49 protein-coding genes, 1 tRNA gene and 2 pseudogenes (1 of these 52 only partly in view) are annotated in these 56931 nt (G+C 60.2%); 24 read left to right on the top strand and 28 right to left on the bottom strand.

Features of this window, described 5'->3' with window-relative positions:
• Positions 1–525: the 3' portion of a DUF2514 family protein gene (locus ACYP2A_RS01550; RefSeq protein ID WP_459742114.1), read on the top strand. The gene continues 12 nt to the left of window position 1, outside the view; 525 of the gene's 537 nt are visible here — the last part of the coding sequence; its start codon lies beyond the left edge, outside the window; it ends in the stop codon at positions 523–525.
• Positions 526–1745: 1220 nt separating this feature from the next.
• Here ACYP2A_RS01550 and ACYP2A_RS01545 read toward each other — a convergent pair.
• A complete protein-coding gene (locus ACYP2A_RS01545) occupies positions 1746–2450 on the bottom strand; it encodes an SOS response-associated peptidase family protein (RefSeq protein ID WP_459742112.1) in 705 nt (234 codons plus the stop codon).
• 117 nt (positions 2451–2567) lie between these two features.
• Here ACYP2A_RS01545 and ACYP2A_RS01540 point away from each other — a divergent pair, with 117 nt between their 5' ends.
• Both ACYP2A_RS01540 and ACYP2A_RS01535 read left to right on the top strand, forming a co-directional pair.
• Positions 2568–2996, top strand: a complete 429-nt coding sequence (locus ACYP2A_RS01540; RefSeq protein WP_459742110.1) for a LexA family protein — start codon at positions 2568–2570, stop codon at positions 2994–2996.
• On the top strand, positions 2986–4263 hold the full coding sequence (locus ACYP2A_RS01535) for a Y-family DNA polymerase (RefSeq protein WP_459742108.1): 1278 nt from the start codon (positions 2986–2988) through the stop codon (positions 4261–4263). Before ACYP2A_RS01540 ends, ACYP2A_RS01535 begins: the two co-directional genes overlap by 11 nt.
• A gap of 254 nt (positions 4264–4517) precedes the next feature.
• On the opposite strand, the gene ACYP2A_RS01530 is transcribed toward ACYP2A_RS01535, so the two are convergent.
• From ACYP2A_RS01530 to ACYP2A_RS01515, 4 genes are all read right to left on the bottom strand, one after another.
• A tRNA-Ser gene (locus ACYP2A_RS01530) sits at positions 4518–4607 on the bottom strand.
• Positions 4608–4726: 119 nt separating this feature from the next.
• Positions 4727–5428, bottom strand: coding sequence for a DUF3142 domain-containing protein (locus tag ACYP2A_RS01525; RefSeq protein ID WP_459742208.1), 702 nt, complete (start codon positions 5426–5428; stop codon positions 4727–4729).
• A complete protein-coding gene (locus ACYP2A_RS01520) occupies positions 5428–7593 on the bottom strand; it encodes an outer membrane assembly lipoprotein YfiO (protein ID WP_459742105.1) in 2166 nt (721 codons plus the stop codon). Before ACYP2A_RS01520 ends, ACYP2A_RS01525 begins: the two co-directional genes overlap by 1 nt.
• Before the next feature lie 97 nt (positions 7594–7690).
• Positions 7691–8230 (bottom strand): cytochrome b, encoded by a 540-nt coding sequence (locus tag ACYP2A_RS01515; protein ID WP_459742206.1) that lies wholly within the window; start codon positions 8228–8230, stop codon positions 7691–7693.
• A gap of 262 nt (positions 8231–8492) precedes the next feature.
• On the opposite strand from ACYP2A_RS01515, the gene ACYP2A_RS01510 reads away from it, so the two are divergent.
• From ACYP2A_RS01510 to ACYP2A_RS01500, 3 genes are read left to right on the top strand one after another with little or no spacing between them, the layout of a single operon-like run.
• Complete coding sequence (locus ACYP2A_RS01510; protein ID WP_459742103.1) at positions 8493–9275, top strand: endonuclease/exonuclease/phosphatase family protein; 783 nt, start codon at positions 8493–8495, stop codon at positions 9273–9275.
• Entirely contained in the window at positions 9272–10522 is a 1251-nt protein-coding gene (gene clsB / locus ACYP2A_RS01505; protein ID WP_459742102.1) for a cardiolipin synthase ClsB, read from the top strand. The genes ACYP2A_RS01510 and clsB overlap by 4 nt, the downstream gene beginning before the upstream one ends.
• A complete protein-coding gene (locus ACYP2A_RS01500) occupies positions 10519–11505 on the top strand; it encodes a lysylphosphatidylglycerol synthase domain-containing protein (protein ID WP_459742100.1) in 987 nt (328 codons plus the stop codon). Before clsB ends, ACYP2A_RS01500 begins: the two co-directional genes overlap by 4 nt.
• On the opposite strand, the pseudogene ACYP2A_RS01495 reads toward ACYP2A_RS01500, so the two are convergent.
• From ACYP2A_RS01495 to ACYP2A_RS01485, 3 genes and pseudogenes are all read right to left on the bottom strand, one after another.
• Positions 11506–11937 (bottom strand): annotated as a pseudogene (locus ACYP2A_RS01495) (methyl-accepting chemotaxis protein); the annotation flags it as partial.
• 108 nt (positions 11938–12045) lie between these two features.
• A pseudogene (locus ACYP2A_RS01490) lies at positions 12046–12729 on the bottom strand (PAS domain-containing protein); the annotation flags it as partial.
• 335 nt (positions 12730–13064) lie between these two features.
• Positions 13065–13970, bottom strand: coding sequence for a MurR/RpiR family transcriptional regulator (locus tag ACYP2A_RS01485; protein WP_459742098.1), 906 nt, complete (start codon positions 13968–13970; stop codon positions 13065–13067).
• A gap of 233 nt (positions 13971–14203) precedes the next feature.
• On the opposite strand from ACYP2A_RS01485, the gene ACYP2A_RS01480 reads away from it, so the two are divergent.
• The 13 genes from ACYP2A_RS01480 (at position 14204) to ACYP2A_RS01420 (ending at position 29468) form a co-directional block, all read left to right on the top strand.
• Positions 14204–16141 carry a bifunctional 5-dehydro-2-deoxygluconokinase/5-dehydro-2-deoxyphosphogluconate aldolase gene (locus ACYP2A_RS01480; protein ID WP_459742096.1) on the top strand — a complete coding sequence of 646 codons (1938 nt, stop codon included), beginning with the start codon at positions 14204–14206 and terminating at the stop codon, positions 16139–16141.
• A gap of 48 nt (positions 16142–16189) precedes the next feature.
• Entirely contained in the window at positions 16190–17089 is a 900-nt protein-coding gene (gene iolE / locus ACYP2A_RS01475) for a myo-inosose-2 dehydratase (protein WP_459742095.1), read from the top strand.
• Positions 17090–17124: 35 nt separating this feature from the next.
• Positions 17125–17934, top strand: a complete 810-nt coding sequence (gene iolB, locus ACYP2A_RS01470; protein ID WP_459742093.1) for a 5-deoxy-glucuronate isomerase — start codon at positions 17125–17127, stop codon at positions 17932–17934.
• A 27-nt stretch (positions 17935–17961) separates the two neighbouring features.
• On the top strand, positions 17962–19461 hold the full coding sequence (locus tag ACYP2A_RS01465) for a CoA-acylating methylmalonate-semialdehyde dehydrogenase (RefSeq protein ID WP_459742092.1): 1500 nt from the start codon (positions 17962–17964) through the stop codon (positions 19459–19461).
• Between the two features lie 48 nt (positions 19462–19509).
• Positions 19510–20331 (top strand): TIM barrel protein, encoded by an 822-nt coding sequence (locus tag ACYP2A_RS01460; RefSeq protein ID WP_459742090.1) that lies wholly within the window; start codon positions 19510–19512, stop codon positions 20329–20331.
• Between the two features lie 55 nt (positions 20332–20386).
• On the top strand, positions 20387–22324 hold the full coding sequence (gene iolD, locus ACYP2A_RS01455; RefSeq protein WP_459742088.1) for a 3D-(3,5/4)-trihydroxycyclohexane-1,2-dione acylhydrolase (decyclizing): 1938 nt from the start codon (positions 20387–20389) through the stop codon (positions 22322–22324).
• A gap of 199 nt (positions 22325–22523) precedes the next feature.
• Positions 22524–23534, top strand: a complete 1011-nt coding sequence (locus ACYP2A_RS01450) for a Gfo/Idh/MocA family oxidoreductase (RefSeq protein ID WP_459742086.1) — start codon at positions 22524–22526, stop codon at positions 23532–23534.
• 24 nt (positions 23535–23558) lie between these two features.
• Complete coding sequence (locus tag ACYP2A_RS01445) at positions 23559–24578, top strand: Gfo/Idh/MocA family protein (RefSeq protein WP_459742084.1); 1020 nt, start codon at positions 23559–23561, stop codon at positions 24576–24578.
• A 261-nt stretch (positions 24579–24839) separates the two neighbouring features.
• Positions 24840–25016, top strand: a complete 177-nt coding sequence (locus ACYP2A_RS01440) for a hypothetical protein (RefSeq protein ID WP_459742082.1) — start codon at positions 24840–24842, stop codon at positions 25014–25016.
• Between the two features lie 56 nt (positions 25017–25072).
• On the top strand, positions 25073–26002 hold the full coding sequence (locus ACYP2A_RS01435) for a substrate-binding domain-containing protein (protein WP_459742081.1): 930 nt from the start codon (positions 25073–25075) through the stop codon (positions 26000–26002).
• Between the two features lie 84 nt (positions 26003–26086).
• The gene (locus ACYP2A_RS01430; RefSeq protein ID WP_459742079.1) at positions 26087–27649 is read left to right on the top strand and encodes a sugar ABC transporter ATP-binding protein; all 1563 of its coding nucleotides are present in this window, start codon (positions 26087–26089) and stop codon (positions 27647–27649) included.
• 57 nt (positions 27650–27706) lie between these two features.
• Complete coding sequence (locus ACYP2A_RS01425) at positions 27707–28732, top strand: ABC transporter permease (protein ID WP_459742077.1); 1026 nt, start codon at positions 27707–27709, stop codon at positions 28730–28732.
• 10 nt (positions 28733–28742) lie between these two features.
• Positions 28743–29468 carry a transporter substrate-binding domain-containing protein gene (locus ACYP2A_RS01420; RefSeq protein WP_459742076.1) on the top strand — a complete coding sequence of 242 codons (726 nt, stop codon included), beginning with the start codon at positions 28743–28745 and terminating at the stop codon, positions 29466–29468.
• A 19-nt stretch (positions 29469–29487) separates the two neighbouring features.
• On the opposite strand, the gene ACYP2A_RS01415 is transcribed toward ACYP2A_RS01420, so the two are convergent.
• The 3 genes from ACYP2A_RS01415 to ACYP2A_RS01405 form a co-directional block, all read right to left on the bottom strand.
• On the bottom strand, positions 29488–30906 hold the full coding sequence (locus ACYP2A_RS01415; protein ID WP_459742074.1) for a short-chain fatty acid transporter: 1419 nt from the start codon (positions 30904–30906) through the stop codon (positions 29488–29490).
• Positions 30907–30973: 67 nt separating this feature from the next.
• Positions 30974–31630 carry a CoA transferase subunit B gene (locus tag ACYP2A_RS01410; protein WP_459742073.1) on the bottom strand — a complete coding sequence of 219 codons (657 nt, stop codon included), beginning with the start codon at positions 31628–31630 and terminating at the stop codon, positions 30974–30976.
• 15 nt (positions 31631–31645) lie between these two features.
• Complete coding sequence (locus ACYP2A_RS01405) at positions 31646–32344, bottom strand: CoA transferase subunit A (RefSeq protein WP_459742072.1); 699 nt, start codon at positions 32342–32344, stop codon at positions 31646–31648.
• A gap of 103 nt (positions 32345–32447) precedes the next feature.
• Here ACYP2A_RS01405 and ACYP2A_RS01400 point away from each other — a divergent pair, with 103 nt between their 5' ends.
• The 3 genes from ACYP2A_RS01400 to ACYP2A_RS01390 all read left to right on the top strand — a co-directional run bounded on the left by ACYP2A_RS01400 (position 32448) and on the right by ACYP2A_RS01390 (position 34446).
• Positions 32448–33350: a LysR family transcriptional regulator gene (locus tag ACYP2A_RS01400; RefSeq protein WP_459742070.1), complete on the top strand. Its 903-nt coding sequence runs from the start codon at positions 32448–32450 to the stop codon at positions 33348–33350.
• 87 nt (positions 33351–33437) lie between these two features.
• Complete coding sequence (locus tag ACYP2A_RS01395; protein ID WP_459742068.1) at positions 33438–33713, top strand: hypothetical protein; 276 nt, start codon at positions 33438–33440, stop codon at positions 33711–33713.
• Positions 33714–33840: 127 nt separating this feature from the next.
• A complete protein-coding gene (locus ACYP2A_RS01390) occupies positions 33841–34446 on the top strand; it encodes a LysE family translocator (RefSeq protein ID WP_459742066.1) in 606 nt (201 codons plus the stop codon).
• Between the two features lie 415 nt (positions 34447–34861).
• Here the strand turns inward: ACYP2A_RS01390 and ssuE are convergent, their stop codons facing one another.
• The 15 genes from ssuE to ACYP2A_RS01315 form a co-directional block, all read right to left on the bottom strand.
• Positions 34862–35443, bottom strand: coding sequence for an NADPH-dependent FMN reductase (ssuE, locus tag ACYP2A_RS01385; RefSeq protein ID WP_459742064.1), 582 nt, complete (start codon positions 35441–35443; stop codon positions 34862–34864).
• A gap of 174 nt (positions 35444–35617) precedes the next feature.
• Positions 35618–36703, bottom strand: coding sequence for a polysaccharide biosynthesis/export family protein (locus tag ACYP2A_RS01380; protein ID WP_459742062.1), 1086 nt, complete (start codon positions 36701–36703; stop codon positions 35618–35620).
• 71 nt (positions 36704–36774) lie between these two features.
• Positions 36775–38178, bottom strand: coding sequence for an undecaprenyl-phosphate glucose phosphotransferase (locus ACYP2A_RS01375; protein ID WP_459742061.1), 1404 nt, complete (start codon positions 38176–38178; stop codon positions 36775–36777).
• A gap of 12 nt (positions 38179–38190) precedes the next feature.
• Entirely contained in the window at positions 38191–39393 is a 1203-nt protein-coding gene (locus ACYP2A_RS01370; protein WP_459742060.1) for a glycosyltransferase family 4 protein, read from the bottom strand.
• A 100-nt stretch (positions 39394–39493) separates the two neighbouring features.
• Complete coding sequence (locus ACYP2A_RS01365) at positions 39494–40603, bottom strand: glycosyltransferase family 4 protein (protein WP_459742059.1); 1110 nt, start codon at positions 40601–40603, stop codon at positions 39494–39496.
• Between the two features lie 50 nt (positions 40604–40653).
• On the bottom strand, positions 40654–41880 hold the full coding sequence (locus tag ACYP2A_RS01360) for a glycosyltransferase family 4 protein (RefSeq protein WP_459742057.1): 1227 nt from the start codon (positions 41878–41880) through the stop codon (positions 40654–40656).
• Positions 41877–42878 (bottom strand): glycosyltransferase, encoded by a 1002-nt coding sequence (locus tag ACYP2A_RS01355; protein ID WP_459742056.1) that lies wholly within the window; start codon positions 42876–42878, stop codon positions 41877–41879. The genes ACYP2A_RS01360 and ACYP2A_RS01355 overlap by 4 nt, the downstream gene beginning before the upstream one ends.
• Before the next feature lie 59 nt (positions 42879–42937).
• Positions 42938–43426, bottom strand: coding sequence for a transcription/translation regulatory transformer protein RfaH (gene rfaH / locus ACYP2A_RS01350; protein ID WP_459742054.1), 489 nt, complete (start codon positions 43424–43426; stop codon positions 42938–42940).
• Between the two features lie 4 nt (positions 43427–43430).
• Positions 43431–44210 (bottom strand): WbqC family protein, encoded by a 780-nt coding sequence (locus tag ACYP2A_RS01345; protein ID WP_459742053.1) that lies wholly within the window; start codon positions 44208–44210, stop codon positions 43431–43433.
• Between the two features lie 31 nt (positions 44211–44241).
• Positions 44242–46458, bottom strand: a complete 2217-nt coding sequence (locus ACYP2A_RS01340) for a polysaccharide biosynthesis tyrosine autokinase (protein ID WP_459742052.1) — start codon at positions 46456–46458, stop codon at positions 44242–44244.
• Positions 46459–46911 carry a low molecular weight protein-tyrosine-phosphatase gene (locus ACYP2A_RS01335; protein ID WP_459742050.1) on the bottom strand — a complete coding sequence of 151 codons (453 nt, stop codon included), beginning with the start codon at positions 46909–46911 and terminating at the stop codon, positions 46459–46461.
• Positions 46901–47872 carry a glycosyltransferase family 2 protein gene (locus ACYP2A_RS01330; protein WP_459742049.1) on the bottom strand — a complete coding sequence of 324 codons (972 nt, stop codon included), beginning with the start codon at positions 47870–47872 and terminating at the stop codon, positions 46901–46903. Before ACYP2A_RS01330 ends, ACYP2A_RS01335 begins: the two co-directional genes overlap by 11 nt.
• Before the next feature lie 3 nt (positions 47873–47875).
• Positions 47876–49396, bottom strand: a complete 1521-nt coding sequence (locus tag ACYP2A_RS01325; RefSeq protein ID WP_459742047.1) for a lipopolysaccharide biosynthesis protein — start codon at positions 49394–49396, stop codon at positions 47876–47878.
• 2 nt (positions 49397–49398) lie between these two features.
• Positions 49399–50514, bottom strand: a complete 1116-nt coding sequence (locus tag ACYP2A_RS01320) for a DegT/DnrJ/EryC1/StrS family aminotransferase (RefSeq protein WP_459742045.1) — start codon at positions 50512–50514, stop codon at positions 49399–49401.
• Positions 50515–50573: 59 nt separating this feature from the next.
• Entirely contained in the window at positions 50574–51356 is a 783-nt protein-coding gene (locus ACYP2A_RS01315; RefSeq protein ID WP_459742043.1) for a hypothetical protein, read from the bottom strand.
• A gap of 799 nt (positions 51357–52155) precedes the next feature.
• Here ACYP2A_RS01315 and ACYP2A_RS01310 point away from each other — a divergent pair.
• Together ACYP2A_RS01310 and ACYP2A_RS01305 are read left to right on the top strand one after the other, a co-directional pair.
• Positions 52156–53334: a cysteine desulfurase family protein gene (locus ACYP2A_RS01310; RefSeq protein ID WP_459742041.1), complete on the top strand. Its 1179-nt coding sequence runs from the start codon at positions 52156–52158 to the stop codon at positions 53332–53334.
• Between the two features lie 52 nt (positions 53335–53386).
• Positions 53387–55192: an aminopeptidase P family protein gene (locus tag ACYP2A_RS01305; protein WP_459742040.1), complete on the top strand. Its 1806-nt coding sequence runs from the start codon at positions 53387–53389 to the stop codon at positions 55190–55192.
• 17 nt (positions 55193–55209) lie between these two features.
• Here ACYP2A_RS01305 and ACYP2A_RS01300 read toward each other — a convergent pair whose 3' ends face one another.
• Positions 55210–55500: a hypothetical protein gene (locus ACYP2A_RS01300; protein WP_459742038.1), complete on the bottom strand. Its 291-nt coding sequence runs from the start codon at positions 55498–55500 to the stop codon at positions 55210–55212.
• A 174-nt stretch (positions 55501–55674) separates the two neighbouring features.
• Positions 55675–56559, bottom strand: coding sequence for a threonine/homoserine exporter RhtA (gene rhtA / locus ACYP2A_RS01295; RefSeq protein WP_459742036.1), 885 nt, complete (start codon positions 56557–56559; stop codon positions 55675–55677).
• Positions 56560–56931 lie beyond the last annotated feature (372 nt).

The following is a 56931-nucleotide window of genomic DNA, read 5'->3' as shown; positions in this document are numbered from 1 at the left end:
ATGACCGCCGGCGCTGGTCGACTCTGGCCAATGCTTGCAGGTTTGCTGCTGGTCCTCGGTCTGATCGGTGGCGGCCTGTACCTGGCTTATGTCCATGGCCGCACCGTCGAAAAAGCAGAGTGGCAATCTCGCTGGAGCACGCGGGATGCCGGCGATCAGCAAGCGTGGGCGCTGGCTCAGGCGAGCGAGCGTGAGAAAGAACAGGCTCGACAGCAATCAATCAACAAGGCGATTCAGGATGGACAACAACTCATCGACCAGGCACGGGCTGATGCTGCTGCCGCTCGTGCTACTGCTGGCAGCCTGCGGGACACCGCCGACGACCTTGCCCGCCGTCTCGCCAGTCAAACCGGCGGCTATTCCTGCACTGCCGCCGCAAGCGCGGCAGCTACCCGCGCCGTCCTGGTGCTCGCCGACGTGCTCAAGCGCGTTGATGAACGAGCGGGAGAGTTGGCGGAATATGCTGATCAAGGGCGGGGCAGGGGGCTGACGTGTGAGCAGGCTTATGATGGCGTTGGTTTGTAGTGAGATGAGGAAAGCAGGGCCGTTTGGCCCTGCTATTGTTACACGAAGGGCAATTGCAACAGTCGAACTATAAGCTCTACTGCCACCCTCATTATCAGCTCAGTCAGCCAAAACGCGATCATGATAGAAGTCTCGATCTATGGTTGCCTGAAAGTTGGCGCCATTCGACCTCTGTGCTATCGTCAGACTGCAATTGTGTGACGAATGCGCAAAAGACGAAGCTCAGAGCGTCATCAGGGGCACGTCCTCGCGGCATAAACAGGAAGGGTAGAAGGGGTCGGACTCTTCTACCTTTTTTGTCTTTTGCCGGCACATAAAATACACGCATAGGTATATGTGGGTAAGTCTCCCTAAGTATTGATTGTTGTCCTGTGTCGCGCACGGTATAACGAGAGGTGCGCACTCGTCAATAGTCAAACTGCATTATACCCAGTTTCTACCTATGCAGAGTTTTGCTGTTGTTTTGTGTCTGCCATTTCTTAGGGGCGTATTGGGGGTTCTTTTTTTTGGCGTCGAATTCCAAGATGGGAAATGGCAATTTTTATCGAGGGACTTTTTTCGTGCGCTAAAAATAGAGCAGAATTAGCATAGCAATTATGCTTGTGGAAAACTGCCGTAGAAAACCGCAAGGTAAAATGATCACGTAAATGGCGTAGAGGAAAGCTCTTAACCAAACCGACGTAACCTATGCGGCCTTTGCAGGCTAAGCATGCTGCGTAACCTATGCGGCCTTTGCAGGCTAAGCAAGCGACGTAACTATTGCAGCCTTCCCACGCTACCCAGTGACGTAAGCTTATGGCTCTCGTAGGCTAACCAAGTGGCATAACTATTATGCGTTGTGTAAGCGAGTGCGCATTGATACCAATGACTGTCCGGTAATGGTTAAGTGGATTTGCCTACTAAAGGCAAGCCCGTCTGCGTTCTGTGGGATAGTCTTGCTCGATAAGAATTATCTATCCTGAGATGATATGGGATGATAGTAGGCTTCGGTGGGGGGGCGTAGTTTGCTAAGGGTATTAGTCTGCGGGATGTATCCTAGTATGATACGAGATAATAGTTATCTGGGCTGCGGATAGAAAAAGCATTGCGCTCTGTCTACCGCTGAGATTATGGTTCAGCTGATTGCAAAAATTTTAGCGGCTAAAATCACTCCGAATGTACAGGCGTGCGTGAGTGGTGGGCTGGTGATGAGGCGCTGGGCGCCGGCCTTATCGGGAGAGTTATTCTGAGCCTTTAACTGCTACGCGCTGAATAAGGGTTGAGCCTTGGTTCCGCACGTTGCCGACAGCTTTTTCAACTGGATGCCACTGAAAATCCTCTGCCGGCCGGCAGCCGAACCGTACAATCTCTGCTGCTCGCTCTGCCGGTGTGGCCAAATCCAGCCATTCACGGGCAAGCTCGGGCGCCAGTGTCAGAGGCTTGCGGTCGTGAATGTCGATCAGACCCTGATCTGCCGCAGCAGTGACGATCACAAAACCGTCGCGCTCGTCCGGCTCAATACCCGTCTGCACCTCCGCCAAGGCGGCGAAGTAAAGCGGCTGACCGTCCTGGCTTGTGATGTAGTAAGGCTGTTTTTTCTTTGGGTCGTCCGGATCTTTTACCCATTCGAACCAGCCGTTTGCTGGCGCCAAAGCTCTGCCGTTCGGCCACAATCCCTTCCAGAATTTCCCTTCAAGCAGCGTGTCAGCCCGAGCATTGATCGGATACGGCCGCTTTCCTTTTGCCCAGTGCGGCGCCCATCCCCATGTCACCTTGTCGACTCGTACTCCGCCATCGGCAGATCTGATCAACTCAACACGCGTCGTTGGCGCGACGTTGTACCTGTTGATCGGTTCATGGTCGTAACCATCGATCACCACCAGCTCAAGCTCAAGCTGTCTGAGGTAGTGATCCATGCTTTCGTAGATTGAGTAGCGCCCGCACATGAAAGGCCTCCTGTCGAAATTTCCTACATTCCACATTGACCGCAGCCGGGTGTGATAGTTAACTGTATATGCATACAGTTTGTTTCCATCCACCATAACATGTCGAAGGTTCACATTATGAGCGTCACTATCCTTGGCCCGCTGGAAGAGGGGGGCGTGAAGCTCCCGGTGTACTGCTCTATGGTTCCTGCGGGATTCCCATCCCCGGCTGCCGACCATATTGAGAAGCACATTTCGCTCGACGAACTGTTTGAGGTTCGAGCGCCTCATGTCTATCTGGTCAAGATTCACGGTGACAGCATGCAAGGAGCCGGCATCTACGATGGTGACCTGGCTGTCGTAGATTGTAGTTGCTACGCAGAGCACGACGACATCGTCATCGCTTCACTCAATACCGAACCTGTATGCAAGCGTCTGTACATGCAGAATGAAACGGTCATTCTGAAATCAGAAAACAGTCACTACCCGCCGCGACACATTCTTGAAAGTGACGAGCTGACGATCATGGGTGTTGTGAAGTACAGCGTGCGCACGCATGGCAAGTGATCAGGTCTTCGCGCTGATCGACTGCAATTGCTTCTATGCGAGCTGTGAAAGGTCATTCCGGCCGGATCTGGCGAAGGTCCCGATTGTCGTGCTGAGCAACAACGATGGCTGCGTGATCGCCAGGTCGTACGATGCAAAGCCCTTCGTGAAAATGGGCGAGCCGTACTTTCAGATCAAAGACAAACTGCGCAGGCATGGCATCGTCGCGTTTTCAAGCAACTACGCGCTCTATGGCGACATGAGCGAGCGCGTGATGTCGATCATCGAATCAAAGGTGCCGGCCCTTGAGGTGTACAGCATCGATGAGGCCTTTGCCGATCTGACGGGCATGCGCGATAACCTGACGCAGTTCGGCCGTGAGCTGCGCAGCTACATCCTGCGCTGCACGCGAATTCCAGTAGGCGTTGGTATCGGCCCGACCAAGACCCTGGCCAAACTGGCGAACCACACGGCCAAGCGCTTGCAGGTTCACACGGGGGGTGTGGTCGATATCTGTGACCCGCATAACCGGGACTGGGTACTGCGCAACACCGACGTGGCAGAGGTCTGGGGCGTTGGCCGGCGGATGAAAGCTCATCTGGCGACAATGGGGATCACAACTGCCAAGCACTTGGCACAGGCCGACCCGTGGACACTGCGCAAGAAATTTAGCGTGGTGATCGAGAAGACGGCCAGGGAGCTTGCCGGTACCGCTTGCCTGGAACTGGGCGAGCCTGATCCGCCCAAACAAGAGATCTGCAGTAGCCGGATGTTCGGCAGGCGCCTGACCGAGATCGAGCCCATAAAAGAGGCGGTGGCCACCTACGTTCAGCGCGCTGCTGAAAAACTGCGAGCACAGGGCTCAGTGTGCAAGCGCATGCGCATCAGCATCCGCACGGGCATGTTCAACCCGGAGGAAGCGAAGTACGCACAAGGTGCGCTGGTGGAGCTGCCTTACCCAACCAACGACACACTGCTGCTGACGCGGATGTCTGGCCAGGCGGTCGACCGGATCTTTCGGGAAGGCTATCGCTACAGCAAGGCCGAGGTGATGCTGCTCGATCTGCGACAGCCAGGTGAGTTCACGGGAGACCTGTTTGCGCAGCGACAGTCCGTAGAGATGGATCAGTTGATGAAGGTCGTCGACCAGATCAATAGTCGATGGGGGCGGGGCACCGTCAGGTCTGGCAGTGTGCCGCTTAACCCGGACTGGGCAATGAAGCGCGAGATGATGAGCCAGAGCTACACGACCCGTATTGACCAGCTCTGGGCAGTGAACTGCAACTGAAGGCATCGGCAGTAGGGCTCTGGACCTGGTCCATTGAGGACAGGAGATTTATCGATATTGCTTGGGGATGAACTGGGGATGGAGGTTTTGGTTGGCAGAACGCCAAGGAGGGCGTGAAGTTTCATCGGTTAACAGCGGTATACACCGGCTTGGAAAACCCGATTTTGGTCCTAAAACGGTCCTAAACAGCCTTCCAGAAAAGAAAAAGCCCCGACTTTCTCTAGGAAAATCAGGGCTTTAGCTTTACATCAATATGGCGGTGAAAGAGGGATTCGAACCCTCGATACGATTTCTCGTATACACACTTTCCAGGCGTGCTCCTTAAACCACTCGGACATCTCACCGTATCTCGCGTCACATGTTGTGTCTGCCGAGGCGCGCTAATTTAGTCGAAGGCCCCTTTCATTGCAAATCTTTTTTTCAGATTTTTCATGCGCTTAAGCAAAAAAGTGCTTTTTCGGGATCAACGGTTCTGCAGGAACACCACATAGCCCTGAAAGCCTGGACTGTCTTGCAGAAAATCGGGGGCTTGCCATTCGCCACCCTGGATCAAGCCGACCTTGAACGGCAGGCCCAGCCGGCTCAGGCGCGGCAGGTAGGCGCCGTAGTCGGGGATGCTGTGGCGGCCTTGGTAGGTTTGCACCACCACTTCGTCGATCACGCCCTTGAGCTGGCCGATGGTGTTGGCGTCGGCGTTGCTGCTCCAGTCCATCAGGCCGGTGATGCTCAGGCGGTAATGGGCGGGCAGGCGCTGGCGCAGGTCACGCAGAAAGCCCACGTACTCGTGCAGATAACGGGTGCGGGCGTCGAAGTCGATCTGGATGCCCATTACCCGGTTGCCGGCCTGGCGCCAGCGTTCGACCTGGGCGAACAACTGGCGATACACCGTGTCGGGCCAGCGCAGGGTGTGGGCGCGGTACACCACCCAGAGTTGATCCTGTGGCAGACGCGCCACGGCTGGACCCTGGGCGACGAAGCGCACCTGCGGGTCGCGGCGTGTCTGGCTGATCTGGCCTTGCAGCACGTACAGTGTATGCGCTTGTGCCAGCACCGGCTGTGAGGCGACGCCGCCCCATAGCCAGAACGCATCGTAGTCGCGGGCATCCACGGCGGCCTGGCTAGGCAGCGCGGCCAGCAAGCCGAGCAAGATCAGCCAGTAGCGCATCACCAGTAATACTGCAGGGTTTTGCCCCATTGGCTGGTGGCGTAGGTGCTTTTCAGTTGGCGGAACCAGCCTTTGCGCACGGAGGATTCTACCTCCTGGCCGCCGCAGCTGTTATAGCCGGCCGGGGCATAGCAGTTGATGGCGCGAAACAGCGCGTAAGCTTTGTCGTTGGCGGCGGCCTTGGGGTTGGCGATCACCTGACGGTAACCGTCGAGCCGCGAAAAGACCGGTCCACTGAAGCCCGGTGCGCTGCCGCCCAGGCTCTCGGCATTACGGCGCTGGTCCAGCGGCATGCCGTCCAGGCGGTTACGCAGGATGAATTCACCCAGGCAATTGAGTCCAGACGGGTTCTTGGCGTCGGCTTGCAGCGCGGCGGCGGTCTGCACGAGGGTCGGGCAGGTGTAGCCCGACTCGGCCTTGTCGCCTTGCCACTGAAACAGCGCCAGCGACGGGCCGGCGTCATAGACATAGCCCAGGCCATAGCCGAGTTTTTCCTCTGGCAATGGCGAGGGTAGACGCTTGAGGTCTTCGGCGAAATCGGCGTAGCGGCCGCGGATCAAGTCTTTATAGAGCAGCACGAACAGCGCCAGATTGCGCTCGCTGGCATCCAGGCCCTTGCTGGCCTGTTGGCGCAGCAGTTCGGCATCGCCCACATGGCTGAGCAGAATGTTGCGCACCTGCCGCGATTGAATCGGCGAATCGGCGGCAAATACCCGGGCCAGTTGCTCATCGCGCTCGAAACTCATGGCCAGCGCCAGTTCCAGTTGTTCACGCTGCAGCGGTGCCTGGGCCTGCGGCAGGATGTTCAGCCAGGTTTGCTGCGCGCCTTTCCAGTCTTGCCGGGCTTGCAGTGCCAGACCGCGCAGAATCTGCCGGCTCAGGCTCAGGTAATCGAGATGATCGCTGGAGGTGGTGGCTTCGGGCAGGTGCTTGAGGGCCTGTTCGGGATCGTTCTGGACGTACAGCGCGTGGGCCGCCAGCAGGTACTCGTACAGATCCGGCTGCTCGGCGAATACCGCACGTTGCGCCTGCAAATCGGCCGGGGTCAGTGGTGCCGTCGCGTGATCGCGCATTCTCATCAGGTCGCTGACCGCCATCAGCATCGGGTCTTGCAGCGGTGCTGAACTGACCATCAATAGCTTGAGATCGACTTCGTTGATCAACTCATCAAGGCTCAGGTTGCGCTGGCGCTCATCCCGCTGCGCCAACTGCCGGGCGAAATCGCCGGACAACAGGTCGTAATGGCCGCCCAGCCAGTGCACGCGCCGCAACAGTCCCTTGGCCGAGACGGCGTACTGGCCATCGGGCCAGGTGGCCAGGTAGTGCTCGAAACCCTGTTTGGCCTGTTGCAAAAGAGCAGGGTCGACGCGCTTGCGGTCAAGCTCGCTGTATTCGTTGAACGCCGTTTCCTGCACATGATTCAAGGCAGTGCGCGCGCTCATGTACGCAGCGGTCTGTTGCAGCCACGGCTGATTGCTGTTGGCGAGACTGGCAAAGCGTTTGCTCGCCTGCGCAAAGCGCCCGCTATAAAAGTCGCCTGCGGCGTACAGATAAAGGGTGAACTCTTGAGCGGCCGGCGACGCCAGTGCGCCGGGAATCAGACGTTCCTGCTGGTCAGGTTCCCAGCTACAGGCATCGAGCATTTGCAAACGGGTGTCGGCCAGTGACTCGCGCTCGGCGTCTGTCAGGCCGGCGCTTTGCAGTACCTGATTGATGAACAGCGCGGCGCTGTCCTGATCGTTGCTGCGGCAGCGGCTGCCCTCGCCATTGAGAAAGGCGGCGCCTGCGGTGTTTTCCGGTCGGCCCAGGCCCAGGCGCGCAAGCGGCGCGGCCAAAGGATCGGGCCGGGTGGCTTGTGTCGCCTCGACAGGCGTCGGCACAGGATTGAGCCGTGAAGCGGCGAAGGGCACCGGGCCGTAGCCTTGCTCAAGATCAGTGGCGTTCAGCGGTTGCGGGTTCAGGGCCAGTGCGCCCTTGTCGGCCAGCAACAGGCGCAGGTTGACCTGGCTGTCGTTGCCGGGGCTGAGAAACGCCAGGCTGCTGCAGATCGACAGGCTTTCCTTGAGCATCGACCAGCTTGGGTAGCAGGAGTCATCACCGCTGGCGTAAGCGCCGGTGGCAAACGTGGAGCTGGCAATCAGGGCAGTCAACAACCGCAGGCGCATGAAATGTCCTTGAATCATGAGGGCAATCTAAAAAGACGCAGATCATAGCCCGCAGTTTTGGCCCTGTGAGTTTATGTATCGAAAATTCCCACGTATGTCACAGCATTCGCTTGAGGGTATCGTCCTTGCGAATGAAATGATGCCAGAGCGCCGCGACCACATGCAGGCCGGCCACGTAGTAAAACAGCGTAGCGAACAGCTTGTGCAGGTCTTCGAAATACTCCGCCGTACGCCCGGAGGTCGGCAGTGGCCAGGGAATGGAAAGGTCGGTAAAGAGGATTGGCAGCGCGCCTTTTTCGACCATCACGGTCAATACACCCAGCACCGGCTGAACGAACAAAAAGCCATACATCAGGTAGTGGGTCAACGTCGCGGCGAACCGCAGGGCGCTTTGCAGCGGCGGGGTAATGACGGGCGGCGCATGACGGCGACGTTCGGCCACGCGAAAAAACGCCAGGGCCAGCAGCAGAATGCCGGTCCAGTAATGCCCCTGAACCACCAGAACCCGGTAGTCGGAGCCTCGGCTGAATTGCGTACGGCTGAGAATCAGGCAGTAGGCCAGGACTACCAGGCCTGCCATGAGCCAGTGCAGCCATCGAGCCTTGCGGGAATAGCGATTTTTTGGCAGTTCAGCCACAGGCAATTCAGCCACGGCAAAGTCCTTGTGATCGGCAAAACGCCATGAAAAGTGTCGTTGCTTAATAGCAAGCAAGGCGCATGCCTGAGCGTCCCTTAGGCGATCCTGCCTATTTGTGACAGAGCTTGAAGTACAGCACAAAGTTCAGCGCACGATGCCCGATGGTTGCCTGTATCGATCGCTTGTCAGGCAGGGAACCTGCCCGGCTGGCAGGCTTCATATGCAGTGAACAACGTGGCGTCCAACGAAGGAGTGCGCATTCTTGACCCAAGCCAATACGCCCGTCGGCCCACAGCAGCCGGTGTCGGCCCTTTCGATCAATGTATTGACCATGAACATGCATATGGGCTTTGGCTTTCTCAATCGGCGCTTCATCTTGCCGGAGTTGCGCGATGCGGTGCACAGCGTGTCGGCCGACGTGGTGTTTCTTCAGGAAGTGCACGGCGAACACCAGCACCACGCCGACCGGGTCAAGGGCTGGCCGACGCTGTCGCAGTACGAATTCATGGCTGACAGCATGTGGCCCGACTTCGCCTACGGGCGCAATGCGGTGTACCCGCACGGTCATCACGGCAACGCGCTGCTCTCCAAATACCCGATCGTGCGCCATGAAAACCTCGATGTGTCGATTCATGGCACCGAACAGCGCGGCTTGTTGCATTGCGTGCTCGATGTACCGGGCTGCGGTCATGTGCACGCCATTTGCGTGCACCTTGGGTTGCGCGAAAAACATCGTGAAGAGCAGCTCGGTTTGTTGGCGCAACTGGTCAGGCGCCTGCCCGAAGGGGAGCCTGTGATCGTGGGCGGTGATTTCAACGACTGGCGCCAGCGCGCCGATGCATTGCTTGAGGGCACTGGCCTGCACGAGGTGTTCGTACGGCACCTCGGGGCGCCCGCCAAAAGCTTCCCGGCACGCTGGCCGTTACTGCGGCTGGACCGTATTTACGTGGCCAACGCCACAACCCACAGACCTCAAGTGCTGAGTAACCGGCCCTGGTCACATCTGTCCGATCATGCACCGTTGGCGGTGGAGGTGGCTTTATGAATCAAGCTCAGTGGTGTGACGGCAACTCGGTGGAGTTGTTGATCAACGGCGAAGACTTTTACAGCACGGTGTTCGAGGCCATGCGCGGCGCGCGTAAACAAGTGCTGGTCGAGACCTTCATCATCTTCGAGGACCGGATTGGCGAAGGGCTGCAACAGGCGCTGATTCAGGCCGCGCAAAACGGTGCGCAAGTGGTGGTCACTGTCGATGACTACGGCACCTGCGATTTGAGTTCGGTGTTCGTCAAACAGATGATCGACGCCGGTATCCAGATCCAGCTGTTCGACCCGCAACCGCGCTTGATGGGCATGCGCACCAATCTGTTCCGGCGCCTGCATCGCAAGGTCGTGGTGATTGACGGCGAGCAAGCGTTTATCGGTGGCATCAACTACAGCGTCGATCACATGACCGACACCGGTTTGACCGCCAAGCAGGATTACGCCGTGCGGGTGCGGGGGCCGATCATCGCCGATATCCACCGTAGCGCCTTGCAGATGCTCAGCCCGGCGGTGCGCAAAAAGCTCACGCCAGTACCGCTGGTGCTGGAACCGGCAGGGACCGCGCGAATGCTGCTCGCCGAGCGCGATAACCGCGAACACACCACCGACATCGAAGAGCAATACCTCAAGGCGATCAATCAGGCCACATCGCGCATCACGCTGGCCAACGCCTATTTCTTCCCCAGCTATCGCTTCCTGCGTGCATTGCGCAACGCATCGCGACGTGGGGTCAAGGTCACCCTGATTTTGCAGGGCAAGCCGGACATGCCGTTCGTGCGGGTTTGCTCGCGCCTGACCTATACCTACCTGCTGCGCGACGGCGTGGTGATTCATGAATACAAACAGCGCGCCCTGCACGGCAAGGTCGCGCTGATCGACAATGAATGGTCCACCGTGGGCTCCAGCAACCTGGACCCGCTGAGCCTGGCGTTGAACCTGGAAGCCAACCTGTTCATTCGCGATGCCGCGCTCAATCAGCATTTACATGACCACCTGCGCGACCTGGCCGCTGCCCACAGCGTGCCGATCACCCTCAAGGGGGCTGCACGCGGGCAATGGTGGCGGGCACCGATGATCTTTCTGTGCTTTCACTTTTTGCGTCATTTTCCGGCCATTGCCGGGCTGTTTCCGGTGCACGGCATGCGCCTCAAACCCTTGCGGGCGGCAGACATCATGCCGGAGGCATCGGTCATCAAGGAGCAACAGGCGGCGATTCAAGAGCTGCCAAGCCAGGAGAAACCGCTATGAGCCAGGCCAGCGCTGCGCAAGATTCCAAGCCTGCATCACCCGGTTGGGTATGGGCCAAACGGCTGTTCAAGCTGTTCTTCTTTATTGCCGTGCCGGTGCTGTTATTCATGCTGGTCAAGAACATTGACTGGCAAGAGGTCAAGAAAGCCTTGCAGTCGTACAAGGCCAGCACCCTGGCGATGGCCGGGCTGGTGGCGGCGGCCAGTTACCTGACCTATTGCGGCTTCGACATTCTGGCGCGCTTTTACACCCGGCATAAATTGAGCGTCGCGCAGATCATTCCGGTGACCTTTGTCTGCTATGCCTTCAACCTCAACCTCAGTTCCTGGGTGGGTGGCATCGCCTTGCGCTACCGGCTGTACTCACGGCTGGGGCTGGATGTGCCGACCATCACGCGGATTCTCAGCCTGAGCCTGATCACCAACTGGCTGGGCTATATGCTGCTGGCCGGATTTGTGTTTGCCAGTGGCTTTGTGAAGCTGCCTGCGCAGTGGTCGATCGGCAGCACCACGCTGCAAATGATCGGTGCTGGCTTGTTGCTGATGTGTGCGGCTTACCTGGCGGCCTGCCAGTTTTCCACGCGCCGTTCATGGACCATTCGTGGCCAGGAACTGGTTTTACCTTCGCTGGGGCAGGCATTGATGCAGGCCAGTCTCGGCGCACTGAACTGGTCGTTGATGGCGCTGGTGATTTTTACCCTGTTGCCGGAAAACGCCTTTTACCCGACGGTGCTTGGCGTCTTGCTGATCAGCAGTATCGCGGGCGTCATTACTCACATTCCGGCCGGCCTGGGCGTGCTCGAAACCGTGTTTATCACCTTGATGGCGCACCAGTTTTCCAAAGGCACCTTGCTCGCTGCACTGATCGGTTACCGGGCGATTTATTTCCTGTTGCCGCTGATGCTCGCGGTGCTGGTGTATCTGGTGCTGGAAAAAAGCGCCAAGAGCATCAATGCGAAAAACAGTCAGAAATCGTCGGGCTGATCAGTGCGCCAGGCGGGCAAACATCTTCACGGCATCCACTGCGTGATTGGTCCCTTCGCTGATCTGCACGATCACCGAGCCCGCCTGGTCGGCCAGGTCCACACCTTTGATCGCATTACTGCGGGTGTTGTCCATGCTGTCGATGGCCTGGCGGGTTTCGGTCTGGATCATGCCAATCATCTCTGAGATTTCCGCTGTCGAGCGGCTGGTGCGTCCGGCCAGTTGCCGCACTTCATCGGCCACCACCGCAAAGCCGCGACCCTGATCGCCTGCGCGGGCCGCTTCGATGGCGGCATTGAGGGCCAGCAAGTTGGTCTGGTCGGCAATGCTGCGAATGGTATTGACGATGGCGGTGATCTGCTCCGAACGCGCGCCCAGTTGCGCGACGATGCGTGAAGAGTCTTCGATATTCATCGAGATCTGGCGCATTTCACTGGCGGCTTGCTGAATCACCTCGGTGCCGTGTTCGGTGACTTTACGGGTCTCGACCGAGATGTGATAAGCCTGCGCCGCACTGCTGGCGTCGCGCTCGTGCTGCTCGATGCGTGAGGTGATGTCGGAGGCGAACTTGACGATGCGGTACAGCTTGCCGTTGGCGTCGTACACCGGGTTGTAGTTGGCTTCCAGCCAGCGGGTCTGGCCATTGCGGCCCATACGCTTGAACTGGCCGCTGAAGAATTCGCCTTTGTTCAAGCGGCGCCAGAAATCGGCATATTCGCTGCTGTCAGCCACATCCGAGGGGCACAGCATCCGGTGGTTCTTGCCCACCAGTTCGGCTTCGCTGTAGCCCATGGTCTGGGTCAGATTGGCGTTGGCGCGCAGAATCTTGCCTTCAAGGTCGAATTCGATCACTGCCATGGCCCTGTCGATGGCCATGAGTTTGTTGCGCGCTTCGTTGTCGGCCTCGATCCTGGCGGTGACATCGGCGGCATATTTGACGACTTTCAGCACTTTGCCGGTATTGTCGCGAACCGGGTTATAGCTGGCCTCAAGCCAGACGGTCTTGCCTTCGCGGCTGACCCGGTGAAAGGTCGAGCTGACGAAGTCACCGGCACGCAACCGCGCCCAGAGCTTGTCGTAATCGGGGCTGCGCACGTCTTCGGGGGTGCAGAACATACGGTGGTGTTTGCCGAGGATGTCTTCGCGGCGATACCCCATGGCCTTGAGAAAGTTTTCGTTGGCATCGAGCACGGTGCCGTTCAGGTCGAACTCGATACTGGCCATCGAGCGGTTGATGGCTTCAAGCTGGCAGGCTTGCTGGTCGATGATTTGCTGGAGGGCGGCGAGGGCTTTCTGATTGGATTTGAAAAACATGGCGGTAGCTCACAAGGAGATGGCACGAAATTCCGGTCCATGTCTTGTGCGTGCCTGGTCCAGACTTGGGGCGCCCGAGGGGTCTGGATGAACACACATGCTGTCCTATGCAATGATGGCACTATAGATGGCATCTTGAATTTTTGTACACCGCATTCGAATAAAACAGACGGAATGCGAATGCGCCTCAAGGCCTTGCCACACGGGCCTTTGAGGCGGGTTATCAAGTAGTGGCCAGCGGCGCTTCAGTCTTCCAGATCGACCTGTTCGTGAATTTCGTCGACTTTCAATTCCAGTCGATACGCCACGGCGATAAACAGCGCCTGGCACAGGCACAAGGTGGCACTCAGCGAGCGAAACGCGAACGAGCTGCCTTCATTGACCAGCAACACCGAATTGGCGCGCTTGGCCAGCGGCGACAGGTTGCTGTCGGTGACGATCAGGGTCTTGGCCTGATTGTGCTGGGCGATGCGCAGGCAATGCTGGGTTTCCTTGCCGTACGGGGTAAAGCTGATGGCGATCAGCAGGTCGGTGGAGCGAATGCTGCGCATCTGCTCGCGATAGCCGCCGCCAAGCCCGGAAATCAAGTGAATGCGCTTGTTGGTGTGCTGCAGGTTGTAGACCAGGTAGTCGGCCACCGCGAACGAGCGGCGCACGCCGACCACATAGATATTTTCGGCGTTGACCACCAGATCCACGGCCTTCTCGAAGGCTTCATCGTCAAGGTCGTCGCTAAGACGCTCCAGGCCCGAGAGGGTCGCATTCACGCATTCACGGGCCAGGTCGCCGGCGCCAGCCTTGTGCGCCTTGTCGGCAATCATGCTGCGAATACGCTGCTGGTAGTTCTGTACCGGCGTGGTCTTGTGCGTGTAGGCGTCGCGAAACAGCGCCTGCATTTCGCTGAAGCCGCTGAAACCAAAACGCTGCGAAAACCGCACGATGGCCGACGGATGCACCTCGCATTCGCGGGCGATGTCGCTGATGCGGTCGACCATGATTCGCCCGCTCTGCTGGCTCATGTAGCTGGCAATGCGCTTGAGCTGGCGCGGCAATTCTTCGTACTGCTCGGTGATCATGCGCAACAGCTCTTCGGCGCTGATCGGTGCGGCAGCGGCGGTGTCGGGTTGGGACGGCTGCTCGATGCTGGACATGACTTCAATCCTTTTTGCTTGTTCTTCTATGGCACTCAAGGCCGTGGGCCACTTTAACCCAGCTTGTTGGCGAGCGGGGCAGCTTGGTGCTTTTGTGGAATAAATTTTCCAATAGAAAAAATTATAGAATAAATATTGATTGGTGCGCCGAGACGTTTTAGTCTTCAGGCACCAAGAACATTTCGCGCCGCCGCTGTGCGTGATGCAGGCTGATAAAAATAACAGGAGCCACCATGGGCCAGACTCGCTTTGCCAATGGGCGTCAGTTGGATCTGATATGCCTCGGACGCTTGGGCGTCGATCTCTATGCGCAGCAGGTCGGCGCACGCCTTGAAGACGTTTCCAGTTTCGCCAAATACCTCGGCGGCTCGTCCGCCAACATCGCGTTCGGCACCGCGCGGCTCGGCTTGAAGTCGGCCATGCTCAGCCGCGTCGGTGATGATCACATGGGCCGCTTTCTGGTCGAGTCGCTGGCTCGTGAAGGCTGCGATGTCAGTGGCATTCGCCGGGACCCCGAACGCCTGACCGCCATGGTGCTGCTGGGCCTCAAGGACCGCGAAACCTTCCCGCTGGTGTTCTATCGCGAGAACTGCGCCGACATGGCGCTGCGCGCCGAGGACATCGATGAACAGTTGATCGCCTCCAGCAAGTCCTTGCTGATCACCGGCACGCACTTCTCTACCGAACAAGTGTTCCGCGCCAGCAGCCAGGCGCTCGACTATGCCGAAAAGCACAACGTACGCCGCGTGCTCGACATCGATTACCGGCCGGTACTCTGGGGCCTGGCCGGCAAGGCCGATGGCGAAACGCGCTTTGTCGCCGACCAGAAGGTCAGCCAGCATGTTCAACGCATCCTGCCGCGCTTCGACCTGATCGTCGGCACCGAAGAAGAATTTCTGATTGCCGGTGGCAGCACCGACCTGCTGAGTGCATTGCGCAAAGTGCGTGAGCTGAGCGCCGCAACACTGGTGGTCAAGCTCGGCCCGCAAGGCTGCACGGTGATTCATGGCGCCATCCCGGAACGCCTGGAAGACGGTGCGATTTATCCCGGTGTGCGTGTTGAAGTGCTCAATGTGCTGGGCGCCGGCGATGCATTCATGTCCGGCTTTCTCAGCGGCTGGCTGAAAGAAGCCGATGACGAGCGCTGCTGCCAGCTGGCCAACGCCTGTGGCGGACTGGTCGTGTCGCGACATGCCTGCGCACCGGCGATGCCAACGCCTGCCGAACTCGATTACCTGTTCAACAGCCCGGTGCCGATCACCCGTCCCGATCAGGACGTGGCCCTGCAACGCCTGCATCAGGTCAGCGTGCCGCGTAAACAATGGAAGCAACTGTTCATCTTTGCCTTCGATCATCGCGGGCAACTGGTCGAGCTGGCGCAACAGGCTGGCCGTGAACTGAGCAGCATCCCGTACCTCAAGCAACTGTTCATTAAAGCCGTTGCCAGGGTCGAAGACGATTTGGCCAAACGCGGTATCGAGGCCGATGTCGGGCTACTGGCCGATCAGCGTTTCGGTCAGGATGCGCTGAATGCCGCCACCGGTCGTGGCTGGTGGGTGGCGCGTCCGGTCGAAGTGCAGGGCTCGCGGCCGCTGGCTTTCGAGCATGGCCGTTCGATTGGTAGCAACCTGGTCAACTGGCCGGCCGAGCAGATCATCAAGTGCCTGGTGCAGTACCACCCCGACGACGAGCCACTGTTGCGTCTGGAGCAGGAAGCACAGATCAAGGGCTTGTACGAGGCATCCAAAGCCAGCGGTCATGAACTGCTGCTGGAAATCATCCCGCCCAAAGACCACCCGTCCACCCATCCCGACGTCATGTACCGTGCCTTGAAGCGTCTCTACAACCTGGGCATTTACCCGGCGTGGTGGAAGATCGAAGCGCAGGACGCCGAGGTCTGGCGCCAGCTCGACGAGTTGATTCAGGAACGCGACCCGTATTGCCGTGGCGTGGTGCTGCTGGGCCTCAATGCGCCGGTGCAGGCACTGGCCGAAGGCTTTGCCCAGGCGCGCAACAGTCGCACCTGTCAGGGCTTTGCCGTGGGCCGCACGATCTTCCGCGAACCGAGCCGCGCCTGGCTCAACGGCGAGATCGACGACGAGGGCCTGATTGCTCAGGTACAGGACATTTTCAGCGGATTGATCGAGTCCTGGCGCGCCAGCCGCGCCTGACACACGATTTCACTGATTCAGCGATAACGACAATAAAAAGGTACAGCCATGTCTGTTTCCGATACCTCCATTCGCATTGGCATCAACCCGATTTCCTGGAGCAACGACGACTTGCCGGCCCTGGGCGGCGAGACGCCGCTGGCCACTGCTTTAAGCGAAGGCCAGCAAATCGGCTACGAAGGTTTTGAGCTCAACGGCAAGTTTCCCAAGGACGCCAAGGGCGTGGGCGATGTATTGCGCCCTTATGGCCTGGCGCTGGTGTCGGGCTGGTATTCAAGCCAGCTGGCGCGGCGTTCGGTGGCCGAAGAAATCGAAGCCATCGGCCCGCACCTAGACATCCTTGCGCAAAACGGCGCTACGGTAATGGTCTATGGCGAAGTCGCCGATTCGATTCAAGGCCAGCGCATTCCGCTGGTCGAACGCCCGCGCTTTCACACCGACGCTGCCTGGCGCGAATACGCCGACAAGCTGACCGAGCTTGCGCGTTTCACCCTGTCGCGTGGCGTGCGCCTGGCGTATCACCATCACATGGGCGCCTACGTCGAGTCGCCGGCCGACATCGACACACTGATGGCGCTGACCGGCAGCGAAGTCGGCCTGCTGTTCGACTCGGGCCATTGCTACATGGGCGGCGGCGACCCACTGGTGGTGCTGGGCAAGCACATCGAGCGCGTCTGCCATGTGCACTTCAAGGATGTGCGCAAGGCGGTGGTGCAACTGGCGCGCAACAACCTGTGGAGTTTTCCGGACTGCATCATCAACGGCACTTTTACCGTGCCCGGCGATGGCGATATCGACTTTGCCGCACTGCTGCGCGTGTTGCGCCAGGCCGATTATCACGGCTGGCTGGTGGTCGAGGCCGAGCAGGATCCTGCGGTTGCGCCCAGTTATGTGTACGCCAAAAAAGGCTTCGATACGCTGCGCCAATTGCTGGCTGACGTTCGCTGATAACAACAACGTTGCCTGAAAAGGAGGACCGGACAATGAACCTGTTGACCAAGAGCAAACCCCAGGGCCGCGACATCGTCGCGCTGCAAGACGGAGTTCTGGACTATGTCGGCTTTGCCGCCTATCGCCTGCAGGCGGGCGAGCAACTGCCACTCAGCGCCGGCGACAAAGAGCTGTGTGTGGTGCTGCTGTCCGGGCGCGCCAGTGTCAGCGGCGAAGCGCCGGGGCAGGGCGCTTTCAACTGGGAGAACATCGGCGACCGTGAGTCGGTGTTTGAAGAAAAGTCGCCGTTTGCCGTGTACCTGCCGGCCGACAGCCAGGCGCAATTCACCGCCCTCAGTGCTGCACATGTGGCGGTGTGCGCCGCCCCCGGCAACCGCGCCGACGCGCTGCCGGCGCGGTTGATCAGCCCGTCCAGCATGAAGCGCAGCGTGCGCGGCAAGGGCGCCAATACCCGTTACGTGTGCGACATCCTGCCCGACACCGAGGTTGCCCATTCGCTGCTGGTGGTTGAAGTGCGTACGCCGTCCGGGCACTCATCGAGCTACCCGCCGCACAAGCATGACCAGGACAACCTGCCGCACGAGAGCTTTCTCGAAGAGACCTACTACCACCAGGTCAACCCGCCGCAGGGCTTCGTCTTCCAGCGCGTGTACACCGATGACCGCAGCATCGACCAGGCCATGGCCGTGGAAAACAACGACCTGGTGACCGTGCCCGAAGGCTATCACCCGGTCAGCGTGCCTTACGGCTACGAGTCGTATTACCTCAACGTGATGGCCGGCCCCAAGCGCGCCTGGCAATTTCACAACGATCCGCAGCACAGCTGGCTGCTCGATCTGTAAGCCCCCTTTCTTGATTTGGAGTTAGTCATGAGTGATTCACCGGTCATCGGTCATTTCATCAACGGCGAATTGAATGAAGCCGCCGAGCGTTACAGCGATGTCTTCAACCCGGCCACCGGCAGCGTGCAGGCGCGTGTTGCGCTGGCCGGCCAGCAGACCGTCGAGCAGGCCGTGGCCGCCGCGCGCACGGCATTCCCTGCGTGGTCCGAGCAATCATCGCTGCGCCGGGCGCGGGTGATGTTCAAGTTCAAGGAACTGCTCGACCGCCATCATGATGAACTGGCCGAGATCATCTGCCGCGAACACGGCAAGGTGTTTTCCGATGCCAAGGGCGAGGTGGTGCGTGGCATCGAAATCGTCGAGTTCGCCTGCGGTGCGCCGAACCTGCTCAAGAGCGATTTCAGCGATAACATCGGCGGCGGCATCGACAACTGGAACCTGCGTCAACCCCTGGGTGTTTGCGCCGGCATCACGCCGTTCAACTTCCCGGTGATGGTGCCGTTGTGGATGATCCCGATGGCGCTGGTCACCGGTAACTGCTTCATCCTCAAACCGTCCGAACGTGACCCTTCGGCCAGCCTGTTGATGGCGCGCCTGCTCAAGGAAGCCGGCCTGCCGGACGGTGTGTTCAACGTGGTGCAGGGCGACAAACTGGCGGTCGACACCCTGTTGCAGCACCCGGACATCGAAGCGGTGTCGTTTGTCGGCTCCACGCCGATTGCCGAATACATCCACCGCGAAGGCACAGCCCGTGGCAAGCGCGTGCAGGCGCTGGGCGGCGCCAAGAACCACATGATCGTGATGCCCGACGCCGACCTGGACCAAGCCGCCGATGCGTTGATCGGTGCCGCTTACGGCTCGGCCGGCGAGCGTTGCATGGCCATCTCCATTGCGGTGGTGGTGGGCGATACCGGGCAGAAGCTGATCGACAAGCTGCTGCCGCGCATCGACCAGCTCAAGGTCGGCAACGGCATGCAGCCCGACAGCGACATGGGCCCGCTGGTCACGGCGGTGCACAAGGCCAAGGTCGAGGGTTATATCGATCAGGGCGTCAAGGAAGGCGCAAAACTGATCGTCGATGGCCGTAACTTCAAGGTGCCGGGCGCCGAGAACGGTTTCTTCGTGGGCGCGACGCTGTTCGACAACGTCACCATCGACATGCAGATCTATAAAGAAGAAATCTTCGGCCCGGTGCTTGGCCTGGTGCATGTGCCGGACTTTGCCAGCGCGGTCGAGCTGATCAACGCCCATGAGTTTGGCAATGGCGTGTCGTGCTTCACCAGCGACGGCGGCGTGGCCCGCGCCTTTGCCCGTTCGATCAAGGTCGGCATGGTCGGCATCAACGTGCCGATTCCGGTACCGATGGCCTGGCATTCGTTTGGCGGCTGGAAACGTTCGCTGTTCGGCGACCACCATGCTTATGGCGAAGAAGGCCTGCGCTTCTACAGCCGCTACAAGAGTGTCATGCAACGCTGGCCCGACAGCATCGCCAAGGGGGCCGAATTCAGCATGCCAACGGCCAAGTAACCCACATTGCCAAGCCTTTTCATTCATGCGTTGCGGAGAACAACAATAATGAGTCAATCCCTGCGTTTTGCCCTTAACCGGATGGTTGCGCCGCGCCTGCCGTTGCCCGAGTTCATCGAGCTTGCGGTCAAGCTGGGCGCCGATGCCATCGAGATCCGCAACGATCTGAAGGGTATCGAAATCGAAGACGGCACCGCACCGCACACCGTGCGCGAACTGTGCGAAGCCAGCAACATTCGGGTGTTGTCGATCAACGCACTGTACCCCTTCGATGTCTGGAACGACGAGCGCCGCGAGCAGGCCACCCGGCTGGCGCGTTATGCCCGCGACTGCGGTGCCGAAGGCCTGGTGATGTGCCCGCTCAACGACCGCGCCGACACTCGCAATACCGCTCAGCGCGCCGCTGGCCTGCGCACAGCGCTGACGCATCTGGCGCCGATCCTGCGTGAGCATGGCATTCTCGGTTTTGTCGAACCGCTGGGTTTCGAGGAGTGCTCGCTGCGTCTCAAGCGCCAGGCTGTCGATGCGATCAAGGCGGTCGGTGGGCTGGACGTATTCCGCCTGGTGCATGACACCTTCCACCATCATCTCGCCGGCGAAGTCGAGATGTTTCCCGAGCTGACCGGGCTGGTGCACATCTCCGGCGTCGAGGACGCCGAGGCGCCGCTCAACACCATTCGCGACGGCCACCGGGTACTGGTTGGCGAGGGCGACATTCTCGGTAACGCGCCACAGATCGAACGCCTGCTGGCCAGCGGTTATACCGGCTACCTGTCGTTCGAGCCGTTCGCTGAAAGCGTACACGCGCTGGACGATATCCAGCAGGCGCTGGCCGGCAGCATGGGGCATCTGCAGAAGTCGTTCAGCTGACAGGCACGTTAATCAAGCGCTTGGCCATTTCTTCTCATCACCACAAGGTGCGAGCATGAGTACGACACGATTGACCATGGCCCAGGCTCTGGTCAGGTTCCTGGACAACCAATACGTTGAAGTCGACGGCGTGCAGAGCAAGTTCGTCGAAGGCATTTTCACTATTTTCGGCCACGGCAACGTGCTGGGCATCGGTCAGGCACTGGAGCAGGACAGCGGTGACCTGGTGGTGCATCAGGGCCGCAACGAACAAGGCATGTGCCACGCCGCCATCGGTTTTGCCAAGCAACACTTGCGGCGCAAGATCTACGCCTGCTCGTCGTCGGTCGGCCCGGGTGCGGCGAACATGATCACGGCGGCGGCCACCGCGTCGGCCAACCGTATTCCGCTGTTGCTGTTGCCCGGCGATGTCTATGCCAGCCGCCAGCCGGACCCGGTGTTGCAGCAGATCGAGCAGTTCCACGACCTGAGCATCAGCACCAACGATGCGTTCAAGGCCGTGAGCAAATACTGGGACCGCATCAACCGTCCCGAACAACTGATGAGCGCTGCCCTGAGCGCCATGCGCGTGCTGACTGACCCTGCCGAAACCGGCGCGGTGACCCTGGCGCTGCCGCAGGATGTGCAGGCCGAAGCCTATGACTATCCCGACAGCTTTTTGCAACGCCGCGTGCACCGTATCGATCGCCGTCCGCCGACCCGCGCGATGCTCGACGATGCATTGACGCTGTTCAAGGCCAAGCGTAAACCGCTGCTGGTCTGCGGTGGTGGTGTGCGCTATTCGGGCGCTGCCCAGGCACTGCTGGCGCTGGCCGAGCGCTACGGTATTCCGTTCGCTGAAACCCAGGCCGGTAAAAGCGCCGTGGTCTCGGCGCACCCGCTGAACATGGGTGGCCTCGGTGAAACCGGCACCCTGGCCGCCAACCAGCTGGCCAGGGAAGCGGACCTGATTATTGGTGTCGGCACCCGGTACAGCGATTTCACTACCTCGTCGAAATGGTTGTTCCAGAACCCGGATGTGCAGTTCCTCAACCTCAATGTCGGCGCCTTCGATGTGCAGAAGCTCGACGGCGTTCAGGTGCTGGCAGATGCTCAGGAGGCACTGGTTGCGCTGCTGCACGGTCTTGAAGGCAGCGACTGGCACAGCGCCTGGGGCGAGCATCCAAAGACTGCGCGTGCCGAGCTGGATGCCGAAGTCGACCGGGTGTATGCCGTCCAATACCAGAGCCGCGACTTCGTTCCGGAAATCAACGACCACCTTGATCCTGCGGTATTGCGCGAGTTCATCGAGCTGACCGGTTCGTGCCTGACGCAAAGCCGCGTGCTGGGCGTGCTGAATGAAAGCCTGCCCAAAGATGCGGTAATCGTTGCCGCTGCCGGCAGCCTGCCCGGCGACCTGCAACGCGCCTGGCGCAGCACCGGTGTGGACACCTATCACGTCGAGTACGGTTATTCGTGCATGGGTTATGAGGTTAATGCCGCACTGGGGGTCAAGCTGGCGGCGCCGCAGCGTGAAGTCTATGCGCTGGTCGGCGATGGTTCGTACCTGATGCTGCACTCCGAGCTGGTCACCGCGATTCAGGAGCGGCGCAAGATCAACGTGATCCTGCTCGACAACATGACCTTTGGTTGTATCAACAACCTGCAGATGGAACACGGGATGAACAGCTTCGGCACCGAGTTCCGTTACCGCAACCCGGAAAGCGGCAAGCTGGACGGCGGCTTTGTACCGGTGGACTTCGCCATGAGCGCGGCGGCCTATGGCTGCAAGACCTACAAGGTCAGCACCGTGGAGCAATTGCACGAAGCGCTGGCCGATGCCGAGAAGCAAAGCGTCGCGACTCTGATCGACATCAAGGTTTTGCCCAAGACCATGATCCACAAATACCTGTCGTGGTGGCGCGTCGGCGTGGCTGAAGTGTCCACGGTCGGCACCACCGCGCAGGTGCACGAGAAGCTCAACAAACAACTTGCCAAAGCCCGCCAGTACTGACACCGCACGAATCGTGAATTGCACACCGGCCTGTAGGAGGGAGCTCTGCTCGCGATTGAGCGCGAAGCGCTCACAGAAATAGTCGAAACGCTGCAAATCTACGACTGCTACGCACTCGATCGCGAGCAGAGCTCCCTCCTACAAGAATCCGCGTTTCCAGTAAGTCGACATCAATCCCAACAATTCAAGGAGCATTGAGATGGCGTTGAAATTAGGTGTTATCGGTACGGGCGCAATCGGCCGCGATCATATCCGTCGTTGCAGCAAGACCCTGCTGGGCAGTGAAGTGGTGGCGGTCACCGACATCAATCTGCAACAGGCAGCGCAGGTCGTTAGCGATCTGGGTATTACCGCCGAGGTCTATCCCGACGGCCATGCGCTGATCCAGGCGCCGGAGGTCGAGGCGATTCTGGTCACCTCCTGGGGCCCGACCCACGAAGAGTATGTGCTGGCCGCCATCGCCGCCGGCAAGCCGGTGTTCTGTGAAAAACCGCTGGCGGTCACTGCCGAAGGTTGCCGGCGCATTGTCGACGCCGAGATCGCCTTTGGCCGGCGTCTGGTGCAAGTGGGCTTCATGCGTTCTTACGACGAAGGCTACCGGGCGCTTAAATCGGTGCTCGACGCCGGCACCATCGGCGAGCCGTTGATGCTGCACTGCGCGCACCGCAACCCGACGGTGGGCGAGAACTACAAGACCGACATGGCCATCACCGACACCCTGATCCATGAGATCGATGTGCTGCGCTGGCTGCTCGATGACGACTATGTGTCGGTGCAAGTGGTATTCCCGCGCAAGAGCGGCAAGGCCTTTGCCCATCTCAAGGACCCGCAGATCGTGCTGCTGGAAACTGCACGTGGCACGCGCATCGATGTCGAAGTGTTTGTCAATTGCCAGTACGGCTATGACATTCAGTGTGAAGTGGTCGGCGAGAGCGGTATTGCGCGTCTGCCCGAGCCTTCGCAGGTGCAACTGCGCAGTCAGGCCAAGCTGTCCAACGCGATCCTCACCGACTGGAAGGACCGTTTCATCGCCGCCTACGACGTCGAGCTGCAAGCCTTTATCGACGGTGTGACCGTCGGCAAGGTTGGCGGTCCGTCGGCCTGGGACGGTTATGCCGCTGCAGTGACCGCCGATGTGTGCATCAAGGCCCAGCAAAGCGGCGCCATCGAGAAAGTCACTCAAGGCCCGCGTCCGGCCTTCTACGATTGATTACCAGCGGTCAGGGAGAACACCATGCGAATCGGATTGGTGGGTTACGGAAAAGGAGGGCGCTTTTTTCATGCGCCGTTGATCGCCAGCTTGCCCGAGGCAACGTTTGTCGGGGTGGTGACCCGTTCGCCTGAACGCCGTCAAGAGCTGGCCCGCGATTACCCGCAGGTGCAGGCCTTCGACAGCCTGAGCGAACTGGTCGCGGCCGGCGTCGATGTAGTGGCGATTTCCACGCCGCTGGCGGCGCGTCACGGGCAGATTCTCGAAGCCATCGAGCTGGGTGTCGGCGTGGTCAGCGACAAGCCCTTTGCCCAGGACGAAACCCACGCCCGTGAACTGGTCGACGCGGCCAAGCGGCGCGGCGTGTTGCTCAGCGTGTATCAGAACCGGCGCTGGGATTCGGACTTTTTGACCGTGCGCAAACTGCTCGACAGCGGTGCGTTGGGTGAGGTGACGCGGTTCGAGTCCAGTGTCGAGCGTTTCACGCCTGCCTCGGTGGGCAAGCAAAGCGGGGGTGGCATTCTGCGTGACCTGGGCAGTCATCTGGTGGATCAGGCGCTGGTGCTGTTCGGCCCGGTGCGTCATGTGTATGCCGAGCTGCAATACGCTACGCCAGACGACAGCGTCGATCACAGTTTCTTTGTGGCGCTGACCCATAGCAATGGTGTGGTCTCGCATTTGTCCGGCAGTTGCCTGCAAAACTGCATCCGGCCCAGGTTTCGGGTCAGCGGCAGCAGTGGTTGTTACACCGTCGATGGCCTGGACGTTCAGGAAGAGCAGGCGCTGGCGGGGCAGACCCCGCTGAGCGCGGGTGACAACTGGGGTGTCGAGGAGCATCGGCGCTGGGGCTGGTTCGAGCACGGCGAGCACCGTGTGCGCGTGCCCTCGGAGCGAGGTTGTTGGCTAAGTTATTACCGACAGTTGCAACAGGCGGTCGATACCGGAGCTGCCAGCCCGGTCGATCCGCAGGAGGTGTTGAACACCACGCGGGTGCTCGATGCGGCGCGGCAAAGTGCCAGTAGCGGATGTGTCGTGGCGCTCTAAACTGCGGCATGCGCCCTACGTTGTATGACAGACAAGGCCTGCTTTTTCCTGGGAAAAGCAGGCTTTTTTGTAGGCCATTTAAACCAGAGCACCAGAATGGAACAGCAAGCGGAATAAAATTCTAAAATGTGTTGAATTGGAAAAAAATTTCTAATAAAGTCGTTTTCAGGTTACCCACTATCGAATGACCTACCGCTGTCAGATTCGTCCGACACGGCAGGGAACAAGCCAACAAAAACAAAACAAAGATAGGTACCGTCAATGAAAGCCCTCCATTCTGGCTCCCGGGCCAATCGCGTCACCTCCCTTGCCTTGTCCGTGTGCGGCGTTCTTGCTGACCGCCTGCTGACCCTCATCGGGCGCGGCATGTGTGTCGAGCACAAGAACTGGCTGCTGGTCAGCATGCCCGGTGCTGCCGGCATTCGTATTCCGCGTTGATTGCTTGCGCATCGTTCTCGCCGTACACAACAACAAGAATCCGGAGACAGACCTTCATGAAGATCAAGACTACCTTCACCTCCCTTGCCCTGACCCTGATGTTCGGCAGTGGCACAGCGCTGGCCGATATCAACATCGGTGTGCTGATGCCGCAGTTCGATGACATCTGGCTGACGTATCTGCGCGAAGACATGTCGGCCAAGGCCAAATCCATGCCTGAAGGCGTAAAGCTGCAATTTGTCGATGCGCGTACCGATGTCAACAAGCAGCTCGACCAGGTGCATGACCTGATCGGCAAGAAAGTCGACGCCTTGATCGTCAACCCGGTCGACACTGCGGCCACCGCTGCGATCACCAAGGCCGCACTGGCCGCCGGTATTCCGCTGGTGTACGTGAACCGCAGCCCGGACGATCCCAAATTGCCTGAAGGTGTTGCCACCGTCACCTCCGACGAAAAAGAGGCTGGCCGCCTGCAGATGCAATACGTAGCCGACAAGATCGGCGGCAAGGGCAAGATCGTGGTGCTGCTCGGTGACCTGGCCAATAACGCAACCCGCAACCGCACCGACGGCGTCAAGGAGATTCTCGCCAAATACCCGGACATCAAGATCGACCAGGAGCAGACCGGGATCTGGCAGCGCCAGCGCGGCATGGACATCACCAACGACTGGCTGACCCAGGGTCGGGAATTCAATGCGGTGGTTTCCAATAACGACGAGATGGCCATCGGTGCGGCCATGGCCCTCAAGCAGGCCGGCAAAAAGCAGGGCGAAGTGGTGATTGCCGGCGTCGACGGTGCTCAGGACGGACTGCGTGCAGTGAAGACCGGAATGCTGACCGTGTCGGTGTTCCAGGATGCCAAAGGCCAGGCCAACGGCTCGATCGAGACCGCCGTGAAGATGGCCAAAAAGGAGAAAATAGACACGCAAGCCATCGTGATCCCGTATCGTCTGATCACCGCCGAAAACGTCGATACGTTCAAATAAAAACCCAATAACAACAACGTACAGGCCGGGGGGATTCCGGCCTTGAGTCCCCCCCGCAGACTGTTGCATGAGGAGCTTGTCATCATGTCTGATTCCGCTATCGCTGACCGTCACGCCGCGCGAGACAGCCAGCCGGCCTTCAGCGCCGAGCCGAGCGAATACCTGCTGGAAATCGCCCACATCAGCAAGCGCTTCCCGGGTGTCGTGGCACTCGATGATGTGCAGCTACGGGTGCGTCCCGGCAGCGTCCTGGCCCTGATGGGCGAGAACGGTGCCGGCAAATCGACCCTGATGAAGATCATCGCCGGCATCTACCAGCCCGACGAGGGCGAGATCCGTCTGCACGGCCGGCCTGTCGAATTCACAACACCCCTGGCGGCGCTGCAGGCAGGCATCGCGATGATTCACCAGGAACTCAACCTGATGCCGTTCATGAGCATCGCCGAGAACATCTGGATCGGCCGCGAACAACTCAACGGTCTGCACATGGTCGACCACGGCAAGATGCATCGCTGCACCGCCGAACTGCTCGAGCGCCTGCGCATCCGCCTGGACCCTGAGGAACTGGTTGGCAACCTGAGCATCGCCGAGCGACAGATGGTCGAGATTGCCAAGGCGGTGTCCTACGACTCGGACGTGCTGATCATGGACGAGCCGACCTCGGCCATTACCGAGAGCGAGGTCGAGCACCTGTTCTCGATCATTGCTGACCTCAAGTCGCAGGGTAAAGGCATCATCTATATCACTCACAAGATGAGTGAAGTTTTCCAGATCGCCGACGAAGTCGCGATCTTTCGTGACGGTACCTACGTTGGCCTGCAACGCGCCGAACAGATGGACGGTGACAGCCTGATTTCGATGATGGTCGGCCGCGAGCTGACCCAGCTGTTTCCCGAGCGTGAAACGCCGGTGGGCGATGTGATGCTGTCGGTGCGCAACCTGACCCTCAACGGCGTCTTCAAGGACGTGTCCTTCGACCTGCACAAAGGCGAAATTCTTGGCATCGCCGGGTTGATGGGCTCGGGGCGCACCAATGTGGCCGAAACCCTGTTCGGTATTTCACCCAGCGACAGTGGCGAAATCTTTCTTGATGGCCAGCCGGTGCGCATCACCGACCCGCAACTGGCGATCAGCAAAGGCTTTGCCCTGCTGACCGAGGACCGCAAGCTCACCGGCCTGTTTCCGTGCCTGTCGGTGATGGAAAACATGGAAATGGTCGTGCTGAGCAACTACGCCGGCGGCGGTTTCATTCAGCAAAAAGCCTTGCGGGCGCTGTGTGAGGACATGTGCAAGAAATTGCGGGTCAAGACCCCGTCGCTGGAACAGTGCATCGATACGCTGTCGGGCGGCAACCAGCAGAAAGCGCTGTTGGCGCGCTGGCTGATGACCAACCCGCGCATCCTGATTCTCGACGAGCCGACCCGTGGCATCGATGTCGGCGCCAAAGCCGAGATTTATCGCCTGATCTCGCTGCTGGCCGCCGAAGGCATGGCGGTGATCATGATTTCTTCCGAGCTTCCTGAAGTGCTGGGCATGAGCGACCGGGTCATGGTCATGCACGAGGGCGAGTTGATGGGGACGCTGGCGCGCGGTGACGCGACCCAGGAAAAAGTCATGCACCTGGCGTCCGGCCACTCGGTTCATTGATTTATCCAGGCCTGGCTCTTCAGGAGCCGGCCTTACAAGAACAAGAGGAATACTCACATGAACAACGCATTGTCACAGAACAAACCGGCGCTGGCGCCGGCCAAGGCCAAGCGCCGGATCCCCACAGAGCTGAGTATTTTTCTGGTGCTGATCGGCATCGGTCTGGTATTCGAAGTGTTTGGCTGGATCGTGCGTGACCAGAGCTTTCTGCTCAACTCCCAGCGTCTGGTGCTGATGATTCTGCAAATGTCGATCATTGGCCTGCTGGCCATCGCCGTCACCCAGGTGATCATCACCACCGGTATCGACCTGTCATCGGGCTCGGTACTGGCGCTGTCGGCGATGGTTGCCGCCAGCCTGGCGCAAACCTCTGACTTTTCCCGTGCAGTGTTCCCTTCGCTGACTGACCTGCCGGTGTGGATACCGGTGGCGGCGGGACTGGGTGTCGGTTTGCTGGCCGGGGCCATCAACGGCAGCCTGATCGCGATTACCGGCATCCCGCCGTTTATCGTGACCCTGGGCATGATGGTCTCGGCGCGTGGTCTGGCGCGTTATTACACCGAAGGCCAGCCGGTCAGCATGCTGTCCGATTCCTACACCGCCATTGGTCAGGGCGCGATGCCGGTGATCATCTTTCTGGTGGTGGCGGTGATCTTCCATATCGCCCTGCGCTACACCAAGTACGGCAAATACACCTACGCCATCGGCGGCAACATGCAGGCGGCGCGCACCTCGGGCATCAACGTCAAGCGTCATCTGGTCATCGTCTACAGCCTCGCCGGCCTGTTGGCAGGGCTGGCCGGTGTAGTGGCCTCGGCGCGTGCGGCCACCGGTCAAGCGGGCATGGGCATGTCCTATGAACTGGACGCGATTGCCGCCGCGGTGATCGGCGGCACCAGCCTGGCCGGCGGTGTCGGGCGCATTACCGGCACTGTGATCGGTGCGTTGATCCTCGGCGTGATGGCCAGCGGCTTTACCTTTGTCGGTGTCGATGCCTATATTCAGGACATTATCAAGGGCGTGATCATCGTCGTGGCTGTGGTGGTCGACCAGTACCGCAACAAGCGCAAGGCCAAGCGCTGAGGAAAGCAATGTGAATCCGGTGACTCCCGCCATACTGGCCGACCTGGCCCCCGACGGCGTACTGCGTACCGCCATCAACCTCGGCAATCCGGTACTGGCCCAGCAAGGGCCGGCCGGTGAGCCACAAGGCGTATCGGTGGCCCTGGCCAAAGCGCTGGCCATCGAGCTGGGCGTGAGCCTGGAGATGACCACTTTCGATGCGGCGGGCAAGGTCTTTGCCGCGCTGGAAGAGGACGCCTGGAGGCTGGCGTTTCTGGCCATCGAGCCGGTGCGTGCGGCGCAGATCGATTTCAGCGAGCCGTATGTACTGATCGAGGGTACGTACCTGGTGAAAGCCGATGCGCCTTACCAGTCGGTCGCGCAGCTCGATCAGCCTGGCCTGCGTCTGGCAGTAGGCAATGGCGCGGCCTATGACCTGTTTTTGAGCCGCACCCTGCAACACGCCACGCTGGAACGCGCCGAAACGTCGGCAGGTGCCGTTGACCTGTTTATCGAACAGAACCTGGACGCCGCAGCCGGTGTGCGTCAGCCGCTGGAACAAGTGGCCGCCGCCGATGCGCGTTATCGCGTGCTCGACGGTGCCTTTACCGCGATCCGCCAGGCCATGGCCGTACCACGCGGGCGCGAGGCGGGTGCTGCGTATGTAGCGGACTTTATCGAGCGCCAGCTGGCCAGCGGCTTTGTACGCGGTGCGTTGCTCGCCACTGGCCAGACCGACGTCAGCGCGCCTCGTTAAGGGGGCACGCTAAAACCGGTTATGGCATCACCGGCGGTGTATAGGTCAGGGTGGTCCCCAGCGCCCAGAGCAGGAACAGCACGATGGGCGCATGCACCAGCAGTTGCACGAACGAGAAGCCGATCAGGTCGCGGGCTTTCAGGCCCAGCACGCCGAGCAGTGGCAGCATGTAGAACGGGTTGATCAGGTTCGGCAATGCTTCGGCGGCGTTATAGATCTGCACCGCCCAGCCCAGGTGATATTGCAGTTCGTTGGCGACTTGCATCACGTAAGGCGCTTCGATAATCCATTTGCCGCCGCCCGACGGAATAAAGAACCCGAGCACCGCCGAGTACACGCCCATCAGCAGCGCATAGGTGTCGTGGGTGGCGATGCTGGTGAAGAACAGCGAAATGTGGTGCGCCAGGGTTTGCGCATCGCTGCCCTTGACCGTGGTCATCAACGCGGCAATCGAGCCGTACAACGGGAACTGGATCAGCACCCCGGTGGTGGTCGGCACCGCACGGGCCACGGCATCGAGGAAGCTGCGCGGACGCCAGTGCAGCAGGGCGCCGAGCATGATGAACAGGAAGTTATAGGTATTCAGACCCGAGATGGCGGTAATCACCGGCTTGGTGCTGAATTCGTTGATCAGCCAGCCTACGCCCAGCGCCACCATGGCGATGATCAACAGCGGGCTGTATTCCAGCCATTCACCGGGCCGGGTGCGCGGCGCCAGCGGCGGCAGGTTGAACGCAGGGTCCACGCCGCAATCCTTGGCCTCGCGCGCGCTGCCTGGACCGGGTGCGGTGGCGTAGGCGACGATGATCGAAATCACCACCAGCGCCAGCAGGATCACCCCCGACTGCCAGAGAAAGATGGTTTCGGTAAACGGAATCACTCCGGTGATCGACAGGATCGAGGGCGGCAGGCTGGCCGGGTTGGCCTGCAACTGCGCCGCCGACGAAGAAATACCCAACGCCCACACCGCGCCCAGCCCCAGATAGGCGGCTGCACCGGCTGCGCGGTAATCCATTTTCAGGTCGGTGCGCCGCGCCAGCGCGCGCACCAGCAGGCCGCCGAACACCAGTGACAGCCCCCAGTTGAGCAATGAAGCGACCATCGAAATCAGCGCCACCCAGGCCACGGCACTGCGGCCGTTTTTCGGGATACGCGCCAGGCGGTCGATCAGACGCACTGCCGGTGGCGAGCTGGCCACCACGTAACCGCTGATGACCACGAAGGCCATTTGCAGGGTAAAGGGGATCAGGCTCCAGAAGCCGTCACCAAAGGCCTTGGCCGCCGCCGCAGGCTTGGCGCCCATGGCCAGGGTCGCCAGCGTTACGATCAATACCGCCAGGGCGGCGAATACCCAGGCGTCGGGGAACCAGCGTTCGGCCCAGGCCGAGCAACGCAAGGCGAAGCGGGCGGAGCGGCTTTCCTGAAGGGAAGTGGACATGCAGAACCTCGTTATTATTTTTAGGCGTTAAAAACTTGAAGCCCCTGCGGGGCAGGGGCTGGATCATTCAGAACTGCATTTCGATCACATCGTCCGGTACGATCAGCCGGCCTGCGGTCTTGGCGACGATCTCCTCGATGCTGACCCCCGGCGCACGCTCGCGCAGGATGAAGGCGCCATTGTCGATTTCCAGCCACGCAAGGTCCGTCAGTACCCGGCGAATGCAGCCGGCGCCGGTCAACGGCAGGCTGCACTGCGGCAGCAGTTTCGATTCGCCGTCCTTGGAGGCGTGGGTCATGGTGACGATGATATTGTCGGCGCCGGCCACCAGGTCCATCGCGCCGCCCATGCCTTTGATCAGCTTGCCGGGGATCATCCACGAGGCGATATTGCCGCTCACATCGACCTCGAAGGCGCCCAGCACGGTGAGGTCGACATGCCCGCCACGAATCATTGCGAACGAGTCGGCAGAGTTGAAAATCGAGGCGCCGCGGCGTGCGGTGACGGTTTGTTTGCCAGCGTTGATCATGTCGGCATCGAGCGTTTCTTCAGTGGGGAATTCACCCATGCCCAGCAGACCGTTCTCCGATTGCAGCATCACGTCGATGCCGTCGGGGACATAGTTGGCAACCAGGGTCGGAATGCCGATGCCCAGGTTGACGTAGTAGCCGTCCTTGAGTTCGCGGGCGACCCGTTGAGCCATTTGTTCGCGGGAAAGTGCCATGGTCAGATCTCCAGCTCAGGCTTTAAGGGTGCGTTTTTCGATGCGTTTCTCGAACGTGCCCACAATCAGCCGATCGACGTAAATGCCTGGGGTATGAATGTGCGCAGGGTCGAGTTCGCCGGGTTCGACGATCTCTTCGACCTCGACCACCGTGATACGCCCGGCAGTGGCCACCAGCGGATTGAAGTTCTGTGCGGTGTGGCGGTAGATCACATTGCCGAAGTGATCGGCCTTCCAGCCTTTGACCAAGGCAAAATCGCCGGTAATCGCTTCTTCAAGAATATAGTTGCGGCCATTGAACTGGCGGCTTTCCTTGCCTTCGGCGACAGGTGTGCCATAGCCGGTGGCGGTGTAGAAGGCCGGAATGCCAGCACCGCCGGCGCGCAGTTTTTCAGCCAGGGTGCCTTGCGGGGTGAGGTCGACTTGCAACTCGCCATTGAGCAGTTGTTGCTCGAACAAGGCGTTCTCGCCCACGTAGGACGAGATCATTTTGCGGATCTGCCGATCCTCGAGCAGGATGCCCAGACCGAAGCCGTCGACGCCGCAGTTATTGGAAACTACGGTCAGGCCGCGGGTGCCCATGCGCTTGATCTGCGCGATAAGATTTTCCGGAATGCCGCACAGGCCGAAGCCGCCGCACAGCACCGTCATGTCGTCAGTCAGCCCGGCCAGGGCTTCTTCCCAGGTCGCCACTCGCTTGTCGAGTCCAGCCATGATGTCCGCCTTGTTTTATTTGTAGTTGTTTAGAGCATCTTCTGCTTTGGGCAGTGATTTGTTAATTTTGTTTTTCTGATGATTTGATAAGAAAAGCAAAACAATGAACGTCAAACAACTACGCGCCTTCGTGGCCGTTGCCGAATGCCTGAGCTTTGCCCAGGCCGGTGAGCGACTGCACCTGTCCCAGCCTGCACTGAGCCTGACCATCAAGAACCTTGAAGAGTCGCTGGGTGGCCAGTTACTGATTCGTACTACCCGCAGCGTCAGCCTGACCCCCGAGGGCGAGACGCTGCTGCCGCTGGGGCGGCAGTTGCTGGCTGACTGGGACAACACCGAGGAGCTGCTGCGCCAGCGCTTCACCTTGCAGATGGGCCGGGTGTCGCTGGCAGCGATGCCGTCGTTTGCCGGTAACCGTTTGCCTGAAGCGCTCAAGGTCTTTCGTGGGCGTTATCCGCGGGTCAATGTCGCGGTGCACGACGTGATCAACGAGCAGGTGCTGGACATGGTCCGTGAGCGCAGGGTCGAGCTGGGTATAGGCTTTGAGCCCGAGCCTGGGCATTTACTGCATTTCACGCCGTTCTGGCTGGACCGCTTTGTCGCAGTGGTGGCGGCAGATTCGCCGTTGGCGGTGCGGGAGGAAATCGACTGGAGCGAGCTGTTGCGCGAGGACTTTATCGCCCTGCAACGGCCCTCGGCGGTGCGCTTGCTGCTGGAGCAGTCGATTGCGCCGCTGCATGGCCGGCTGTCGGTGGCTTTCGAAAGCCATCAACTGGTGACGGTAGGGCGCATGGTCGCCTGCGGGCTTGGGGTCAGTGCGGTGCCGGCCTTGTGCATCGGCCAGATGCAGGAGTTGGGCGCGCGCTGCATCCCGCTGGTGGGGCCGCGCATCGAGCGGCGCATCGGCTTGATGACACTGGGAGAGCAGCAATTGTCGGTGGCCGCGCAAGCCTTGCGCGATGTGTTGATCGAGCAGGTATCCGGGCAAGTATCACCCAGGCAATAGTCACTATCACAGGGGGTGATTTTTGAGCAGGGCGGCGCGGGATTAAGATTTGTTCATTCCCCAATTGCAACGACCACGGAGGTCGCCATGAACCGTTTTACTGCTCTTGCCCTGTTGCTCACCGTTACCGTCGTCAGCGGTTGCTCGACCCATCATGCGGTCGAACAGCGCCCTTTCAGTGCCGAAGAATCCCGCCAGCTGGCGCTGGAAGACCTCAACCGTCGTGGCCTGTCGTTCGACGAATACCACGCTCGCAAGGCGCAATTGCTGGCCGAACCGCAGCTTCAGCAGGTGCGTGAGTTTGACCGCAGTGCTGAAGTCAATGTCGACGTCAGCACCATTGGCCAGGATCGCCAAGGCTGACAGTTTTGCTGACTCGATAAATGTGTAGAAACTGTACTGCCGCAACTTTTGTATAACTGTCCGTGTGTTTGTCCAGCCTGGCTGGTTAGTGTGAGCGCCTTGCTCCCTGCCTCCCTGGACTGTCGTCATGTCTTTGTCGTTCGATCTGCTGCTGGCCTTTGCCCTGTTCGCGCTGGTGACCTCCATCACGCCGGGCCCCAATAACATGATGCTGCTGGCCTCTGGGGTGAACTTCGGTTTTCGCCGCACGCTGCCGCATATGCTTGGCATCAGCATAGGTTTCATGGTTCTGGTGCTGGCCGTTGGTTTCGGCCTGGGCAGTCTGTTTCAGACCTGGCCGATTCTCTATACCTTGTTGCGCTATATCGGCGGCGCCTACCTGCTGTACCTGGCCTGGAAGATTGCGACCTCGGGACCTGCCTCTGACAACGATCAGCCACGCGGCGAGCCCATGGGCTTTTTTGCCGCTGCGTTGTTCCAGTGGGTCAATCCCAAGGCCTGGGTGATGGCGATCGGCGCAATCAGTACCTACACGCCGATGCAGGGCTATTTCACCAATGTGCTGGTGATTGCCGCCGTGTTCGCCTTGATCAACCTGCCCGGTGTTGGCATCTGGGCAGGTTTCGGCAGCCTGTTGCGCAACGTGCTGCGCGACCCGCGCTGGTTGCGGGTGTTCAACGTGATCATGGCGTTGTTGCTGGTGCTGTCGTTGTATCCGTTGGTGGTGGGGTGATTTTGATTTGGTTACCTGAGGCCGGGGTTGTATGAGCTTTCTTTGGCGGTCTTTTAGAAAGGTTCCGACCCTCTTCGGGCCGGGTTACTTTGTCTTGGCAAAGTAACCAAACCGCTTGCTCCTGGTTTCGGCCCTTCGGGTTCCCTCCCTCCGGCATTGCTCCGGGGTCGCCGCTTATGGGCCTTCCATGGCCCAAGCGGCTAACGGGCCATCCATGGCCCTTTTCCCCCTGCGCAACGCCTCCACTCGGCCTGCACAAGTCGCGATTGGCGGCGCCTGTACCATCGCGCACGAAAAGCAGATCAAAAGCTTTTGATCTTGATCTTTTACGCAAATGTCATATGCGCCGCTGGGCCCGGAGAGGGCCGGAATCTCTTTAACAGACCACCCTAACCAGCCCAGTTCACACAGTGCTTTACAACGCCAGTTGCAAGTGCGCGCCGGCCGCTTTTTTGCGGGTGTGCAGGCGGTGTTGCAGGCTGCGCAGGAAATGCTCCAGGCCTTCGTTCAGGCGTTCGGTGAGAATCTCGTCGAGTACGCCGCCTTCAGGGCCGTCGCCGTAGCTGATCTGGCTGTCGATGGCGAAGATGCCATGCAGCACCTCTTGCGACTTGAGTGCCGAGAGCACCGGTTTCAAGGCGTAGTCCACCGCCAGCATGTGCGCAATGCTGCCGCCGGTGGCCAGCGGCAAGACCACCTTGCCATGCAGGGAGCGCTCGGGCAGCAGGTCCAGCAGAGTCTTCAGCGCGCCGGAGAACGACGCCTTGTACACCGGCGTACCGATCAGCAGGCCATCGGCCTGTTTCACCGCTTCGATATAGGCCTGCACCTGCGGGCTGTCGAAGCGGGCGAACAATAAATCTTCGGCGTTGAAGTCACGGATGCGCAAGGTCGTCACATCGACGCCATGCTGCGCAAGCCATTGGCTGGCATGCGCCAGAACAACACCGGAACGGGAAGTAGGGGAGGGACTGCCAGAAAGCGAAACGACCAACATCAGGGAGATTCCTTGCAATAAGCGTCTGACTGCCAAGCAGCTTGTGTGCCAGTCTGCGAAAAGCGCGAATTACATGGGTTGGGCGGCTGCAAGGGAAGGGGGAAGACGATGGGGTTGGTGCCCCAGCAACAGACCAGTGTCGAACGGCTGTTGCTGGAGCAACACTTTGCAGGCTTAATTTCTGAACGCGGCCCCGGTCTGGACGACGCTGGCCGAGCCCAGCAACTGGCTGATGAAGCGGCTCCAGCGGGTAATGTCCGCCGGGCCCACGAACACTACATCCTGAGCCTTGAGCTCGAATTGCCCGGCCAGCAGGTAGGCGGTGGGTTTTTTCGCTTTGAGGTTGTACACGGTCGCTGCGCTGTTGCTTTGTGCGTCGGCGCCGCGAATGACGTACACCGCGTCGCCGTCGGCGCTGTCGGGGCTAAGGCCGCCGGCGTTGCCCAGGGCTTCGAGCAGGGTCACACGGGTGGTGCCGAACGACAGCACTTGCGGGCTGCGCACTTCACCCAGCACATAGATGCGGTTTTTCGAGTTGCTGTTCAGGTGCAGGTAATCGCCATCCTTGAGGAAGATGCGGCTCAGTTGCGAGCCGCGGCGGTTGAGCGAGTCGATGTCGATCAGGTAATCCTTGCCATCGCGGCGCAGGGTCAGGCCGGCCAGGTTGGCGTCACTGAGGTCGACACCGGCGGTGCTCACCGCTTGCACCAGGCTCAGGGGAATATTAGTGATCGATTGTGGCCCCGGTGTCTTGAACGACCCCGACAACAGGATGCGCTGGCTGTTATAGCGCAGCACTTTGACATCGACCTTGACCTCGGTGTACTGCGGCGACAGCCCCAGGCGCAGTTGTTCGCGCACCTGGCGTACGGTCTTGCCCGCTGCCTGAATGCGCCCGACATAGGGAAAGTACAGGGTGCCGTCGTTGAGCACTTCGCGTGAGTTGGCATCCAGCTGGTCCTGAGAGCCGGGCGCGGTGAGTTCGGGGTGCTCGAACACGGTGACCAGCAACGTGTCGCCTGCGCCGATCTGGTATTCCGGGGTCTTGTAGTCAAGCAGTTCAGACGGCAACGGCTGACCATTGGCCAGCGCCACCTCTTGCTCTTGCCTGAGGCTTTGCGGGGTGATGTCGACCAGCCTGGCCTGGGGCTCGTCCGGGTCATCGGTGCCGACATCGCTTTGAGTCATGTGCTGGCCAGGGGCAAGTGCACAGCCTTGCAGGAGCAAAGCAAAGAACATAAGGGCAAGGGGTTGCTTCATAAGGCGGGTTCCTTCCTGAGAATACGCGGGGATGGTCATGGCAAGCATGGGAGAGCTAATGCAGTGCAGCGTCAGAAGGCGTTCTTGTTGAGAAAGCCTTTGAACAGGGTCAGCAGGATGATTTTCAGGTCGAGCCACACCGACCAGTGTTCGATGTACTGCAGGTCGAACTCGACCCGCTTGCGCATCTTGTCCAGGGTGTCGGTTTCGCCGCGCCAGCCATTGACCTGCGCCCAGCCGGTGATGCCCGGCTTGACCTTGTGGCGCAACATGTAGCCGCTGACCTGCTTGCGGTATTGCTCGTTGTGCGCCACGGCATGGGGACGCGGCCCGACGATCGACATGTCGCCGCGCAGCACGTTGAAAAACTGCGGCAGCTCATCCAGCGAGGTGCGCCGCAAGAAGCCGCCCAATGGCGTGATGCGTGCGTCGTTGCGGGTCGCCTGACGCACCACGTCGCCGTTTTCCTGCACGGTCATGCTGCGAAATTTCCAGACCATGATCGGCCGCCCATCCAGGCCATAACGGCGCTGGCGAAACAGCACCGGCCCCTTTGAAGTGAGCTTGATCGCCAGCGCAATCAGCAGCAGCGGCACGGCGATCAGCAACAGGATCAGGCTGGTCAGCACGATGTCTTCCAGACGCTTGACCACACTCCAGGCACCGTCCATGGGCGAGTCGAAGATGCTGATGGTGGGCAGTCCATTGATGCTTTCACTGCGCGCATGCAACAGCTCGAAGGTGAACACATCGGGGATCAGGTACACCGTGGCGGTGGTGTCGCTCAGGCCGGTGAGCAGTTCGCGCAACAGCGGTTCGGCCTGGGTGATGTAGACCTTGTCGATGCGGCCCTGGCGGGCATCGATGATCAGTTGCTCAAGATCGCCCAGCACCTGCACACGCAGGCCCCGGCTGCGCAGGTCGGTCTGTTGTGGCAGCGAGTCGTAGAACCCCAGCAGGTGCAGGCCCATCCACGGCGCATCGCTGATCGAACAGGCCAGGCGCACACCGACCGGGCCGGTGCCGACGATCGCGACCCGGCGGGTATTGAAACCGCGCCGGCGCAAGGCGTGCAGGCCCAGGCGGATCATGATCCGGTAGCCGCACAGCACCGCCAGTACCAGCGCGAACCAGGTCATTTGTTGCTCGGCCGGCAGCTCGCGACGGCCCAGCATCAGGTAATCGACCGACAGCAGAATCACAAAGGCCAGCGCCCACCAGGCGAACACCTTGGTCAGTTCGCCGACGATGCGTTCGCCGCGCCATGAACCGTAGAGCTGGTGGTACTCGCTGAGCCAGTGGAACACCAGCACCGCCAGCAGAATCTGGACCCAGGCTTCGGTGTCATTGAACAATGGCGTGAGTTGGTGCTGCCAGTAACCGATCAGCACAATGACCAGTAAATCAAGCAGGCGATGGGCGACCGAGAGCAACGATTGATGGGCATGCAGGATGCCGCGTACGGGGTTGTTCATGGCGGGGTTGCCTCAGGCCGACTCGATGGGCGCGACACGCGCAGGCAGTTCGTTGTCGGGCACCGGTACCGGCAGGCGCACGTGCTGGACTGCGACCCGTGCGCTGGCCAGGCGGCTGTCGACGAACGCCTTGATCTGCTCTTCGAAGCGCGCCACCGAAAAGCGCTCGGCATTGAGCCGGCAGGCGATGGGAGTAATCCGCCCCTGCGCCGCTTCGAATTCGCGTACCGCTGCTGTCAGTGAGGCAATGTCCTGCTGTTGAAAAAACACCCCGGTGGGCGTCGGGTGGTCCAGGCCCAGAATGGTTTCCAGCGCACCGCCCTTGCCATAGGCAATGACTGGCGTGCCACAGGCCTGGGCTTCCAGCGGGCTGATGCCGAAGTCTTCTTCGGCGGCAAACACGAAGGCTTTGGCGGCACGCATGTGCTGCAACATCACCGCGGCCGGCTGATAGCCAAGCAGGCTGACGTTGGGGGCATCGATGGCCTTGGCGCGGGCCATGTCCGGGCCGTCGCCGATCACCACCAGGCGTTTGTCGGGCATGGCCGCAAAGGCTTCGACGATCATCGGCAGGCGCTTGTAAGGCACCATCCGCGAGGCGGTGAAGTAGTAGTCCTGACGCGCCCCGTCGGCGGTGAAGCTTGAGGTGTCCACCGGTGGGTAGATGACCGTGGACTCTCGCCGATAGGCCTTGCCGATCCGTGCGCCGATAAAGCTTGAAACCGCGATGAATTCATCCACCCCGGCGGCGGTGCGCTGATCCCATAGGCGCATGTAGTGCAGCACCATGCGCGCCAGCCGTCCCTTGATGCCCTTGTCCAGGCCCGACTCGCGCAGGTACTGATGTTGCAAGTCCCAGGCATAGCGAATGGGTGAGTACACATAGCTGATGTGCAACTGGTCGGGGCCGGTCAGCACGCCCTTGGCCACTGCGTGGCTGCTGCTGATCACCAGGTCATAACCGGACAGGTCCAGTTGTTCGATGGCCAGCGGCATCAAGGGCAGATAGCGCTGGTAGTGTTTGCGCGCACCGGGCAGGTTCTGGATGAACGTGGTGGTGGCGAGTTTGCCGCCCAGTTGCGCCCGGTCCCGTTCACTGAGGAAGTCGATCACGGCGAACAGATCCGCCTCGGGCCAGACCCGCAACAGCGAAGCCAGAGCCCGTTCTGCACCGGCATAGGTCACCAGCCAGTCATGGACGATTGCGATTTTCATGAGTCTTCCTTGATGTAAGAGTCTCGCTACATCAGGCGCATACGGCAGGCGTCTAAGCGGGGGATGGAACGGCTTTGCCTGGGCGGCAATCCGATAAAAATTATTTGCTCTGTTGATCGGCACTCGAACGGTGGGTGGTCTTGCGTGTCTGCACACGGGCCTTTTGCAGGCTGTCGATGTGCCGGGACAACCGCTGCGCCGAGCGTTGCCAGCTGAACCGGGTCACGTTGGCCAGCCCCCGCTGGCGCAGTGACTGGCGCAGGGCCGGATCACCGAGGATGCGTTGCATGGCCGCCGCCATCTGCGCGGTATCCAGCGGGTCGAAATACAGCGCGCTGCCCTTGAGTACCTCGGGAATGGAGGCGGCATTGGCGGCCAGCACCGGGCAGCCGCAGGCCTGGGCCTCAAGTGGCGGGATGCCGAAACCTTCGTACAGCGACGGAAACACAAAGGCGGTCGCGCCCTGGTATTGGGTCAGCAGTTCGGCATCGTCGAGGCGGCCCAGAAAGCGGATGCGCGGGTCACGGCTGGCCAGGCGTTGCAGGTCCGGGTCGGCAAACAGGCCGTGGGTGGAGCCGACGATGTGCAATTGCAGGTCGGGCTGGCCGCGCAGGCTCAGAAACGCCTGAATCATGCGGGTGAAGTTCTTGTGCGCACTGGGTGACGACACCGCCAGCAGGTAAGGACGTTCGACGTGCACGGCAGCGGGCAGAAAATGCGCGGTCACCGCATTGGGCAGGGTCAGGATGCGTTCGGCGGGCATCTTGTAGAAGCTTGAAATTTCGCCTTTGGAAAACTCGCTGGGCGTCAGCAGGGTCTTGACCCGTGACAGCAGGATCGGGGTCATGATCCGGTAGGCGGTACGGAACGTCCACGAGTAGGTGTGCGGAAAACGCACATAAGTGATGTCATGGTGGGTGGCAATCTGGTTGGCATAGAGCAATGGGCCGCTGCTGCCCAGCGAGATGAGCAGCGGATTACCCTGGCGACGCAGGTACAGCGGCAGGTCGATCTGCTCCCACAAATGGCCACGGTGGCGGCCGATGCATTGCGCTTGCAGCAGGCCTGCCGTGTGGTGTGAGCGCACGTCATGCGGGGTGACGAAGACCACGTCGTCACGCAATTGCTTGAGTGCCAGGCTGATTTGTTCGGCATAACGCTGCACGCCGGTAAGGTTCTGGGTCAGAAACCGGGCATTGATAACAATCATCGGATGCTTCCTGCAAAGATGAGCGGCAATAAGCATTTATGCAAAAACGCTTAAAGCGGCAGATTGACGGGGATCAGCAGTCGTTCGCGCAGGGTCTGGGCAAAGATACGTTCATAGCTGTCGAGCATCAGGTCGAGGTCCAGCAAGGCGGCCACACTGGCACGTGCCTGAGTGCCCAGGCGCGCCAGCAGGGCCGGGTCCTGATGCAGCTTGAGCATCGCAAGGCCCAGTGATTCGGGGTCGTCGGGGTTGCACAGCAGGCCGTTGAACTGATCCTGGATAATCTCGGTCAGGCCACCCATACGGCTGGCAATCACCGGTTTCGAGTGGGAGCAGGCCTCGACTGCGACCATGCCGAAAGGCTCGCTCCACATTGATGGCACCACGGCCACATCGATGCTGGCATAGAAGTGTTCGGGTTTCTGGTAGCCGACGAAGCGGATGCGCTCGCTGCCGGCCATGGCCTTGAAGCGTTGCTCGTCGGCCAGTTGCCCACGGCCGGCAATGTCCAGCGTGGCCTTGAACGGCAGGCGCTGAAATTGCTCGATCAACCAGCCCACGCCCTTGGGTTCCGACAGCGTACCCATGTAGCCAAAGCGCAGCGGGGCAGCGGTGGGTCGCTTGGGCTGTCCTGCCGCTGGCGGGGCTGCAAACGGGCTGGCGTTGTAGACCACATGGCTGTGCGCACCCTTGAAATAGCCCTGTGCCTGCAGGCGTTCGAGCATGAAGCGGCTGACCCCGACCACGCTGTCGACCTGCGCCGAACGCTCGGCGTGACCCTTGCGAAACTGCACGCACAGGCCACATTGGCGCTGGCAGTCATGGCCCTTGCGGAACATGGTGCTGCCAGGGCACAGCAGGTACAGGTCGTGCAGCACTTGCACGATCGGCCGGTCGCAGTGGCTGATTTCATCCCAGGCCGAGACCGACCAGCCGGTGAGGTTATGGCAGACCACCAGATCCGGTTGTTCAAGCGTGATCACCTGGTTCAGGTAGCGACGCATACCACGGTTATAGCGGTCGCGCAGATGCCAGCCCAGGCGTGTCAGGCGGCCGGGGCGCTGGGTGGTGAAGTGCCAATAGAAGTTGCGCAAGCCGGCACGGTAGACCCGCACCCGATTGAGGTTGTCCTGATGCAGCCCGGCTTTGGCGCCGGTGGCCAGTACCACGACCTTGTGGCCGCGCGCTTGCAGGCCCTCGACGGTGCGTTGCAGGATGATTTCGGCACCGCCGCCGATGTCGGGTGCGTACAGGCTGCTCACGAACAGAAGCTTCATAACGGGTACGACCGGTTCAGGCCGAGCAGGCCGGATTCGCCATCGGCGATGGCCTTTTCCAACAGTTTCAGACGTGGCCCGGCATCGCAGCGGCGGGCGAATACGCGCAGCAGGCAGAAGAACAGCCAGCGGTTGAATTGATAAACCAGCGGCGACGCCACCCAGACATTCTTGTCGAACCAGGCCTGGTTACGTGCGCCGTAGTAGGCACGCAGGTCGGAACCGCCGAGCAGGTAGTTTTCATAGATGTTGTTGGTACGCGCCTTGATGTTCCACGAGTGTTCAAGGTCGTCGAGCAAGGCCTCCGGCACCAGAAAAATTCGCCCGCCACCGGCGGTGATGCGCCAGGTGTATTCGTTGTCGTCGGCATACAGCTTCAAGGCTTCCAGCGGCAGGCCAATGCGCCGGTACAGGCTGTGATGGGCCAGCAGGCCGCCGTAGGTGGCAAACGGCAATTGCACCAGCGAGGGCAAGGCGTTTTCGATCTTGGGCCGGCCCCAGGGCAGACGCCGCCAGAGCTTGTAGGGCAGGTGCGCCACGTGAAAGCCGAAAAAGCTCGAGCGACGCTGAATGGCAAAGCGTTGCGGTACGCCGGTGGCGATGTCGGCCTGGTGGGTCGGGCGAAAGCCCAGCACCGCCACCTGGTCACGACCGTAAGTGGGCTCCAGACGTTGCAGCCGGTCGTGCAGGACTTCGATGGCATTGATGGTCGGTGCGTTGTCGTCATCCATCAGCCACACGTACTCGCTGCCGGCATCCAGCGCCGCCTGGATGCCGACTGCGTAACCGTTGGCGGAGCCGGTATTGTGCGGCAACTCAATGACCCGAACCTGCCTGGGCCAGGTTTCGACCAGCGTCTGCAGTGGCGCGCTGGAGGCGTTGCTGACGACAATAACGCGTTCGATCTGCGGGCTTTCCAGCGAGCGGCTGATCAGCGTGTGCAAATAGTTGTAGCGGTCACCGTATGTCAGAGTGACCAGGGTCGTGAGGTTGGGCATGGCGCAATTTCCGCTGGTCAGGACAAGGGCAGGAAAACCGGGGGTTAACGTACTGGCACTCAGGCCCTGGCCGGTACCCGGGTCAGGCTGCTGAGCGGCAAGACCACCTTGTGCTGGCGCTGCAGCAGGTTGAGCAGAATCACGGCACGCTCGGCACCGTCCAGCGAGAGAAAGATCGCTTCGACGTCACCGAAACTGCCGGTCTTGATGCGCACCGTTTCGCCGTGTGCAAACACCCCGTGCAGTGCCGGGTGGGCCAGGCGCTGGCGGATCTGTTCGATCAGCCCGTTGTGCACCGGCACCGGCTGGGCGCCAAAGGTGACGATGCGCGCCACGCCGCGGGTCGAGCGAATCGGGTACCAGTTGTCATGAACCTGGTCCATGCGGATGAACAGGTAGCCGGGAAACAGCGCTTCGGGTCGGCCCAGGCCTGCGGTCAGCGGCTGGTAGCACTCGAACTGCTGGCGTTGCAGGTGTTCAAGGGCACGCAGTTCCTGGCGGGGTTTGGTCTGGATCAGGTACCAACGGGCAGGGTCAATGGCGGACATGGGCTCACTCCACGGCAAGTTGAGGGTTCAAGGGCGTCACTACGCTGCTCAGGCAGGGGTCGTTGGCGGCGCCGCCTTCGCTGACGGTGAAGTGGTCGAGCAGTGCACGGGTCTGCTCGACGCTGTTGAACATCAGGACATCGATGATCGACAGGCTCTCGACAAAGTTCTCGCCAAACTGTGGGTAACGAACCGGCTTCATGGTGAAAAAGCGCAGCAGCAGGCCGTTGCGGGCAAACAGGTCACGGTCGTATAGCTCGAAGCCGCCGATGGGGTTGAGAAAGGTGGTGGCCGAGAAAATGTGGGCAATATTGATGACTCGGTCCTGTTTGTCGCGGCAGGTGTCCAGGTGCAGGTCGGAGCCGCGCAGGATCGGCGTGGTGATGTGCAGGTAGGCACACAGCTCGCGCAGGGCATTTTCGGCGTACAGCGCCAGGTTGTTCTGCGGGAAGCGGATCAGCCGTTCAAGCAGCGGCATGATCTGGGCGAAGTGCGGTGCCTTGCGGTAGCTCTGTTCAATCAGGTTGAGCAGGCGCGTGGCCTCGATGTCGAAACCGTCGGCCAGCCGGCGTTGCATGATGGGCAGGCCGAAATGGTCCTTCTTGACCGGAAAGGTCAGCAGGCGCGGCTGATCGTTGTCCAGAATACGGTTGCGGTTGACCCAGCCTGCGCGGATGAACTGCAGGTCATCACCGAGGATGAACACGTCAGCGCGGGCAATCAGTTGAAAGTACCCCAGGTAAGGGAACAGGTACGGCTGCATCATTGCAATGGTTCGGGCCATGATTAACTCCTTGTAGTGATGGCAGGAAGGCTTACTTGCGTACGGGGTGGTAGCTGTAGCCGTAGCTGGTGCAGTCATACTCGGCGGTTGAGGCCTTGCGCACGGTGGCGTTGAAGATCGCGCCTTTTATCAGGATGCCGTTCTGGTTGAGCCTGCGTTTACAGGCTTCAAGCTCTTTGCTCGTGGTCAGGCCGAAGCGCGCCACCAGCAGGCAGGTGCCGGCCTGGCGACCGACCAGCGTGCCGTCGGTGACCGCAAGAATCGGCGGGGTGTCGATGATGATCAGGTCGTACAGCGGCGACAGTTCGCTGAGGGTCTTGTGGAAGTTGTCGTGCATCAACAGCTCGGAAGGGTTGGGCGCGGCAAACCCACAGGAAATGAAATCCAGGTTGCGCACCTCGGTGCGGTTGATCACCTCAAGGCATTTGAGACGCGCCGCCAGGGTGTCGGACAAGCCGTGCCGCGATTGCACACCCAGCACTTTGTGCAGGTAGCCCTTGCGCATGTCGGCGTCGATCAGCAGTACGCGCTTGCCGGTCTGGGCAATGATGACCGCCAGGTTGGCGGACACGAACGATTTGCCGGCGCCGGGCAGGGGGCTGGTGATCATCAGCACGTTGTTGCGTGCTTCAAGCATTGCAAAGTGCAGGCTGGTGCGCAGGCTGCGCAGTGATTCCAGGGCCAGTTCTTCCGGGGCGCGAGTGCTCAGCAAGCGTGATTCGCGCGGTGCGCCGTGGCCGGTGGCGGCCTTGTCGAGGCGTTCTTGCTGACGCGAGAAGGGCAAGGAGGCGTAGACCGGCATGCCGAGGTTTTCGATGACTTCGGGGTTCTCGATGCCGCGATAGAACGCCTGGCGGATAAAGATGATCGCCACCGCCAGCAGCGCCCCCAGCAAGGCGGCGATCAGCACGATCAGGGTCTTCATCGGCTTGACCGGTTTTTCGACGTTGCTGTCGGCATTGTCGATGATGCGTACGTTACCGATGCTGCCGGCGCGCAGGATGTCTTGCTCCTGGCTCTTGTTGAGCATCAGGGTGTAGGTCTGGCTGATGACCTGCATGTCGCGGGTCAGGCGCAGCAGTTCCTGCTGGGCTTGCGGCAGGGCATCGATCTTTTTCATCAGGCCTTGCTTGAGGGTATCGATTTGCGCGATCTGGCTCATCAGGCTGCGGTAGGTCGGGTGTTCGCGGGTATACAAGCGTTCCAGCTCGACGCGTTTGAGCCGCAGTTCGGACAAGCGATTGTCCATTTCGACGACCTGATCGAGCACGCCTTTGGTTTCGATCGACAGGTCCGCCGAGCGTGAGCTGGTCTGAAAGACATTCAGTGCGGTTTCCGAGGCTTCCAGTTGCTTGCGCACCATCGGCAGTTGCGAGCGCAGGAATTCCAGGCGCTGCGCCGCTTCGGCCGAGCTGCGGTCGACGTTCTGGCGCACATACAGGCGGCTGACTTCGTTGAGCACCGCGTTGGCCTTGAGCGGGTCGTTGTCTTGCAGCAGCAGGTAAATGATCCCCGAGTCCTTGCCGGCTTCGGTGATTTTCAACCGGTCCTGCCACGCCAGGGCGGTGCTCAGGGTGCGCTGACGGGTCACGGTGAACGAGGTCTGCGGACGGGCATTGAGGGCTGACACTTGCAGCTTGATACCCTGGCCTTCACTGCTGCGCCCGACGGTGCCGTTAAGCAGCAAATGGTTGTCGGCGTCGTAGAGCGCGTACTGACCGGGTCTGCCAGCCACTAGTTTCAGCGGTTCGCCCAGCAGGGCTTCGGGCACTTCGAGCTGGAAGATATCGAGCTTTTCGCCGCCCCAGGCATAGTTGTTCAGGCCGAACAGCGGCTCGGCGAGTTGGCCTGCAAATTCGGGCGTGAAGGTGCGATACAACCAGGGACCGATGACCGGCAGCCGGTCAGGGGTGTATTCCACGTTCAGGCGCAGGTCTTCGACCACCTTGCCCAGCAGGGCGCGGGATTTGATCAGCTCGATCTCGGTGGTGGCCTGAGAAGCCGACATCGGTTTGTTGTTGACCTCGGGTGTGCCTTCGATGCCGAGCTTGCGCGGCTCGATCTGGATCATGGCCGAGGCCTGGTAAATCGGCGTGGCCAGTATCGCGTAGAGCAGGCCGATCAGCATGAACAGCCCGGTCAGCCAGAGGATCAGTTGCTTGTGGTCCAGCAACGTGCGCAGCAGGGTGGCCAGGTCGATCCGGGTGTCCTGGAAGGCGTCCAGGGAAGTACGATTCATAACAGTCATTTATCTCGGATCTCCTGACTGAAGATAAGGAAGCCAGTCGTCGACACAGCGCGACAGATGCACGTAGGTCTGTTCGAAGGCGGTTTTTGCGCGCCGATAGGGGTCGACGATGTGCGTCGACTGCTGCCATTGGCCGATCAGAAACGTACGGCCACGTATCTCCGGGGCCAGCTTGAACAGGCGGGCCATGTGGGCGTGTTCCATCGACAGGATCAGGTCGGCGCGCCGCAGCATCTGCCGCTCGACCTGGCGGGCATGATGCGCATGCGGTGTGAGGCCGTGATCGTGCAACACCTCTTGCGCCAGACGGTCCATGGGCTCGCCGACCAAGGCACTCAGGCCCGCCGATCGAATCTGGATGTCAGGTGTTGCCAGGCGTTCGCGCAGCAGGGCTTCGGCCATGGGGCTGCGGCAGATGTTGCCGACGCAGACCACCAGCAACTCACTGAACATTGGCTTTACCGGCGATTTTACCGGTGGCTTTACTGAAGGTTTGACGGGTGGCCTGGCGCAGGCGCCGGCCAAGGTTGACGAGCACATTGCGCGCCACGGTCAGCAGGGCTTTGATCTTGTGTTCGGGCGACAGCGCGGCCAGTGACAGGCACACACTCCGGCTCAGAAAGTGCTCGTACAGCGCCTGGTTGCCCAGCCGGTTGTAGTAGTTGGCCAGGCTTGAGGCGGTTTGCAGGCTCATGTGCAATTTGCGCTTGTCGCTGCGCATGGAAAAGATCCCGCCCGGGTGCAAGCGGTACGCCGCCGGTTTGATCTGCTCGATGAACTTGCCCTTGCCATGGGCACCCAGTAACGACCACCAGCACAGGTCGTTGAGCGGCGCGATACGCATCTGCAACTCCGGCGGCATGCTGGTCAGCACGTTGCGAAAACAGGTGGTCAGGGTCGAGATCGGCCGGGCCTTTTGCAGCTCCAGGGCACTGGCGTCGCGACGCAGGTCGCCCTGCAACTGGATGCCGTGTTGACCCTTGTCGTCGAAGGCCATTGCGTCGTGGTAGGTGAGGACGTAGTCGGGATGGCTTTCGAGAAAGTCCACTTGCAGTTGCAGCTTGCGCGGGTCGGTCCAGTAGTCATCGCCTTCACAGAAGGCGATGTAGCGCCCGCGTGCTTCGATAAACAGGTCGGGCACACAGGGCTTGCCTTGCCGAAACTGGTTTTCGGCGTGGTAGAAGGGCCTGATGATCTGCGGGTAGCGCTCGACATACTGGGCGATGATACGTGCGGTGCCGTCGGTCGAAGCATCGTCGTTGACGAGGATTTCGAAACCGAAGTCGGTCTGCTGGGCCAGAAAGCTGTCCAGGGTCTGGGCAATGAAGGCCTCCTGGTTATAGGTCGGGCAGACGATGCTCAACAGCGGCGTCGGTGACGAATCGTGGCGTGTGTGACGGGTAATGGCATCCATGGCTCAAGTACTCGGTTTGCTCAACGATAGGTAGATCTTGTGCATCAGTGGCCGGTAACTGACGGCCACCAGCAACAGGGTCACAAGGCCGCTGACGGCCAGCGCCAGCAGCAGGGCCAAGCGGTCGGGAAGCAGGCCATTGGGGCCAGGCGCTGCAATCAGGTCGAACAGCGGGTCGCTGACGACCAGACCCAGCGCGGTCATCAGACTGATGCGCAAAATGTCGCGCAGCCATGGGCCGTGCAGGGTCGGCGCCAGGTGCCGGTGGACGATCAGCGGCCAGATCGCCAGCGACACCAGGCGCAGGCCGAACCAGGCCAGCGCGGCGCCAAGTACGCCCAACTGATCGATGGCCCAGAACATGACCGGCACACTGATGGCGGCCGACACCAGGCTGTAGCCGATATGCAGGCGCATCTGACCGTAGGCGTATTGCAGATAAAACTGAAAGGCGCTGATGGCCATGATCGCGCTGCCCAGGGCGTACCAGCCCAGTACCGGCTGGCTCCAGCGTGCGGCGCTGGCATCGCCGGTCCAGGCGTAGATCAGTGCCTGGCCATGCAGGGCAATGATCGCGGCCAACGGAAACAGCAGGGTGCAGACAAACCGGTGGGCGGCCAGAAACAGTGCGTGCATGTCGCGCTCGCGGCCCTCGGCCACCAGCCGAGTGAGGCGCGGCAACAGGGTTTGCACCAGCGGGTTGGTCAGGGTCAGGATGCCGGTGCCGACCAGCGCGACCAGCGAGAAGTAACCGTATTCGGCCAGCAGCAGGCGCTCGGACAGCAGCACCTTGTCCATCTGGGTCAGGGCAATCCATAACACGGCGGTCAACGACAGGCTGGCGGCAAACGGCAGGACCGGTTTGACCAGCGCTGTGTCGAAGCCGGCCAGCGCCGCACCCGGCATCTGCCGCCAGCCACGCACGGCGAACATCAGGGTTTCGACCAGGCTCACGAAGGCCTGGAAGATGAAGAAATCACGCACGTCGCTGGACACCGAACTGACCAGCCACAGCCCGCCAAAGTAGCGCAAGGTGGCGATCAGCACATTGGCGCCGTTGAGCCAGGCGTGTTGTTCAAGGCCTTGCAGGCCACTCTTGTAGAGAGTGGCGTACAGGCGCAAGGCAATGATCACGCCCATCAGGCCGATGCAGTCGCTGACACTTTGCGCCGACAGGCTCTGCGCATTGAGCCAGTGGCTGGCGATCCAGGGGCTGGCCAGGTGGATCGACAGTGCGCAGCCCAGCGTCAATGGCAGGAAGATGATCTCGAACGAGCGCAATAACCGCCCGCAGATCTGACGCCCTTCGCGGGTGGCGGGTTGATGCGCCACTGCACGCACCAGGCTGGGCGACAGGCCGGCGTCGAGCAATTGCAGCCAGGCCTGCATGACCGTGAAAAAACCGATCAATCCATAGGCTTCGGCGCCCAGATGCCCCAGGTAGAAGGGCATGATCGCAATCCCTACACCCAGCACGTAAGCCTGGCCTGCATAGTTAAGCGCGGTATTGCGGATAACCGACATGCTCAATATCCGACTTGAGCGACAACGGGACTGAGTGCACGAGGGCTGCAGCTTTCCAGAATGGTGTCGATGACCCGGTCCTGATCCTCGCGCGGCAGGCCCGGGTAGATCGGCAGGCACAACACCCGCTCGCTCAAGGCGCGGGCAGTCGGCTGGCCGGGTTGCGGTTGCAGGTATTCCAGGGTGTCCAGGCAGGGGTAGAAATATCGCCGTGGGTTGATGCCACGGGCATTGAGCAGGCTGCGTACTTGCAGCAGGTGTTGTTCGTCGTGCAGCGCAATCGGGTAGTAGCTGTGATTAGGCCGGCTGTGGGCCTGGGGTTGTTGCAAGTCGACGTAATTGTGCAGGCGGGTGGTGTAACGATCGGCGATATCGGCCCGTTGCTCAAGGATGGTGTCGATGTCGTCGAGGATGCACAGGCCCATGGCGGCCGAGAATTCGTTGAGCTTGGCATTGATGCCGATGCCCTCTATACGATCAACGCCACTGATGCCGAAGTTGCACAGCAAGGATGCGCGTCTGGCCACGTCATCATCGTTGGTAATGATGGCGCCGCCTTCGATGGTGTGAAACAGCTTGGTGGCGTGAAAGCTCAGGATGCTGACGTCACCCCAGGCGAACACCGACTGCCCGGCGTAACGCACCGAAAAAGCATGAGCACCGTCATAGACCACCTTCAGGTGGCGCCTGCGGGCGATTTCTTCGATGGCCTGAACGGCGCACGGGTTACCGAACACATGGGTGGCGACGATGGCCGAGGTGTCGGCTTCGATGGCGCTTTCGATGTAACGCGGCGACAGGTTCCAGGTCTGTGGGTCGATGTCGGCGAAGATCGGCCGGATGCCTTCCCATTGCAATGAGCTGCTGGTGGCCACGAAGCTGAACGGCGTGGTGACCGCGCTGCCCGTCAGTTGCAAGGCGCGATAGGCGATTTGCAACGCCAGGGTGCCGTTATTGGTCAGGATCACGTGGCGTACGCCGAGGTAATCGCGCAGCCGGGCCTGTAATTCTTCGACCAGGGGACCGTGGTTGGTCAGCCAGCCGCGTGCGTAGATCCCTTCGACATAGCGCTTGAACTTGTCGATATCGCCAAGATAGGTCTTGGTCACATTAATCATCGGAACCTCCGTGTCAGTGGGTGCAGCGTGCTGTTGCAAAGTGGGAGCCGGACGTTGAATCAGGATATTTGCGCAGGGTCGTCGCGCAGCGTCCGGGCGCTGATCCGTGCAGCGCGGCGCTGGTTGTGGCCCAGAATCATGCGGGTGATCAGGCTGCCGCTGTGCGGGTCGCCAAAGTGCAGCAAGGCGGTGGCGCGCATCAGCCCGGCACTGCACGGCTGGTTGGCATGCAGGGTGCGATAGCCCCAGAACAGATAGAGGTTGCCGGGCATTAACGGCAGCACCATCGGTTTGAGCCAGCCGCGCTGTATGGCCTGGCCTATCAGCCAGCGGCTGAGGCGGTTTTGCAGCAGGGTTTTCTGGACGAGGTTGACCAGCACTGAACGGCGGGCGCCGCGCAGGTTGGGAAACAGCATGAGGTCGCCGCGCTCTTGCCCTTCGGTCGGGATGTGGATGGGCACCAGCATCGTCACCATGCTGGCGTCGAAGTGGAAACAATTGGATTCACGGCGCCCCTGCGTGCCTTGTACACAGCGCAGGACCGGAAAAATCGTCGGGCTTGCGCTGTCGTGGCCGGTGGCGTGGCGGTAAAGCTGCGCCAGTAACTGCTGCACAAGCGGGTTTGACCAGAGTTGCACCAGTGCACTCTCGGCCAATAGCTGTTCACCGTGGTAGGCAAAGTATTCACCCGGGTGACGGCGCGCCTGTTCATTGGTGAACGTTTGCAGTTGCGTCAACTCGCCGAGGCTCAACAGCCCCTCGATGTGGGCGTAGCCTTGCGTGTCCATCAGGTGTGCCAGCTCGGTGGCAAAATGGGTGACTGCTTCGGGAGTAGACGGCATTCGGTTACACCTCGGGTGGAGTTGAGGCGAAAAACCAAAAACATGGCGCTAAGGCCTGGTTGATCGAGTATCTGTTCGGCCACGCTACCGCCCGTGCTCGTCAGCCATAACAGGCTCGGCGATCGGAAAGTTTTCGGGCAAAGCTACCGCCAGACCGAACGAATTCAGTAAGTCAAAAGGGGGTATGCGAGTCGACAGACATCCAGCGGTGCAAGAGGCCACCGTGGAAACAACCGGGATACAGAGTGACTGCGATGTGATGTCACTACGACCATTCCGATGCAATGCTCTGTGGCATTGGCATAAAAGCCAGGAATCGTCAGACAGACCTATATATTGAAGCTGTGTAGGAATCTGTCAAATTATTTCGTCAAATTCCTGTTAAATTTTTGATAAAAAACCGCATGTAAGGCTTAACTGTTTGAATTTAAACAGGGTCAAAAAACTAACAGGTGAGTCGGGTTGCAGGGGTGACGGTTTTCTGTCAGTCGGACAGTACGCGATTGAGTGCTTCTAACAGTCAGGTTGAAACAGCCGCTATTTAACGTCAACCAGACAGTAGGGCAATCAGCGTTGAACGTTGAGCAATATCTGCACTACCGTGTGATTCGGATCGGGACGGTGTTGCAAGCCCTGTAAATGCTATATATTCAATAAGGTTATAAATAAATTCAAAATTAGAATTTTTAGATCTATCTGGTCTGGTGCATGATGCACCCATGGTTAAGTCGTCATCGATTACAGATGTCGACCTGCAGACGATCCGGCAGGCCGGATTGTGCACTTCAGAGGGATGTTCATGAGCAATAGCGCACTGTATTTCGATTACGCCGCCACCACGCCCGTGGACGAGCGGGTCATCCAGGTGATGGTTTCCTGTCTGGGGCAAGCAGGCAATTTCGGCAATCCGGCGTCCAGCTCACATGGTTTTGGACAGCGTGCGCGGCTGGCCGTCGAGCAAGCCCGTCAGCAGGTAGCGGCATTGGTCGGCGCGCGTGCCGAGCAGATCGTCTGGACCTCGGGGGCTACCGAGTCGAATAACCTCGCGCTCAAGGGCGTGGCTGAGGCGCAGGTTCAGCGCAACGGCAAGGCGGGTGGGCATATCATCACCAGCCAGATCGAACACAAGGCCATTCTCGACACCGCGCAGTATTTGCAGGGTCAGGGCATCGACGTAACTTATCTGGCGCCGGACGCCGATGGCCTGATCTCTGTCGAGGCCGTCACCGCCGCCTTGCGCGAAGACACGTTTCTGGTGTCGCTGATGCTGGTCAATAACGAGCTGGGCACGGTCAACGACATCGCCGCGATTGGCGCGCAGGTACGTGAGCACGGCGCTTTGCTGCACGTCGATGCTGCTCAAGGGGCTGGCAAGCTGCGCATTGATCTGAGCGAGCTGGCCGTTGATCTGATGTCGTTCTCTGCGCATAAAATCTATGGTCCAAAAGGCATCGGTGCCCTGTATGTCGGTCCTCGCGCCGGTCAGCGGGTGCTGGCGCAGATTCACGGTGGCGGTCACGAGCAAGGCTTGCGCTCCGGCACTCTGGCGACCCACCAGATTGCGGGTATGGGGGCTGCTTTCGCATTGGCTGCCGAGTTGCTCGAAGACGAAATCGCCTTCACGCAACGCTTGAATGATCGCCTTTGCGAGCAATTGGCCGGCATCACCGGGCTGGTGGTCAACGGCAGTCGCGAGCAACGCATTCCGCATACCCTGAGCCTGACCTTCGGACGTCGTGACCTGGATGTCGCAGCCTTGGGCAAGTCGTTGGCCTTTTCTTCGACGTCGGCGTGCAATTCGGCAAAAAACGCACCTTCTCATGTGCTGTTGGCGCTGGGCTACGATGCCGCAGCGGCCAGTCAGACCATCCGCCTGAGCCTGGGTCGCTTCACCCGCGAGGCAGATATAGATCGTGCTGCCGAACAGATTCGTGCATCTCTGAGCCAGCCACCGTTCTGGGCAGTTGCTCACTCGTAATCACTGCTCCATTATCTGACCCGAGGTCAATTTCGGGTCAGCAGGAGCGGTAATGAGTAAGCAAACCAATGTCGCAGGGGCGGCCGAGCGCCTGGCGCAGGCGCGGGCTGTGATGAGCCGCGAGAAAATCGATGCCTGGCTGGTGCCCTCTGCCGATCCGCATCTTTCCGAATACTTGCCGGGGTTCTGGCAAGGGCGCCAGTGGTTATCCGGTTTTCAGGGTTCGGTAGGGACGCTGATCGTCACTCAGGATTTCGCCGGTCTGTGGGCCGACAGCCGTTATTGGGAACAAGCCACCAAGGAATTGGCGGGCAGCGGTATCGAGCTGGTCAAGCTGTTGCCCGGCCAGCCGGGACCCTTGGAATGGCTGGCCGATCAGGCCGCCACTGACACGGTGGTGGCGGTCGATGGCGCGGTGCTGGCGGTGGCGTCTTCGCGCACACTGGCCAGCAAGCTGTATGACCGTGGTGCCAGGTTTCGTACTGACCTGGACCTGCTCACCGAGCTGTGGAAGGACCGCCCTGCTTTACCGCGCAACCCGGTCTACGAGCATCTGCCGCCGCATGCAACCGTGTCGCGTCGTGAAAAAATCGAGCGTTTGCGCAAGGCCATGGCTGAACGTGAGGCCGACTGGCATTTCATTGCGACCCTGGACGATATCGCCTGGTTGTTCAACCTGCGCGGTTCGGATGTGTCCTATAACCCGGTATTCATTGCCTTCGCCCTGATCGGGCCAAAGAGTGTCACGTTGTTTGTCGGCGGTGAAAAGATCACGGCTTCGGTACGTCAGAGCCTGCAGCGCGATGGCGTCAATCTGCTGGAGTACAACCAGATTGGTGCGGCGCTGCGCAAAGTGCCCAAGGCGGCGCGCCTGCTGGTCGACCCTGCGCGGGTCACGTGCGGCTTGCTCGATCATCTGGACAGTGAGATCAACCTGGTAGAAGGCCTCAACCCCACGACCCTGTTCAAATCGCAGAAGAGTCTTGAGGATCTGCGCCATATCCGTCAGGTCATGGAGCAGGACGGTGCCGCCCTGTGTGAATTCTTCACCTGGCTGGATGATTCTCTGGGGCGTCTGTCCATCAGTGAGCTGAACATCGACGAGGAACTGGCCGAGGCTCGTCAGCGCCGACCGGGGTATGTGTGCCCCAGTTTTGCAACGATTGCAGGCTTTAATGCCAATGGTGCGATGCCGCATTATCGGGCCACCGAAGCCGAGCATGCGCAGATTGAAGGCAATGGCCTGCTATTGATCGATTCCGGTGGCCAGTACCTTGGCGGTACGACTGACATCACACGGATGGTCGCCGTCGGCGAACCGAGTGCCGCGCAGAAGCAGGATTGCAGCCGGGTGCTCAAGGGCATGATTGCCCTGTCGCGGGCGCGGTTTCCCAAAGGCATTCCGGCACCGCTGCTGGACTCTATTGCAAGGGCGCCGATGTGGGCCGAGGGGGTCAACTATGGTCATGGCACCGGCCATGGCGTGGGTTACTTTCTGAATGTACACGAAGGGCCGCAGGTGATTGCCTATCAGGCGCCGGTTACGCCACAGACAGCCATGCTGGCGGGGATGATCACGTCTATTGAACCGGGTACTTACCGGCCGGGGCGCTGGGGCGTGCGTATAGAGAACCTGGTGATCAATCAGGAAGCGGAGCAGACCGAGTTTGGTGAGTTTCTGCGGTTCGAAACGCTGACGCTGTGCCCGATCGACACGCGTTGTCTGGAGTTGTCGCTGCTCAGTGCCGATGAGAAGGCCTGGCTCAATCGTTACCATACGCACGTCAGGCAGCGTTTGAGCCCCCTGCTGCAAGGGGCTGCGTTGCAATGGCTACAGGCGCGCACCGTCAGCGTTTGATTGACGTGTTGCGCGCCTTAAAGACGGGATTTCTTGCACACGATAATCATGCTGCGGCTGGTATAACCGGCGGGATTCAGGCCGAATGGATAATCGCCTGGGTCCTCGACGGCGTCACCCGACTTGGCAATGACCCTGAATTGGCCTGACTCGCAGGTGTTGGCTGCCAGCTCCTGGCATTTCTCCCAGGATGAAGACAACCCCGAGCAGTTGATGTGGATGCCGCGCTTGCCTTGAACAACCGGCTTGGCTGTCGCGGCGCATCCTGTCACGCCAAGCAGCGCCAGTGCGATAACGATGTATTTCATCCCGTTCCTTAACCGGCTATGTCTGAAAGCCACAATCGGGCTTGAGTGTTTGTTGGTACTCAAGGGATATCGATCGGTTCACGGATTTTTCCCACGAACCGTATCGGTCAGGCTGTAAACATGGCGCATGCGCGGAACAATTGCTAGTGCCTTGTAAATTCTTGTTATTGAGACTCAGTCGCCAGGCACCAGTTTGGGCTGTTGGGGGGTGGCCGACAGCGTTACGCCGATAGAAGCCAGAATGATCGCGCCCATGGCCAGCCATTGCAGTTGCGACAATTGCTCGTGCAGAAACAGCAGGCCCGAGAGTGCTGCGATAACCGGTTCCAGGCTTGCCAGTGTGCCGAAGGTTCGCGCCGACATGCGCGTCAGGGCGATCATCTCCAGGCTATAGGGCAGGGCGGTCGACAGGATCGCTACACCGATTGCGGCGGGCAGCAGGCCAATGTCCAGTAGTGCGGTGCCTGCATGGGCTATGCCGAAGGGGGCAGCAAACAGGGCGGCGACGATTACCCCGAGTGCGGCGGTCTGAACACCGTTACCTTCTCCGGCTTTCTGGCCGAAGACAATATAAGCGGCCCAGCAGGCGCCGGCGCCAAGCGCATAGGCCGCCCCGAGCGGGTCAAGGCTGGCGCTGTTGCTATCCGGTATCAGCATCAACAAACCGCCGACGGCCAGGGCTATCCACAGGACATCGATGGTTCTGCGCGAAGACAGCAATGCCACGGTCAGCGGGCCGGTGAGTTCCAGGGCTACGGCGATGCCCAGCGGTACAGTGCGCAGCGACATATAGAAAAGCAGGTTCATTGCGCCCAGTGCCACGCCATACACAATGATCATGCGCAGCGAGCGTGCACTCAGGCGAACACGCCAGGGGCGCAAGACCAGAATCATGATGATGCTGGCAAAGACCAGTCGCAGGGTGGTTGTGCCTTGTGCGCCTATGGCAGGGAACAGGCTCTTGGCCAGAGAGGCGCCTGTCTGGATGGAGATCATGGCGATGATCAGCAATCCCAGGGGGAACAATATGGAAGAGGGGGTGAGTGATGACGGCTTCATGGCAGGCAGGGTCCTGGGGCGGGCTTTCTATATATAGGCAGCATGATGAGTAACCGGAAGGGTTTGCGCAATATAATGCGCATTTATTTAATTTCGGTGCTATTGGTAATTAAGTGTTGACGCCCCGTCTCAGCGCTCTATAATGCGCACCATTCCCGCCGCGGAAGAAACTGAAAACTCCTTGAAGATCAACGAGTTAGAAGTGAAAACGGCGAGGGAATAGTGCAGGCCTCCGGGCCCGGCGGTGAAAAAAGGCAGTTGACAGTAACTTCGGTTGCTGTATTATTCGCCTCCCGCTGACGAGTTGGTCGAAAGATCGCTCGGCACGCAAGTGATCGAAGTTTGGATGTGTTGAAAACTTCTGAAAATAAT

Source organism: Pseudomonas sp. 3A(2025) (assembly GCF_054589175.1).
The sequence above is the reverse complement of the archived record's forward strand: the minus strand, read 5'-3'. Positions and strand labels throughout refer to the sequence as shown.

Coding starts and splice junctions, on each gene's coding strand:
- ACYP2A_RS01395 (WP_459742068.1), top strand. CDS start 33,438: ATGAACCGTTTTACTGCTCTTGCCCTGTTGCTCACCGTTACCGTCGTC.
- ACYP2A_RS01445 (WP_459742084.1), top strand. CDS start 23,559: ATGCGAATCGGATTGGTGGGTTACGGAAAAGGAGGGCGCTTTTTTCAT.
- ACYP2A_RS01465 (WP_459742092.1), top strand. CDS start 17,962: ATGAGTGATTCACCGGTCATCGGTCATTTCATCAACGGCGAATTGAAT.
- ACYP2A_RS01410 (WP_459742073.1), bottom strand. CDS start 31,630: ATGGCACTTTCCCGCGAACAAATGGCTCAACGGGTCGCCCGCGAACTC.
- ACYP2A_RS01435 (WP_459742081.1), top strand. CDS start 25,073: ATGAAGATCAAGACTACCTTCACCTCCCTTGCCCTGACCCTGATGTTC.
- ACYP2A_RS01365 (WP_459742059.1), bottom strand. CDS start 40,603: ATGATTGTTATCAATGCCCGGTTTCTGACCCAGAACCTTACCGGCGTG.
- iolB (WP_459742093.1), top strand. CDS start 17,125: ATGAACCTGTTGACCAAGAGCAAACCCCAGGGCCGCGACATCGTCGCG.
- ACYP2A_RS01355 (WP_459742056.1), bottom strand. CDS start 42,878: ATGCCCAACCTCACGACCCTGGTCACTCTGACATACGGTGACCGCTAC.
- ACYP2A_RS01370 (WP_459742060.1), bottom strand. CDS start 39,393: ATGAAAATCGCAATCGTCCATGACTGGCTGGTGACCTATGCCGGTGCA.
- ACYP2A_RS01400 (WP_459742070.1), top strand. CDS start 32,448: ATGAACGTCAAACAACTACGCGCCTTCGTGGCCGTTGCCGAATGCCTG.
- ACYP2A_RS01390 (WP_459742066.1), top strand. CDS start 33,841: ATGTCTTTGTCGTTCGATCTGCTGCTGGCCTTTGCCCTGTTCGCGCTG.
- ACYP2A_RS01440 (WP_459742082.1), top strand. CDS start 24,840: ATGAAAGCCCTCCATTCTGGCTCCCGGGCCAATCGCGTCACCTCCCTT.
- ACYP2A_RS01460 (WP_459742090.1), top strand. CDS start 19,510: ATGAGTCAATCCCTGCGTTTTGCCCTTAACCGGATGGTTGCGCCGCGC.
- ACYP2A_RS01320 (WP_459742045.1), bottom strand. CDS start 50,514: ATGATTAATGTGACCAAGACCTATCTTGGCGATATCGACAAGTTCAAG.
- ACYP2A_RS01520 (WP_459742105.1), bottom strand. CDS start 7,593: ATGCGCCTGCGGTTGTTGACTGCCCTGATTGCCAGCTCCACGTTTGCC.
- ACYP2A_RS01340 (WP_459742052.1), bottom strand. CDS start 46,458: ATGACTGTTATGAATCGTACTTCCCTGGACGCCTTCCAGGACACCCGG.
- ACYP2A_RS01325 (WP_459742047.1), bottom strand. CDS start 49,396: ATGTCGGTTATCCGCAATACCGCGCTTAACTATGCAGGCCAGGCTTAC.
- iolE (WP_459742095.1), top strand. CDS start 16,190: ATGTCTGTTTCCGATACCTCCATTCGCATTGGCATCAACCCGATTTCC.
- ACYP2A_RS01335 (WP_459742050.1), bottom strand. CDS start 46,911: ATGTTCAGTGAGTTGCTGGTGGTCTGCGTCGGCAACATCTGCCGCAGC.
- ACYP2A_RS01380 (WP_459742062.1), bottom strand. CDS start 36,703: ATGAAGCAACCCCTTGCCCTTATGTTCTTTGCTTTGCTCCTGCAAGGC.
- ACYP2A_RS01485 (WP_459742098.1), bottom strand. CDS start 13,970: ATGTCCAGCATCGAGCAGCCGTCCCAACCCGACACCGCCGCTGCCGCA.
- ACYP2A_RS01405 (WP_459742072.1), bottom strand. CDS start 32,344: ATGGCTGGACTCGACAAGCGAGTGGCGACCTGGGAAGAAGCCCTGGCC.
- ACYP2A_RS01300 (WP_459742038.1), bottom strand. CDS start 55,500: ATGAAATACATCGTTATCGCACTGGCGCTGCTTGGCGTGACAGGATGC.
- ACYP2A_RS01535 (WP_459742108.1), top strand. CDS start 2,986: ATGGCAAGTGATCAGGTCTTCGCGCTGATCGACTGCAATTGCTTCTAT.
- ACYP2A_RS01415 (WP_459742074.1), bottom strand. CDS start 30,906: ATGTCCACTTCCCTTCAGGAAAGCCGCTCCGCCCGCTTCGCCTTGCGT.
- ACYP2A_RS01315 (WP_459742043.1), bottom strand. CDS start 51,356: ATGCCGTCTACTCCCGAAGCAGTCACCCATTTTGCCACCGAGCTGGCA.
- ACYP2A_RS01500 (WP_459742100.1), top strand. CDS start 10,519: ATGAGCCAGGCCAGCGCTGCGCAAGATTCCAAGCCTGCATCACCCGGT.
- ACYP2A_RS01480 (WP_459742096.1), top strand. CDS start 14,204: ATGGGCCAGACTCGCTTTGCCAATGGGCGTCAGTTGGATCTGATATGC.
- rhtA (WP_459742036.1), bottom strand. CDS start 56,559: ATGAAGCCGTCATCACTCACCCCCTCTTCCATATTGTTCCCCCTGGGA.
- ACYP2A_RS01540 (WP_459742110.1), top strand. CDS start 2,568: ATGAGCGTCACTATCCTTGGCCCGCTGGAAGAGGGGGGCGTGAAGCTC.
- rfaH (WP_459742054.1), bottom strand. CDS start 43,426: ATGTCCGCCATTGACCCTGCCCGTTGGTACCTGATCCAGACCAAACCC.
- ACYP2A_RS01375 (WP_459742061.1), bottom strand. CDS start 38,178: ATGAACAACCCCGTACGCGGCATCCTGCATGCCCATCAATCGTTGCTC.
- ACYP2A_RS01450 (WP_459742086.1), top strand. CDS start 22,524: ATGGCGTTGAAATTAGGTGTTATCGGTACGGGCGCAATCGGCCGCGAT.
- ACYP2A_RS01360 (WP_459742057.1), bottom strand. CDS start 41,880: ATGAAGCTTCTGTTCGTGAGCAGCCTGTACGCACCCGACATCGGCGGC.
- ACYP2A_RS01525 (WP_459742208.1), bottom strand. CDS start 5,428: ATGCGCTACTGGCTGATCTTGCTCGGCTTGCTGGCCGCGCTGCCTAGC.
- ACYP2A_RS01305 (WP_459742040.1), top strand. CDS start 53,387: ATGAGTAAGCAAACCAATGTCGCAGGGGCGGCCGAGCGCCTGGCGCAG.
- ACYP2A_RS01310 (WP_459742041.1), top strand. CDS start 52,156: ATGAGCAATAGCGCACTGTATTTCGATTACGCCGCCACCACGCCCGTG.
- iolD (WP_459742088.1), top strand. CDS start 20,387: ATGAGTACGACACGATTGACCATGGCCCAGGCTCTGGTCAGGTTCCTG.
- ACYP2A_RS01330 (WP_459742049.1), bottom strand. CDS start 47,872: ATGGATGCCATTACCCGTCACACACGCCACGATTCGTCACCGACGCCG.
- ssuE (WP_459742064.1), bottom strand. CDS start 35,443: ATGTTGGTCGTTTCGCTTTCTGGCAGTCCCTCCCCTACTTCCCGTTCC.
- ACYP2A_RS01430 (WP_459742079.1), top strand. CDS start 26,087: ATGTCTGATTCCGCTATCGCTGACCGTCACGCCGCGCGAGACAGCCAG.
- ACYP2A_RS01345 (WP_459742053.1), bottom strand. CDS start 44,210: ATGGCCCGAACCATTGCAATGATGCAGCCGTACCTGTTCCCTTACCTG.
- ACYP2A_RS01425 (WP_459742077.1), top strand. CDS start 27,707: ATGAACAACGCATTGTCACAGAACAAACCGGCGCTGGCGCCGGCCAAG.
- clsB (WP_459742102.1), top strand. CDS start 9,272: ATGAATCAAGCTCAGTGGTGTGACGGCAACTCGGTGGAGTTGTTGATC.
- ACYP2A_RS01545 (WP_459742112.1), bottom strand. CDS start 2,450: ATGTGCGGGCGCTACTCAATCTACGAAAGCATGGATCACTACCTCAGA.